Annotated in this window: 53 protein-coding genes (1 of these 53 running past the window's edge); 22 read left to right on the top strand and 31 right to left on the bottom strand. The window is 76.8% G+C overall.

The features are described 5' to 3' along the window. Together ACI8AX_RS17770 and ACI8AX_RS17765 are read left to right on the top strand one after the other, a co-directional pair. Positions 1-450, top strand: the 3' portion of a protein-coding gene (locus tag ACI8AX_RS17770; RefSeq protein WP_456551172.1) for a Gfo/Idh/MocA family protein. 726 nt of this gene lie to the left of the window's left edge; 450 of the gene's 1,176 nt are visible here — the last part of the coding sequence; the start codon falls outside the window, past its left edge; its stop codon occupies positions 448-450. A gap of 9 nt (positions 451-459) precedes the next feature. Further along, a complete protein-coding gene (locus ACI8AX_RS17765; protein WP_456551171.1) occupies positions 460-1,467 on the top strand; it encodes a sugar phosphate isomerase/epimerase family protein in 1,008 nt (335 codons plus the stop codon). 56 nt (positions 1,468-1,523) lie between these two features. Here ACI8AX_RS17765 and ACI8AX_RS17760 read toward each other — a convergent pair whose 3' ends face one another. The 4 genes from ACI8AX_RS17760 to ACI8AX_RS17745 form a co-directional block, all read right to left on the bottom strand. After that, a complete protein-coding gene (locus ACI8AX_RS17760; protein ID WP_456551170.1) occupies positions 1,524-1,994 on the bottom strand; it encodes a hypothetical protein in 471 nt (156 codons plus the stop codon). Next, entirely contained in the window at positions 1,991-2,479 is a 489-nt protein-coding gene (locus ACI8AX_RS17755) for a cupredoxin domain-containing protein (RefSeq protein ID WP_456551169.1), read from the bottom strand. Before ACI8AX_RS17755 ends, ACI8AX_RS17760 begins: the two co-directional genes overlap by 4 nt. A gap of 112 nt (positions 2,480-2,591) precedes the next feature. Then, complete coding sequence (locus tag ACI8AX_RS17750) at positions 2,592-3,518, bottom strand: alpha/beta hydrolase family protein (RefSeq protein WP_456551168.1); 927 nt, start codon at positions 3,516-3,518, stop codon at positions 2,592-2,594. After that, positions 3,515-3,853 carry a hypothetical protein gene (locus tag ACI8AX_RS17745; protein ID WP_456551167.1) on the bottom strand — a complete coding sequence of 113 codons (339 nt, stop codon included), beginning with the start codon at positions 3,851-3,853 and terminating at the stop codon, positions 3,515-3,517. The genes ACI8AX_RS17750 and ACI8AX_RS17745 overlap by 4 nt, the downstream gene beginning before the upstream one ends. A gap of 57 nt (positions 3,854-3,910) precedes the next feature. Here ACI8AX_RS17745 and ACI8AX_RS17740 point away from each other — a divergent pair, with 57 nt between their 5' ends. After that, complete coding sequence (locus ACI8AX_RS17740; RefSeq protein WP_456551166.1) at positions 3,911-4,438, top strand: helix-turn-helix domain-containing protein; 528 nt, start codon at positions 3,911-3,913, stop codon at positions 4,436-4,438. 19 nt (positions 4,439-4,457) lie between these two features. Here ACI8AX_RS17740 and ACI8AX_RS17735 read toward each other — a convergent pair whose 3' ends face one another. The 3 genes from ACI8AX_RS17735 to ACI8AX_RS17725 all read right to left on the bottom strand — a co-directional run bounded on the left by ACI8AX_RS17735 (position 4,458) and on the right by ACI8AX_RS17725 (position 7,949). After that, entirely contained in the window at positions 4,458-4,958 is a 501-nt protein-coding gene (locus ACI8AX_RS17735) for a hypothetical protein (RefSeq protein ID WP_456551165.1), read from the bottom strand. 127 nt (positions 4,959-5,085) lie between these two features. Continuing rightward, positions 5,086-6,693 (bottom strand): DEAD/DEAH box helicase, encoded by a 1,608-nt coding sequence (locus tag ACI8AX_RS17730; protein ID WP_456551164.1) that lies wholly within the window; start codon positions 6,691-6,693, stop codon positions 5,086-5,088. Between the two features lie 230 nt (positions 6,694-6,923). After that, positions 6,924-7,949 carry a GlxA family transcriptional regulator gene (locus ACI8AX_RS17725; RefSeq protein ID WP_456551163.1) on the bottom strand — a complete coding sequence of 342 codons (1,026 nt, stop codon included), beginning with the start codon at positions 7,947-7,949 and terminating at the stop codon, positions 6,924-6,926. A gap of 71 nt (positions 7,950-8,020) precedes the next feature. Here ACI8AX_RS17725 and ACI8AX_RS17720 point away from each other — a divergent pair, with 71 nt between their 5' ends. Together ACI8AX_RS17720 and ACI8AX_RS17715 are read left to right on the top strand one after the other, a co-directional pair. Further along, positions 8,021-9,358 (top strand): MFS transporter, encoded by a 1,338-nt coding sequence (locus ACI8AX_RS17720; protein ID WP_456551162.1) that lies wholly within the window; start codon positions 8,021-8,023, stop codon positions 9,356-9,358. 110 nt (positions 9,359-9,468) lie between these two features. Continuing rightward, the gene (locus tag ACI8AX_RS17715) at positions 9,469-10,335 is read left to right on the top strand and encodes a DUF559 domain-containing protein (RefSeq protein ID WP_456551161.1); all 867 of its coding nucleotides are present in this window, start codon (positions 9,469-9,471) and stop codon (positions 10,333-10,335) included. A gap of 59 nt (positions 10,336-10,394) precedes the next feature. On the opposite strand, the gene ACI8AX_RS17710 is transcribed toward ACI8AX_RS17715, so the two are convergent. Beyond that, positions 10,395-12,008, bottom strand: coding sequence for a GMC family oxidoreductase (locus tag ACI8AX_RS17710; protein ID WP_456551160.1), 1,614 nt, complete (start codon positions 12,006-12,008; stop codon positions 10,395-10,397). Next, positions 12,008-13,546, bottom strand: coding sequence for an aldehyde dehydrogenase family protein (locus tag ACI8AX_RS17705; RefSeq protein ID WP_456551159.1), 1,539 nt, complete (start codon positions 13,544-13,546; stop codon positions 12,008-12,010). The genes ACI8AX_RS17710 and ACI8AX_RS17705 overlap by 1 nt, the downstream gene beginning before the upstream one ends. A 123-nt stretch (positions 13,547-13,669) precedes the next feature. On the opposite strand from ACI8AX_RS17705, the gene ACI8AX_RS17700 reads away from it, so the two are divergent. Continuing rightward, a complete protein-coding gene (locus ACI8AX_RS17700) occupies positions 13,670-14,296 on the top strand; it encodes a GNAT family N-acetyltransferase (RefSeq protein ID WP_456551158.1) in 627 nt (208 codons plus the stop codon). A 16-nt stretch (positions 14,297-14,312) separates the two neighbouring features. On the opposite strand, the gene ppk2 is transcribed toward ACI8AX_RS17700, so the two are convergent. After that, positions 14,313-15,272 carry a polyphosphate kinase 2 gene (gene ppk2 / locus ACI8AX_RS17695; RefSeq protein ID WP_456551157.1) on the bottom strand — a complete coding sequence of 320 codons (960 nt, stop codon included), beginning with the start codon at positions 15,270-15,272 and terminating at the stop codon, positions 14,313-14,315. Between the two features lie 59 nt (positions 15,273-15,331). On the opposite strand from ppk2, the gene ACI8AX_RS17690 reads away from it, so the two are divergent. Further along, a complete protein-coding gene (locus ACI8AX_RS17690; RefSeq protein WP_456551156.1) occupies positions 15,332-18,319 on the top strand; it encodes a sacsin N-terminal ATP-binding-like domain-containing protein in 2,988 nt (995 codons plus the stop codon). Positions 18,320-18,387: 68 nt separating this feature from the next. Here ACI8AX_RS17690 and ACI8AX_RS17685 read toward each other — a convergent pair whose 3' ends face one another. Beyond that, a complete protein-coding gene (locus ACI8AX_RS17685; RefSeq protein ID WP_456551155.1) occupies positions 18,388-18,753 on the bottom strand; it encodes a hypothetical protein in 366 nt (121 codons plus the stop codon). A gap of 182 nt (positions 18,754-18,935) precedes the next feature. Further along, the gene (locus ACI8AX_RS17680) at positions 18,936-19,262 is read right to left on the bottom strand and encodes a hypothetical protein (RefSeq protein WP_456551154.1); all 327 of its coding nucleotides are present in this window, start codon (positions 19,260-19,262) and stop codon (positions 18,936-18,938) included. A 255-nt stretch (positions 19,263-19,517) separates the two neighbouring features. Here ACI8AX_RS17680 and ACI8AX_RS17675 point away from each other — a divergent pair, with 255 nt between their 5' ends. The 3 genes from ACI8AX_RS17675 (at position 19,518) to ACI8AX_RS17665 (ending at position 22,026) form a co-directional block, all read left to right on the top strand. After that, a complete protein-coding gene (locus ACI8AX_RS17675; protein ID WP_456551153.1) occupies positions 19,518-19,841 on the top strand; it encodes an STAS domain-containing protein in 324 nt (107 codons plus the stop codon). Between the two features lie 105 nt (positions 19,842-19,946). Further along, on the top strand, positions 19,947-21,158 hold the full coding sequence (locus tag ACI8AX_RS17670) for an acetyl-CoA C-acetyltransferase (protein ID WP_456551152.1): 1,212 nt from the start codon (positions 19,947-19,949) through the stop codon (positions 21,156-21,158). A 106-nt stretch (positions 21,159-21,264) separates the two neighbouring features. Beyond that, positions 21,265-22,026, top strand: a complete 762-nt coding sequence (locus tag ACI8AX_RS17665; RefSeq protein WP_456551151.1) for an SDR family oxidoreductase — start codon at positions 21,265-21,267, stop codon at positions 22,024-22,026. A 21-nt stretch (positions 22,027-22,047) separates the two neighbouring features. Here ACI8AX_RS17665 and ACI8AX_RS17660 read toward each other — a convergent pair whose 3' ends face one another. Together ACI8AX_RS17660 and ACI8AX_RS17655 are read right to left on the bottom strand one after the other, a co-directional pair. After that, positions 22,048-22,917, bottom strand: a complete 870-nt coding sequence (locus ACI8AX_RS17660) for a DUF1206 domain-containing protein (protein WP_456551150.1) — start codon at positions 22,915-22,917, stop codon at positions 22,048-22,050. Continuing rightward, positions 22,914-23,750 (bottom strand): DUF1206 domain-containing protein, encoded by an 837-nt coding sequence (locus tag ACI8AX_RS17655; RefSeq protein WP_456551149.1) that lies wholly within the window; start codon positions 23,748-23,750, stop codon positions 22,914-22,916. The genes ACI8AX_RS17660 and ACI8AX_RS17655 overlap by 4 nt, the downstream gene beginning before the upstream one ends. A 154-nt stretch (positions 23,751-23,904) precedes the next feature. Here ACI8AX_RS17655 and ACI8AX_RS17650 point away from each other — a divergent pair, with 154 nt between their 5' ends. After that, positions 23,905-24,552: a hypothetical protein gene (locus tag ACI8AX_RS17650; protein WP_456551148.1), complete on the top strand. Its 648-nt coding sequence runs from the start codon at positions 23,905-23,907 to the stop codon at positions 24,550-24,552. Positions 24,553-24,572: 20 nt separating this feature from the next. Here ACI8AX_RS17650 and ACI8AX_RS17645 read toward each other — a convergent pair whose 3' ends face one another. Then, entirely contained in the window at positions 24,573-25,631 is a 1,059-nt protein-coding gene (locus ACI8AX_RS17645; protein ID WP_456551147.1) for a hypothetical protein, read from the bottom strand. Between the two features lies 1 nt (position 25,632). Further along, complete coding sequence (locus ACI8AX_RS17640; RefSeq protein ID WP_456551146.1) at positions 25,633-26,871, bottom strand: hypothetical protein; 1,239 nt, start codon at positions 26,869-26,871, stop codon at positions 25,633-25,635. A 95-nt stretch (positions 26,872-26,966) separates the two neighbouring features. On the opposite strand from ACI8AX_RS17640, the gene ACI8AX_RS17635 reads away from it, so the two are divergent. Both ACI8AX_RS17635 and ACI8AX_RS17630 read left to right on the top strand, forming a co-directional pair. Then, on the top strand, positions 26,967-28,571 hold the full coding sequence (locus tag ACI8AX_RS17635) for an SIR2 family protein (RefSeq protein ID WP_456551145.1): 1,605 nt from the start codon (positions 26,967-26,969) through the stop codon (positions 28,569-28,571). Positions 28,572-28,627: 56 nt separating this feature from the next. Beyond that, positions 28,628-28,843 carry a hypothetical protein gene (locus tag ACI8AX_RS17630; RefSeq protein WP_456551144.1) on the top strand — a complete coding sequence of 72 codons (216 nt, stop codon included), beginning with the start codon at positions 28,628-28,630 and terminating at the stop codon, positions 28,841-28,843. Between the two features lie 28 nt (positions 28,844-28,871). On the opposite strand, the gene ACI8AX_RS17625 is transcribed toward ACI8AX_RS17630, so the two are convergent. The 3 genes from ACI8AX_RS17625 to ACI8AX_RS17615 form a co-directional block, all read right to left on the bottom strand. Then, positions 28,872-30,047: a Kelch repeat-containing protein gene (locus tag ACI8AX_RS17625; protein WP_456551143.1), complete on the bottom strand. Its 1,176-nt coding sequence runs from the start codon at positions 30,045-30,047 to the stop codon at positions 28,872-28,874. Positions 30,048-30,111: 64 nt separating this feature from the next. Further along, on the bottom strand, positions 30,112-30,753 hold the full coding sequence (locus ACI8AX_RS17620; RefSeq protein WP_456551142.1) for a dihydrofolate reductase family protein: 642 nt from the start codon (positions 30,751-30,753) through the stop codon (positions 30,112-30,114). A 91-nt stretch (positions 30,754-30,844) separates the two neighbouring features. Beyond that, positions 30,845-31,945, bottom strand: coding sequence for a hypothetical protein (locus ACI8AX_RS17615; RefSeq protein ID WP_456551141.1), 1,101 nt, complete (start codon positions 31,943-31,945; stop codon positions 30,845-30,847). 285 nt (positions 31,946-32,230) lie between these two features. On the opposite strand from ACI8AX_RS17615, the gene ACI8AX_RS17610 reads away from it, so the two are divergent. Further along, positions 32,231-32,749, top strand: coding sequence for a hemerythrin domain-containing protein (locus tag ACI8AX_RS17610; protein ID WP_456551140.1), 519 nt, complete (start codon positions 32,231-32,233; stop codon positions 32,747-32,749). Positions 32,750-33,271: 522 nt separating this feature from the next. Here ACI8AX_RS17610 and ACI8AX_RS17605 read toward each other — a convergent pair. Together ACI8AX_RS17605 and ACI8AX_RS17600 are read right to left on the bottom strand one after the other, a co-directional pair. Beyond that, on the bottom strand, positions 33,272-33,505 hold the full coding sequence (locus tag ACI8AX_RS17605; RefSeq protein WP_456551139.1) for a hypothetical protein: 234 nt from the start codon (positions 33,503-33,505) through the stop codon (positions 33,272-33,274). Between the two features lie 295 nt (positions 33,506-33,800). Beyond that, positions 33,801-35,018, bottom strand: coding sequence for a DUF222 domain-containing protein (locus tag ACI8AX_RS17600; RefSeq protein WP_456551138.1), 1,218 nt, complete (start codon positions 35,016-35,018; stop codon positions 33,801-33,803). A 182-nt stretch (positions 35,019-35,200) separates the two neighbouring features. Here ACI8AX_RS17600 and ACI8AX_RS17595 point away from each other — a divergent pair, with 182 nt between their 5' ends. Beyond that, positions 35,201-36,430, top strand: a complete 1,230-nt coding sequence (locus tag ACI8AX_RS17595; RefSeq protein ID WP_456551137.1) for a cytochrome P450 — start codon at positions 35,201-35,203, stop codon at positions 36,428-36,430. A gap of 9 nt (positions 36,431-36,439) precedes the next feature. Here ACI8AX_RS17595 and ACI8AX_RS17590 read toward each other — a convergent pair whose 3' ends face one another. Together ACI8AX_RS17590 and ACI8AX_RS17585 are read right to left on the bottom strand one after the other, a co-directional pair. Further along, positions 36,440-37,573: a hypothetical protein gene (locus tag ACI8AX_RS17590; protein ID WP_456551136.1), complete on the bottom strand. Its 1,134-nt coding sequence runs from the start codon at positions 37,571-37,573 to the stop codon at positions 36,440-36,442. A gap of 34 nt (positions 37,574-37,607) precedes the next feature. After that, complete coding sequence (locus ACI8AX_RS17585) at positions 37,608-38,771, bottom strand: hypothetical protein (RefSeq protein ID WP_456551135.1); 1,164 nt, start codon at positions 38,769-38,771, stop codon at positions 37,608-37,610. A gap of 202 nt (positions 38,772-38,973) precedes the next feature. Here ACI8AX_RS17585 and ACI8AX_RS17580 point away from each other — a divergent pair, with 202 nt between their 5' ends. After that, the gene (locus tag ACI8AX_RS17580) at positions 38,974-39,228 is read left to right on the top strand and encodes a hypothetical protein (protein ID WP_456551134.1); all 255 of its coding nucleotides are present in this window, start codon (positions 38,974-38,976) and stop codon (positions 39,226-39,228) included. Between the two features lie 9 nt (positions 39,229-39,237). On the opposite strand, the gene ACI8AX_RS17575 is transcribed toward ACI8AX_RS17580, so the two are convergent. From ACI8AX_RS17575 to ACI8AX_RS17560, 4 genes are all read right to left on the bottom strand, one after another. Continuing rightward, positions 39,238-40,392 (bottom strand): hypothetical protein, encoded by a 1,155-nt coding sequence (locus ACI8AX_RS17575; RefSeq protein WP_456551133.1) that lies wholly within the window; start codon positions 40,390-40,392, stop codon positions 39,238-39,240. Further along, positions 40,389-41,498, bottom strand: a complete 1,110-nt coding sequence (locus ACI8AX_RS17570; protein ID WP_456551132.1) for a hypothetical protein — start codon at positions 41,496-41,498, stop codon at positions 40,389-40,391. Before ACI8AX_RS17570 ends, ACI8AX_RS17575 begins: the two co-directional genes overlap by 4 nt. Positions 41,499-41,568: 70 nt before the next feature. Then, complete coding sequence (locus ACI8AX_RS17565) at positions 41,569-42,231, bottom strand: response regulator (RefSeq protein ID WP_456551131.1); 663 nt, start codon at positions 42,229-42,231, stop codon at positions 41,569-41,571. Next, positions 42,228-44,273, bottom strand: coding sequence for a sensor histidine kinase (locus ACI8AX_RS17560; protein ID WP_456551130.1), 2,046 nt, complete (start codon positions 44,271-44,273; stop codon positions 42,228-42,230). Before ACI8AX_RS17560 ends, ACI8AX_RS17565 begins: the two co-directional genes overlap by 4 nt. 219 nt (positions 44,274-44,492) lie before the next feature. Between ACI8AX_RS17560 and ACI8AX_RS17555 the strand changes: the two genes are divergently transcribed. Next, on the top strand, positions 44,493-45,224 hold the full coding sequence (locus ACI8AX_RS17555) for a hypothetical protein (RefSeq protein WP_456551129.1): 732 nt from the start codon (positions 44,493-44,495) through the stop codon (positions 45,222-45,224). A gap of 43 nt (positions 45,225-45,267) precedes the next feature. Beyond that, positions 45,268-45,993 (top strand): hypothetical protein, encoded by a 726-nt coding sequence (locus tag ACI8AX_RS17550; protein WP_456551128.1) that lies wholly within the window; start codon positions 45,268-45,270, stop codon positions 45,991-45,993. Positions 45,994-46,062: 69 nt separating this feature from the next. On the opposite strand, the gene ACI8AX_RS17545 is transcribed toward ACI8AX_RS17550, so the two are convergent. Together ACI8AX_RS17545 and ACI8AX_RS17540 are read right to left on the bottom strand one after the other, a co-directional pair. Beyond that, a complete protein-coding gene (locus ACI8AX_RS17545; RefSeq protein WP_456551127.1) occupies positions 46,063-48,381 on the bottom strand; it encodes a HelD family protein in 2,319 nt (772 codons plus the stop codon). A 53-nt stretch (positions 48,382-48,434) separates the two neighbouring features. Further along, positions 48,435-49,100, bottom strand: a complete 666-nt coding sequence (locus ACI8AX_RS17540; protein WP_456551126.1) for an alpha/beta fold hydrolase — start codon at positions 49,098-49,100, stop codon at positions 48,435-48,437. A 68-nt stretch (positions 49,101-49,168) separates the two neighbouring features. On the opposite strand from ACI8AX_RS17540, the gene ACI8AX_RS17535 reads away from it, so the two are divergent. Further along, on the top strand, positions 49,169-50,566 hold the full coding sequence (locus ACI8AX_RS17535; RefSeq protein WP_456551125.1) for a BTAD domain-containing putative transcriptional regulator: 1,398 nt from the start codon (positions 49,169-49,171) through the stop codon (positions 50,564-50,566). Between the two features lie 31 nt (positions 50,567-50,597). Here the strand turns inward: ACI8AX_RS17535 and ACI8AX_RS17530 are convergent, their stop codons facing one another. Continuing rightward, a complete protein-coding gene (locus tag ACI8AX_RS17530) occupies positions 50,598-51,338 on the bottom strand; it encodes a hypothetical protein (protein WP_456551124.1) in 741 nt (246 codons plus the stop codon). Positions 51,339-51,790: 452 nt separating this feature from the next. Further along, positions 51,791-52,519 carry a hemerythrin domain-containing protein gene (locus tag ACI8AX_RS17525; protein WP_456551123.1) on the bottom strand — a complete coding sequence of 243 codons (729 nt, stop codon included), beginning with the start codon at positions 52,517-52,519 and terminating at the stop codon, positions 51,791-51,793. Between the two features lie 153 nt (positions 52,520-52,672). On the opposite strand from ACI8AX_RS17525, the gene ACI8AX_RS17520 reads away from it, so the two are divergent. The 3 genes from ACI8AX_RS17520 to ACI8AX_RS17510 form a co-directional block, all read left to right on the top strand. Then, positions 52,673-53,485, top strand: coding sequence for an alpha/beta fold hydrolase (locus tag ACI8AX_RS17520; protein WP_456551122.1), 813 nt, complete (start codon positions 52,673-52,675; stop codon positions 53,483-53,485). Beyond that, positions 53,482-55,773, top strand: coding sequence for a SpoIIE family protein phosphatase (locus ACI8AX_RS17515; RefSeq protein WP_456551121.1), 2,292 nt, complete (start codon positions 53,482-53,484; stop codon positions 55,771-55,773). The genes ACI8AX_RS17520 and ACI8AX_RS17515 overlap by 4 nt, the downstream gene beginning before the upstream one ends. An 83-nt stretch (positions 55,774-55,856) precedes the next feature. Then, the coding region (locus ACI8AX_RS17510) for an acyl-CoA dehydrogenase family protein (RefSeq protein WP_456551120.1) at positions 55,857-56,147 on the top strand (291 nt) is incomplete at its 3' end.

Genomic DNA, 56,147 nt, shown 5'->3' with positions numbered 1-56,147 from the left:
GGGACCGGCGAGGTCACCGTGGACGACGCGGCGCTGTTCCTCGGCCGGTTCTCCGGCGGCGCCGTCGCGACCTTCGAGGCCACCCGCTTCGCCCTGGGCCGCAAGAACGGCATCCGCATCGAGGTCAACGGGTCAGAAGGCAGCCTCGCCTTCGACTTCGAGGACATGAATGTGCTCGAGTTCTTCGACGGCACGGAGCCGGCCGAGCGGGCCGGTTTCCGCCGCATCATCGTCACCGAGCCCGAGCACCCCTACATCGGCGCCTGGTGGCCGGCCGGCCACGGCCTCGGCTACGAGCACGGCTTCACCCACCAGGTCGTGGACCTGCTCACCGCCATCGCCAAGGACGCCGACCCGACGCCGTCGTTCGCCGACGGCCTGCAGGTCCAGCGGGTGCTCGACGCCGTCGAGCGCAGCGCCGCCAACGCCTCCACCTTCACCGAGATCTGAGGGAGTCCGATGCCCCGTCCCGTCACCCTGTTCACCGGCCAGTGGGCCGACCTCCCGTTCGAGGAGGTGTGCCGGCTCGCCTCCGACTGGGGGTACGACGGCCTCGAGATCGCCTGCTGGGGCGACCACCTCGACGTCGAGCGGGCCGCGAACGACGACTCCTACGTGCAGGAGCGCCTCGACATCCTGAAGCGCCACAACCTGCAGCTGTTCACGATCTCCAACCACCTCAACGGCCAGGCCGTCTGCGACGACCCGATCGACGAGCGGCACCGCGGCATGGTGCACCCGCGCGTCTGGGGCGACGGCGACCCCGAGGGTGTCCGGCAGCGGGCGGCCGAGGAGATGAAGCTGACCGCGCGCGCGGCGGCGAAGCTGGGCGTCAAGACGGTCGTCGGGTTCACCGGGTCGAAGATCTGGAAGACCGTGGCGATGTTCCCGCCGGTCCCCGAGTCGATGATCGAGGACGGGTACGCCGACTTCGCAGCCCGGTGGAACCCGGTCCTCGACGTCTTCGACGAGGTCGGCGTCCGGTTCGCCCACGAGGTGCACCCGTCGGAGATCGCCTACGACTACTGGACGACGGTCCGCACGCTGGAGGCGATCGGCCACCGCGAGGCGTTCGGGCTGAACTGGGACCCGAGCCACTTCGTCTGGCAGGACCTCGACCCGGTCGGCTTCCTGTGGGACTTCCGCGACCGGATCTACCACGTCGACTGCAAGGACGCGAAGAAGCAGGTGGGCAACGGCCGCAACGGCCGGATGGGCTCGCACCTGCCCTGGGCCGACCCGCGGCGCGGCTGGGACTTCGTCTCCACCGGGCACGGCGACGTCCCGTGGGAGGCCTGCTTCCGGATGCTCAACACGATCGGCTACGACGGGCCGATCTCGGTCGAGTGGGAGGACGCCGGCATGGACCGCCTCGTCGGCGCCCCCGAGGCCCTGGCCTTCGTCCGCCGGCTGGCCTTCGACCCGCCGGCCGCGGCGTTCGACGCCGCCTTCTCCAGCGGGAACTGAGGACGGGGATCCGCCGGGTCGCCCCGGCGGATCCCCCTCCCTCGGTCCCGACGGGCTCAGAGGGCGTCGCGGCCCTGGTGCCGGGTCCGGCGCAGGCCCCGCCGGCGGCCGGCGGCCAGCACGGTGAGCACCAGCAGGACGGCGATCGCGGCGATCTCGACCCAGAAGGTCTCCTGCCACCACGGCGCGACGTCGGACTCGACGAAGTCGAACATCCCCGGCTCCAGCCAGAGCAGGCCGTAGGTGGACTGCAGCAGCGCCGCCAGGGAGCCGATGGAGAACAGCAGCCCGAGCAGCGCCGCCCAGACCAGCAGCCGCGGCGGGGAGACCAGCAGGAGCAGCGCGCCGCCGAAGCCGAGGACCGCCTGCAGCAGGAACGCCGGGCCGATGACGTCGATGGAGTCGTAGCCGTCCTGCCACAGGTACAGGTGGATGGCCGCGATCGCGGCGAGCAGCACCGCGCCGGCCAGCCGCAGCAGCGCGATCGCGACGCCGGTGCCGCGGCCCTGCGTGACCGTGGCCGTCATGTCACCGTCACCGTCACCTCCATGCCCATGGAGCGGTGGTTGCCGACCGAGCAGTAGAAGACGTACTCGCCCGGCTCGAGCGTGACGGTGACCGAGGACGTCTCCCCGGGGCCGATCTGCTCGGTGCCGTCGACGTCCTCGCCGTCGCGCTCCACCACCAGGTCGTGCGTCGCGCTGCCGCCGTTGGTCAGCTCGATCGTGTACTCGCCCGCCGCGAGCTCCGTCGAGTCGAGCTCGAAGTCGAAGTCGACCGAGTTCACCGCGAGGGTGCCGCCCGCCGGCTGCTCGGCGCCGCTGGACGTGGCGCCGCCCGCCGACGTCTCGCTCGCGCTGGTCTGCGCCTCGCTGGAACTGCTGGTGGCCGCCGCGGTGTCGCCGCCGTCGTCGTCGTCCCCGCCGCAGGCGGACAGCAGGCCGAGCGAGACGGCCACCAGGCCGGCGGCCAGGCGGCGTGCTGCACGGGTGGATCCGGTCGGACGGTGCACGTGGTCCTCCTCGGAGCGCGGGCGGCGCCCGGAGCGGCACCCCCTCGGGCGGGATCCTCCAACGTTGAAGGAGACGCGCGGAACCCCCACCCAGGGTGTTGCCAGGCGGCCGTTACCTCTCCGAGACCATGCCCGCGCACCACGAGACCACGGTGTCCAGCACCCCGGCGTCGACCGGCCGGCGCAGCTCCTCGCGGTACCGGCTCATCGACGGCGGGCCCGGCTGGCGGCGCAGCGTGTGCGTCAGGTCCGGCACCAGGTGCGTGGTCACCTCACCCGGCACGGTGGCCGCGATGACGGCGAGGTCGTCCGGGCGGACCTGCAGGTCCTTCCCGCCGGTCAGCGCGAGCACGGGGACGTCGATCCGGCGCAGGTCCGCCCGGGGGTCGTGGGCCATGAACTCCCGTGTCCAGCGGGCGTTCACGCGCACCGCGCCGACGCGCGCGACGTCGGTCGTGGTGGCCGCGATCCGCGCGCGGTTCGCCGCCGCCCTGCGCTCGAGGTCGACGCGCAGCCCGCGCAGCAGCAGCCGGACCGGCCGCGGCAGGGTCGCCGCGATCCGCGCGGTCTGCCAGTCGAGCAGCTCGCGGCCCGGGGTGGCGCTGGCGGAGAGCAGCACCAGCCCGGCCGCGCCTGCACCGCGTGCCGCGACCGCCGCCGCCAGCAGGGCGCCCTCGCTGTGCCCCCCGAGCAGCACCCGGCCCGGGTCGACCTCGGGGCGCGCGGCGAGCGCGTCGCGGACCCGGGCCAGGTCGTCGACGTTGTCGGCGAAGCCGGCGGCCCGCCAGTCGCCGCCCCCGCTGCCGCCGACCCCGCGCTTGTCGTAGCGCAGGGAGGCGAGCCCCCCGCCCGCGAGTGCGTGCGCCAGTGCCCGGGTGACACCCAGGCGCGCGCGGCGGTGGTCGGAGTCGCGGTCGACCGGCCCCGAGCCGGCGGCCAGGGCGACGGCGGGGAACGGGCCGGCGCCCTCCGGGAGGGTGAGGGTGCCGGCGAGGGCCGGCTCGCCCGGGACGGTGACCTCCAGCTCGCGCACCGTCACCCCGCCAGCTCGGCCGCCACCGCGGCGGCGTCGTCGGTCCCGACGAGCAGGGTGTCGAAGCGCTGCCCGGTGAGCCGGACCCGCACCGCCGCCTGGCCACGGCGCACGCTGACCAGGCTCTTCTCCCCGCGCGCCCGCCAGGTGCCGATCCTGCGCCGCGGCAGCCCGAGGCCCGGGGCGCGCAGGCCCCGGGCGGCGGCCTGCCCGTCGGGGACCACCTCGACGGACCGGACGGCCGAGCGCGGCACCTCCAGGTCGCGGAGCAGGCCCCAGAGCTTCTCGCTGCGGGTGAGGGTGACGGTGAGGGTGGTCGGGGTCGCGGACAGGGTGGCCATGCCGTTATCGTTCTCGACTACGAGAACGATGTCAAACGTGAGAACGGTGGATACGGGATGCCGTCGACGGACCTGCTGCTCCACCCCGTGCGGCTGCGCGTCGTGCAGGCGTTCCTGGGGGAGCGCACGCTGACCACGACGGACCTGCGCGGCGAGCTGCCGGACGTGCCCGCGGCCTCCCTGTACCGCCACGTTGGCGTGCTCGCCGACGCCGGCGTGCTCGAGGTGGTCGGTGAGCGGCGGGTGCGCGGCGCCGTCGAGCGCAGCTACCGGCTGGTGCTCTCGGCCGCGTCGGTGACCGCGGACGACGCCGCCGGGATGACCCCGGAGGAGCACCGGCAGGCCTTCCGCACCTTCGTCGCGTCGCTGCTCGCCGACTTCGACCGCTACCTCGCCGGCGCCGGGGAGCCCGACCTCGGCCGCGACGGCGTCGGCTACCGGCAGATCGGGCTGTGGCTGGACGACGGGGAGTTCGCCGAGATGGTGGGCGAGCTGCGCGCGGTGCTCGCCGCCCGCACCGCGGCCGGCCCGCGGGAGGGCCGCCGGCGCCGCATCGTCAGCACCGTCTTCCTGCCCGCGGGCTGACCGCGGCCGGCGGGGGTCCTCAGGCGGCCCGCGCGGCTCGCCGGGCCTGCCGGACGGCCTGCCTCGTCTGCCGGCGCGCCTTCTTCACGGTCACCCGCGGGGTGCGGTCGACGATGCCGCGGGTGAGCAGGCCGACGCCGATGCCGAGCAGCCAGACGTCCTTGGCGACGGCCAGGCCCTCCTGGGTGGGCGCCAGGCTGCCCTCCTTGCGCATGCCCGGCGTGTTCAGGTAGAGCCCGAGCAGGCCGCCGGAGAAGCCGGTGAGCAGCAGCCCGGCGACCGCGGTCGGCACGAAGGGCGTGAGCAGCGCCGCGCCGATGCCGATCTCCGCCGCGGCCAGACCCTGCGCGAACTGCGCCGGCTCCACCTTCTTCAGGAAGGGGTACGTGCTCGACGCGAAGCCGTGCAGGCCGGCCGCGGTCGCCTCGTCCGCGCCGCGCTTGCCGAGCCCGCTGTTGAGGATGAAGGCACCGGCCGACAGCCGGGGGCCGATCTCGGCCAGGGTGATGGGCAGACCCACGGGACACCTCGTTCGTCGCTGGTGCGGTCGCCGGTGCTCGGCGGCCTGCCCGGTCCTGTGCCCCGAGTCCGTGGGGTCAACCCCGGCGACGGGCCCGGGGCGTGCGCCCCGGGCCCGTCCGCGCGGGTCAGCGACCCCGGCGCGTGCGGCCGCCGCTGAACGAGGCGGCCGAGTGGGTGCCGGCGCGGGCGGCGAGCTCGGCCCGCGTGCGCGCCGGCCCGGGGTTGCGGGTCGCCCCGCCACGGCCGCCGGCCGCCGAGCCGCCCGCACCCGCGCCGCCCGTGCCGGTCGCGCCGCCGCTGCCGCCGCCGGACCGGCGGCGACGGCCGCCGCCGGTGCCCTGCGGCTGCGGGGCCGGCGCCGGGGCCGGCTCGACGTACGGGGCGGCGGGACCGGTCAGGTCGCTGATCTGCGCTGCGCCGGGACGCACGGCGCTGACGGTCGGGGTGATCCCGGCCTGGCGGGCCAGGGTGCGCACCTCGCCGGCCTGGTCGGGCGTGCTCACGGTGACGACGGTGCCGCCGGCGCCGGCGCGGGCGGTGCGCCCGGAGCGGTGCAGGTAGGCCTTGTGCTCGGCCGGCGGGTCGACGTGCACCACCAGCGCGACGTCGTCCACGTGGATGCCGCGGGCGGCGATGTCGGTGGCCACGAGCACGCGGGTGGCGCCGGTGCTGAAGGCCTCGAGGTTGCGCTCGCGGGCGTTCTGGCTCAGGTTGCCGTGCAGGTCGACGGCGGGCACGCCCGCGGCGGTCAGCTGCTTGGCGAGCTTCTTGGCCTGGTGCTTGGTGCGGGTGAACAGCACGCTGCGGCCGAGCCCGGAGGCCAGCTGGCGGACGACCTCGGCCTTGTCGGCGGCCTGCACCTGGAGGACGTGGTGGGTCATCGTCGACACCGGGGCCACGGCCGGGTCGACCGAGTGCGTGGTCGGGTGGCTCAGGTAGCGCTTCACCAGGACGTCGACGCCGTTGTCCAGCGTCGCGGAGAACAGCAGGCGCTGACCCACCTTCGGCGTCCGGTCCAGCAGCCGCTTGACGCCGGGCAGGAAGCCCAGGTCGGCCATGTGGTCGGCCTCGTCGAGGATGGTGATCTCGACGGCGGAGAGGTCGGCGTGGCCCTGGCCGATGAGGTCCTCGAGCCGGCCGGGGCAGGCGATGAGGACGTCGACGCCGGCGGCCAGCGCCTGCACCTGCGGGTTCTGGCCGACGCCGCCGAAGACGACTGTGGCGCGCATGCCGAGCGCGCGGGCCAGCGGGTCGACGACGGCGAGCACCTGGTTGGCCAGCTCGCGGGTCGGCACGAGCACCAGCGCGCGGGGTCGCTTCGGCGTCCGCCGGCTGTCGCTGGCGGCGAGCCGGGCGACGAGCGGGAGGCTGAAGGCCAGCGTCTTGCCCGAGCCGGTGCGCCCGCGGCCGAGCACGTCGCGGCCGGCGAGGGTGTCGGGCAGCGTGGCGACCTGGATGGGGAACGGCGCGGTGATGCCGCTGGCGGTCAGCACCTCGACCAGCGGCGCCGGGACGCCGAGCGCCTCGAACGTGGTGTCGGTGGGCAGGACCGTGGGCGCGTCCCCGGCCGGGACGACGGCGGGGGTCGGGACCTCGGCGGGGCGGACCGCGACCTGGGGCTGCTGCTGCTCGCCGGCGGGGCGGGGGCCACGGCCTCGGCCGCCGCGACGGCGGCGCGGGCGGCCGGTCCCGGGGGTGGGGCCGGTGGCGGGGGTGTTCTGGGCGGTGCTCATCTGACGACTTCCTCGACGTTCGAGTGGCCGTCCTGCGACCCGGCGGAGGGCGCGCGCCGGCACTCCTGCTCGCGGGCAGGGCGGCGCGCACGTCGTCGGCGGGACGTCGGACGACCGGGCGCGCCTCGGTGGCGCGGCCTCGGCCCGACGTCGCGTCCAGCTGCCCCGGATGGGCGGCGGACCGGCGCCGGCACTGCCCACTCAACCAGACGCGGGCCGCGGACCTGCCCTCAGGCGGGGGAGTGTCCGGTCACATCGAGGGACGTGTCGCCGCTCGGGCCGCCGCGGTAGCTGCGGCGATAGGCGCCGGGGGCGACGCCGATGGCCGCCCGCAGGTGCTGACGGAGGGAGGCCGGTGTCCCGAACCCCGCGTCGGCGGCCACCCGGTCGACCGAGGCGTCGGTGGTCTCCAGCAGCTGCCGGGCCAGGGCCAGCCGCTGGGCGGCGAGCCAGCGCAGCGGCGAGACGCCGGTCTCCTCGCGGAAGCGCCGGGTGAAGGTGCGCACGCTCATCCGGGCGTGCCCGGCGAGGTCGGCGAGGGTGAGCGGCTCGCCGAGGCGCTCGGCGGCCCAGGCGCGGGTGGCGGCGGTGCCCGCGCCGCCGGGCTCGGGCAGCGGCCGCTCGACGAACTGCGTCTGGCCGCCCTCCCGCCAGGGGGCGACGACGTTGCGCCGCGCCGCCCGGTTCGCCACGTCGCTGCCGTGGTCGCGGCGCACCAGGTGCAGCATCAGGTCGATGCCCGCGGCGTTGCCGGCCGAGGTGAGCACGTCGCCGTCGTCGACGAACAGCACGCCGGGGTCGAGCCGGACGGCGGGGAACAGCCGGCGGAAGGTGTCGGCGTGCATCCAGTGGGTGGTGGCCGGGCGCCCGTCGAGCAGTCCGGCGGCGGCGAGCACGAAGGCGCCGGTGCAGATCGACACCAGCCGGGCGCCGCCGGCGGCCGCGTCGCGCAGCGCCGTCCCCAGCTCGTCGGGGATCCGGCCCTCGCTCATGGCCGGCCCGCCGAAGACCCCGGGGACGACGACGGTCCGCGCGGTCGCCAGCACCGACGCGTCGTGCTCGGGCAGCACGCCGAAGCCGGCCGAGGAGCGCACCGGCCCGCCGTCGAGGGTGGCGACGCGGACCCGGTAGAGCGGGCGCTCGGCGGCGTCGACGGCCGAGCCGAGCAGCCGGTGCGGCAGGCCCAGCTCGAAGGAGATGCAGTTCGGCAGGGCGAGGACGACCACCTCGTGGCGGCGGGGTGGTGCCGCGGACATGGCCGGATCCTTGCACATGTTGGCTGTCGGGCCACTCGTCGCGCGGTCGGCCGTCGGTCATGCTCGCGGCCGTGCTGACCTCTGCCCCGACCGCCGCGCCGTCCCCCACCCGGCGGCGCGTCCACCCCGCCTGGTGGGTGGCGGCGGTGACGTTCCTGGCCCTCGTGGGGGCGGCGGCCTTCCGTGCGGTGCCCGGCGTCCTCATCGACCCGCTGCGGGACGAGTTCGGCTGGTCGGTGTCGACGATCTCCGCCGCCGTCGCGGTCAACATGGCGCTGTACGGGCTCACCGCGCCGTTCGCCGCCGCGCTGATGGAGCGCTTCGGCATCCGCCGGGTGGTGGTCTGCGCGCTGCTGCTCGTCGCGCTCGGCAGCGGGCTGACCGTCTTCATGACGGCGAGCTGGCAGCTGGTCCTGCTGTGGGGCGTGCTGGTGGGCCTGGGCGCCGGGTCGATGGCGCTGTCGCTGGTGGCCACCGTGACCGGGCGGTGGTTCGTGGCGCGGCGGGGGTTGGTGTCCGGCGTCCTCACCGCGGGCGGCGCGGCCGGCCAGCTGGTGTTCCTGCCGCTGGTGGCCTGGATCGACGGGACGTGGGGCTGGCGGGCGGCGTCGCTGGGCACCACCGCGGCCGCGCTCGCCGTCGTCCCGCTGGTGGCGTGGCTGCTGCGGGACCGGCCGCGTGACGTCGGCGCCGTCCCCTACGGCGGCACCGCGGCCGACGACGTCGACCCCGTCCGCAGCGGCGCGGCGCGGACCGCCGTCCAGGGGCTGCTGGCCGCGTCCCGGTCGCGGGCGTTCTGGCTGCTGGCCGGCGGGTTCTTCATCTGCGGGCTGTCGACGAACGGGCTGGTCCAGCCGCACTTCATCCCGGCCGCGCACGACCACGGCATGCCGGTGACGACGGCGGCCGGCCTGCTGGCCCTGGTGGGCGTCTTCGACATCGCCGGGACGGTCTTCTCCGGCTGGCTGACCGACCGGGTCGACCCGCGGCTGCTGCTGCTCGCCTACTACGGGCTGCGCGGGGCCTCGCTCTTCCTGCTGCCGGCGCTGTTCGGGCCCGACCTGCAGGCCAGCATGATCGTGTTCATCGTCTTCTACGGCCTGGACTGGGTGGCCACGGTGCCCCCGACGCTGGCGCTGTGCCGGGAGCACTTCGGTGCCCGCGCGCCCGTCGTCTTCGGCTGGGTGTTCGCCTCGCACCAGGTCGGCTCGGCCTTCGCGGCCTTCGGTGGCGGCGTCATCCGCGACGTCACCGGCTCCTACGACCTCGCCTGGCTGCTGGCCGGCGGGCTGTGCCTGGCGGCGGCGCTGATGTCGGTGTCGATCGCCCGCAGCGCCCCGCCGCCCGCGGTCCCCACGGCCGTGCCGACCGACCCCCAGGCCGCCGCCGCCGACCAGGCCCACGGCTGAGGAGCACTTCGCGCGCGAAGGTCCCCAACCCCAGGGGACTTTCGCGCGCGAAGTGCTCTTTCCTGTGGACGGCCGAGGTCGGTGCCCCGCGATCGGCCACGCTCCGGCTCGTGTCCGCCCACCGCAGTCAGCTCACCGGGGTCTTCGTCGGGAGCCACGCCGTCGCCGAGGGCCTGCTCACGAGGGCGCAGCTACGCCGACGGAGCTATCGGCGGCTCGTGCACGGCGTCTACGCCGACCCTGGACTGGAGTTCGACCACCAGCTCGTCTGCCGGGGAGTGGCGTTGCTGCTGCCGCCCGGCGCCGCCATCGGCGGGCACTCGGCAGCTGCCTGGTGGGGAGCACCGTTCGCGCGTGCCACCGATCCCGTCACCGTCGTCTGCCCCGAGGACGTCCGCTGGAGCGGGCCACGCGGGGTCCGCGTCCACCGGACGGTGCTGGCGCCGGGTGACGTCACGGTGGTGGACGCCGTCCCCGTCACGTCGGTCCTGAGGACGGCCTGGGACGTCGCCGCACTCGAGCGCCTGTCCACGTCGGTGGCCGCTCTCGACGGGATGGTGCGCAGCGAGGAGGTCACGCTCGACGACCTGGCTGCGCTCGCTGCAGCGGGCAGCGGACGGTGGGGCGCCAGTCGCGTGCGACGCGCCGTCCCGCTCGTCGACCCGAGCGCTGAGTCGCCGCCGGAGTCGTGGGTGCGCGTGGCGCTGGTGCTCGCGGGGCTGCAGCCGCGGTCCCAGTACGAGGTCTTCGCGGACGGCGCCTTCGTCGCGCGCGTGGACTTCGCCTGGCCCGAGGTGCGGCTGGCCCTCGAGTACGACGGTGAGCACCACTTCACCGGGACCCAGATCGACGTCGACCAGGAGCGGCTCGACGCCCTCGCAGCTGCCGGCTGGCGGGTGATCCGGCTGAGTGCGGCCGACCTGCGGGACCTCGCCGCCGTCGTGCGCCGGGTCCAGGAGGCCCTCGCGGCCCCATGAGGAGCACTTCGCGCCCGGAAGTCCCCACCACGAGGGGGACTTTCGCGCGCGAAGTGCTCTCAGGCGGTGGCGGCGAGGGAGGGGGCGGCGGTGCGGCCGGCGATGAGGTCGGCCGCCCGCTCGGCGATCATGATCGTCGGCGCGTTCGTGTTGCCGCGGACCAGCGTCGGCATGACCGAGGCGTCGACGACCCGCAGCCCCTCCAGCCCGTGCACGCGCAGCGAGGAGTCGACGACGGCCTCGTCGTCGGTGCCCATCCGGCACGAGGACACCGGGTGGTACAGCGACTCGAGGGTGTCGCGGACCGCCTGCCGCAGCCCGTCCCCCGTGTGGACGGTCCCGCCCGGCGACCACTCCTCGCCGAGGACGGCGGCCAGCGGCCCGACCGAGGCGATCTCGCGGGCCTTCTCGACGCCGCACACGAGCGCGTCGAGGTCGCGCTCGTCGGTGAGGTAGCCGGCGTCGATGGCCGGCGCCCACGTCGGATCGGCCGACCGCAGCCGCACCGATCCCCGCGAGTGCACCCGCACCAGCACGGCGGCGGCGGTGAACGCGTCGACGTCGGGGTCGACCTCCGCCTGCCGCCAGAACTTGACCGGCAGGAAGTGGTACTGCAGGTCGGGGGCGTCGAGGTCCGGCCGCGAGCGGGTGAACAGCCCCGCCTCGGCCAGGTTCGAGGTCAGCGGCCCGCGCCGGGCGCCGAACCACCGGGCGTAGCCCGACGGCGACTCGGCCCGGAACAGCGACTTCCCGCCGCGGGTGTGCCAGATGACCGGCACCAGCGGGTGGTCCTGCAGCCCGCCGCCCACGCCGGGGAGGTCGTGGACGACGTCGACGCCGACCTCGTGCAGGTGCCCGCCCGGGCCGATCCCCGAGAGCATCAGCAGCTGCGGCGAGTTCACCGCGCCGCCGGCCAGCACCACCTCGGCGGCGGCGTGCGCGGTGTGCAGCTGCCCGCCGCGGCGGTACTCGACGCCGGTCGCCCGCCCGCCGGAGACCAGCACCCGGGTGGTGAGGGCCCCGGTCAGCACCGTGAGGTTCGGCCGGCCCAGCGCCGGGTGCAGGTACGCGTCGGCCGCCGACCAGCGGCGCCCGCGCCTCTGCGTCAGCTGGTAGAGGCCCACGCCCTCCTGGTCGGCGCCGTTGAAGTCGTCGTTGCGCGGGTAGCCGGCCGCCACCGCCGACTGGACGGCGGCCCGGGACCACACGTGCGGCGAGCGCGGGTCCTCGACCCGCAGCGGACCGCCCACCCCGTGGAACCGGTCGGCGCCGCGGGCGTTGTCCTCCATCCGCCGGAACAGCGGCAGCACCGACTCGTAGGACCACGCCGGGTCGCCGGTGAGCTCCGCCCACTCGTCGTAGTCGGCGGCCGCGCCGCGGATGTAGATCATCGCGTTGATAGACGACGACCCGCCCAGCAGCTTGCCGCGGGGCCAGAACAGCCCGCGCCCGCCGAGGCCCGGCTGCGGCTCGGTCGTGTAGTTCCAGTCCCGGCGGGTGCGCCACACCTTGTAGAGCGCGGCCGGCACCTGCACCTCGAGGACGTCGTCGGACCCGCCGGCCTCCAGCAGCAGCACCCGCAGCGACGGGTCCTCGGTCAGCCGGCCGGCGAGCGCGCAGCCGGCCGACCCGGCCCCGACGACGACGACGTCGTACTCGTCGGAGGCGCCCATCAGCGGTGCCGCCCGTGCACCAGGCCCATGACCCGGGCGAGGGCGTCGGTGGCCTGCGCCGGCCGGCCGAAGCTCATCAGGTCCACCGGCAGGGCGAACCGCTGGCGGGTGATCGCCTTGGCGCGGGTGAACTCCTTGAGCCCGTCCTCGCCGTGGATCCGGCCGAACCCGCTCTCGCCGACGCCCCCGAAGGGCAGCGCCGGCACCGAGGCGAACGTCAGCACGGAGTTGATCGACGTCATGCCGCTCTTCATCCGGCGGGCCAGGTCCATCGCCCTGTCGCGCGACCGCGAGTACACCGAGCCGGCCAGCCCGTGCGGGTTGGCGTTGGTGCGCTCCAGCGCCTCCTCGGCGTCGCGCACCCGCGTGATCGTGATCGTCGGCCCGAAGGTCTCCTCGCGGACCGCGGCTGAGTCCTCCGGCGCGTCGACGATCACGGTGGGGGAGACGTAGCGGCCGTCCAGCGTGCCGCCGACGAGCACCCGGGCGCCGGCGGCGGTCGCGTCGTCGACGTGCCGGCGGACGACGTCGGTCTGCGACTCCATCGTCATCGGCCCGTAGGCGGCGTCGTCGTCCGAGCCGGGGCGCAGGTCGCGGGCCTTGGCGGTGACCTCGGCGACGAACCGGTCGTAGACGGCGTCGGTGGCGTAGACCCGCTCGATGCCGATGCAGGTCTGCCCGGCGTTGCTCATCGCGCCCCAGACGGCGGCGTCGGCCGCGGCCGCCACGTCGGCGTCGTCGTCGACGATCATCGCGTCCTTGCCGCCGAGCTCCATGAGCACCGGGGTGAGCGTCTCGGCGCACGCGGCCATGACCTTGCGGCCGGTCGGCGCGGAGCCGGTGAAGGCCAGCTTGCCGACGCCGGCGCGGCACAGCGCGGCCCCGGTCTCGCCGAAGCCGGTGACCACCTGGAGGGCGTCGACGGCGTCGGGCACGGCGGCGCGCCACGCGGCGGCCAGCCAGGCGGCGATCGCCGGGGTGTGCTCGGAGGGCTTGAAGACGACGGCGTTGCCGGCGGCCAGCGCGTAGGCGATCGAGCCCATCGGCGTGAACACCGGGTAGTTCCACGGGCCGATCACGCCGACGACGCCCAGCGGCTGGTACTCCAGGTAGGAGGCGTGGTTCGCGGCGAGCATCCCCGAGCTGACCCGCCGGGGCCCGAGCACCTTGCGCGCGTGGTTGCCGGCCCAGGCCAGGTGGTCGATGGCCAGCGTGATCTCGAGGATCGCGTCGGCGTGGGTCTTGCCGTTCTCCCGGTGCACCAGGTCGGCGAGCTCGTGGATCCGCCGGGCCAGGTAGCCGCGGTAGGCGGCCAGCCGGGTGCGGCGGCCGTCGTACCCGAGCGCGGCCCACTCGCCGGCGGCGGTCCGGGCGCGGGCCACGGTCTCGGCGACGGCCTCGGCGTCGTGGACCGGGAAGACCCCGACGACCGCGCCGGTGGCCGGGTTCGTGGACTCGAACGTCTGGGCGGTGGCGTGCCGGTCGACCGTGCCCGCGGTGGACGCGGTGACGGTGTCCAGCTCATCGGCGAGCGACATGTGGCGGAGGTTACCCGCGAAGTTACCGGCGCGTAGCCCGAGGTCCGGCGGCCCCGGAGGGCACGCCGGTGCAGGGGCGGAGGCCCCTGGAGGGCCGGCCCGGCGGGGAGGACGGTGCCCCGCGTGGGCGACTCCGTGCAGCACCCCGTCCGTCCGGGCGCCGTCCGTCCCGCGACGTCGGCCGACCTCGGCCGGCTGACCCGCACCCTGGCCGCGGCGTTCGCCGACGACCCGCTCTTCTGCCACCTGCTGCCGCCGGGGGTGCGGGCCCGGGAGGAGCGCATCCGGCGCGTGTTCGCCGTCGACGGCGGCCGCAGCCTGGCTCACGGCGGGCTGTGGACGACGGCCGGCGGGGACGCCGCCGCGGTCTGGTTCCCGCCCGGCCACTGGCGCGGCACCACCCGCGAGGACCTGCGCGAGCTGCCGTCCTGGCTGCGGGTGGGCGGGCGGCGGATGCCGTACTTCCAGCGGGTGCGCTCGGCCCTGTACGCCCACCACCGCGACCTGCCGCCGCACTGGTACCTGCTCTACGTCGGCACGCGTCCGGAGCGGCAGGGGCAGGGCCTCGGCGGCGCGCTGCTGCAGGCGGTGGTGGACCGCTGCGACGCCGCGGGGCTCCCCGCGTACCTCGAGGCCACCTGCGAGCGGAGCGTCCCGCTGTACCGGCGCTGCGGCTTCCGCCCGCACGGCACGCTCGACGTGCCGCCCGGCTGCCCGCCGATGACGCCGATGTGGCGTGACCCGCGCTGAGCCCGGGCGGCCGCGGTCAGGAGGCCCGCGCGGGCTCGTCCAGCGCCTCCCGGTCGGCCTCGAGGACGTCGGCCGCGGCCACCACGATGTTCGGGTCGGGCCGGCCGACCACGTCGGGGTCCTTGCCCTCGTAGTCCGAGCGGCACAGCAGGTACCGCATGGCCTCGAGGCGGGCGCGCTTCTTGTCGTTGCTCTTGATCACCGTCCACGGCGCCCACGGGGTGTCGGTGGCAGCGAACATCGCCTCCTTGGCCGCGGTGTAGTCGTCCCAGCGGTCGAGGGAGGCCAGGTCGGTGGGGGAGAGCTTCCACTGCCGCACCGGGTCCAGCTGGCGGACGACGAAGCGGGTGCGCTGCTCGCGCCGGGAGACCGAGAACCAGAACTTGACCAGGCAGATCCCGCTGTCGACGAGCATCCGCTCGAACTCCGGCGCCTGCCGCATGAAGCGCTGGTACTGCTCGTCGCTCGCGTAGCCCATGACCCGCTCGACGCCGGCGCGGTTGTACCAGGACCGGTCGAACAGCACGATCTCGCCCGCGGCCGGCAGGTGGGCCACGTAGCGCTGGAAGTACCACTGGCTCTGCTCGCGCTCCGAGGGCTTGTCCAGCGCCACGACCCGGGCGCCCCGGGGGTTGAGGTGCTCGGTGAACCGCTTGATCGTGCCGCCCTTGCCCGCGGCGTCGCGGCCCTCGAAGACGATCACCACCTGCTGGCCGCTGTCCTTGACCCACCCCTGGAAGCGCAGCAGCTGGATCTGCAGCCGGCGCTTCTCCCGCTCGTACTCCGAGCGCGGCATCCGCTCGTCGTAGGGGTAGCCCTCCCGCCACGTCTCGACCCGCTGCCCGTCGGGGCCGTAGAGCTCGCCGTCGTCGTCCCAGTCCTCGTCGGAGTCGACGTCGGGCAGGGCCTTGAGCCGGTACCGCGAGAGGTCGATGGCGGAGGCCAGCGGGGGAGCGTCCGTCGCCGTGTCGGTCACGGCCGTCCACTACCCACGGGCGGGCGGCCGCCACCCACGGCGCTGCGATGCTGTCGCGCGTGCCGGACCCCTTCTCGACCGCCGCGCTGCGCGCGCGGGTGCTCGCCGCCTGGTCGGCGTCGCCGGCCCGGTTCCGGGAGGACGCCAACGCCGAGGAGGACCTGGTCCGCGGCGGCTACCGCGACCGGCTGCTGGTGGAGCTCGCCCAGAACGCCGCCGACGCCGCCGCCCGCGCCGGCGTCCCGGGCCGGCTGCGCCTCGAGCTGACGGCCGGCCCCGAGGGGGAGCTGCTGCGGGCGGCGAACACCGGAGCCCCGCTGGACGCCGCCGGCGTCGAGGGGCTGGCCACGCTGCGGGCGTCGGCCAAGCGGGACGAGCCGGGCAGCGTCGGCCGCTTCGGCGTCGGCTTCGCCGCCGTCCTGGCGGTGTCCGACGAGCCGGCCGTCGTCTCCAGCTCCGGCGGCGTCCGGTTCAGCGCCGCGGCGACCCGCGCGGAGGTCACCGCCGTCCCCGCGCTGGCCGCGGAGGTCGCCCGCCGCGACGGCGGGGTGCCGGTGCTGCGCCTGCCGTGGCCCGCGAGGGGCGCCCCGCCCCGGGGCTGGGCGACGGAGGTCGTGCTCCCGCTGCGGGAGGGCGCCGCCGGCGCCGTGCGCGCCGCGCTCGACGCGCTGACCCCCGAGCTGCTGCTCGCGCTGCCCGGCCTGGCCGAGGTCGAGGTGGTCGCCGGCGGCGCGGCGCGCGTGCTGGGCTGCGCCCGCGAGGGGTCCACCGCCCGGCTCACCGACGGCGGCCGGACGACGACCTGGCGGCTGGCCGAGCGCTCCGGCGAGCTGCCCGCGGAGCTGCTGGCCGGCCGCGCCGCGGAGGAGCGCGACCGGCGCGGCTACACGGTCACCTGGGCCGTGCCGCTGGACGACGACGGCCGCCCGGTGCCGCTGCCCGCCCCGCAGGTGCTGCACGCGCCGACGCCCGGCGACGAGCCGCTCTCCCTGCCGGCCCGGCTGGTGGCGCCGTTCCCCCTCGGCCCCGACCGCCGCCACGTGCTGCCCGGGCCGGTCACCGACGCGCTGGTCGCGGTCGCCGCCGACGCCTACGCCGACCTGGTCGCCGCGCCGGCCCACGACGAGGACGACGCGGCCGCGCTGGCCCTCGTGCCGCGGGTCGGGCTGGCCGCCGCGGCCCTGGACGCGGCGGTGGGCACCGCGGTGCTCGACCGGCTGCGGGCCGCGGCGTGGCTGCCGGTGGCCGGTCACCCCGGGATCCGGCAGCCCCCGGGCCGGGCCGCCGTGCTCGCCGAGCCCACCCCCGAGCGGGTCGCCGCGCTGGTCGACGTCGTCCCCGGGCTGCTGCCCGACGGCTGGTCGCGCCGCTCGCACACCTCGGCGCTGGCCGCCCTCGGGGTGCGTCGGGTGGGCACGGCCGAGGTCGCCGAGGCCGTCTCCGGGGTCGACCGCCCGGCCTCCTGGTGGGCGCGGCTGTACGCGGCGCTCGACGGCGCGCAGGCCGAGGAGCTGGGCGCCCTGCCGGTGCCGCTGGCCGACGGCCGCACCGCGCCCGGACCGGCCGGCGTGCTGCTGCCCGAGCCGGGCCTGCCGGTCGCCGACCTGGCGCCCCTGCGCCTGCGGCTGGCCGATCCCGCGGCGGCCGCCCCGCCGGCCGCGCGGCGGCTGCTCGAGCGCCTCGGCGCCCGGCCGGCCACCGCCGGGCAGGTGCTGGCCGACCCCGCGGTGCGGGCGGCGGTCGAGGCCTCGCTCGACGCCGCCGAGGAACCCGACGGCGACCCGGAGGCGCTGGCCGGCGCCGTCCTGGCGCTGGTCGCGGCCGCGGGTCCCGCGCCGGGGGAGCTGCCCTGGCTGGCCGAGCTGGCGCTGCCGGACGCCGCCGGGGGCTGGGCGCCGGCGGGGGAGCTGCTGCTGCCGGGCTCGGCGTTCGCGGCCGTCGTCGACGAGGGGGCGCTCGGCGTGCTGCACCCGGCGGCCGCCACCGCGCACGACCCGGCCGTGCTGCGCGCCGCCGGGGTGCTCGACTCCTTCGCCGTCGTGCGTGCCGAGGACCCCGGCGACCTCGACGTCGACGCCGCCGAGGAGTGGGTGGACGCCGCGCTCGACCGGCTGCCGCCCGGGTCGGAGCCGCCGCGGTGGCCGCCGGTGGCCGCCGTCCGCGACCTCGAGCTGGTCGTCGACTGGGAGCGCGCGCTGCCGATGCTGGCCGCCCTCCCGCCAGACGTGCGGGGGGACGTCCTGCTGGGCGGCACCGCCGTCCCGGGCTACCTGCGCTGGTGGCTGCGCTCGCACCCGGTGCTCGACGGGCGGCGTCCCGACCGGCTGCGTGCCCCCGGCAGCGCCGAGCTGCAGGGGCTGTACGACCCGGCGCCGGCCCCTGCCGAGGTGCTCGAGCTCCTGGCGCCGGCGGCGACGGTCGCCGACGTCCTGGCCGACCCCGACGCCGCCGTGGAGCTGCTCGACCGGCTCGGTGACCCGGCCCGCACCGTGCGCCCCGACGTCCTGCGCACCGTCTACGCCCGCCTGGCCGCCGCGCTGGACGGGCTCGACGTCACCCCGCCGGCCCGTGTCCGCGTGGCGCCCCGCCGGGTCGCCGACCCCGACCGCGAGCCGGTGCTGGTGCTCGACGTGCCGTGGCTGCAGCCGCTGGTCGACGGGGCGCTGGTGCCGGCCGGGGGAGCGCCCGGCGAGGTGGCCGACCTGCTCGACGTGCCGCTGGCGAGCGAGGAGGTGACCGCCGCCGTCGACGGCCGGCCGGACCGGACGCTGCGCTGGGCCGACCTGCCCGGCGCCGGGCTGGCCGCCGCCCGGCTCGGGGTGCCGGAGCTGCCCGGGGAGGTGGCGGTCCACGACCGGCTCACCGCCGGCGGCCGGCCGGTGCCGTGGTGGCCCGGCGCGCACCGCGACCACGTGGACGGCAGCCCCGCCGCCCTGGGCCGGGCGCTGGCCTGGCGGTCGGGTGCCTGGCCGCTGCGCCAGGCGCTGGCCGAGGCGTTCGCCGAGCCGGGGCGGGCCGACGCGCTGGCCGCCGAGGACGGGGTCTGAGACGAGCACGACCGCCGGCTGCGCGAGCCGGCGGTCGTGGGTGGGTGGGACGGGACGCGGTGGCGGGTCTACATCCAGCGCGGGATCGCCATCGCGCCCGGGGCGTGCCCGTGCGTCGAGGGCCGGCCACCGCCACGCCGTCCCCCGGGACCCCCGGACGGCACCCGGCCGGCCGACCGCCAGCAGCGGAACAGCGACAGCCACTGGTCGGGACCGAGCCGGTCGACCCGTGTGGTGGGGGAGAGGCCGGCCGAGGCGAGCCAGCGGATCCCGGCGCCGCCGGGCAGCTGGGCGCGCAGCACCGGCCCGAGGGCCGACGACGGCGCCGACAGGACCGCGTGCGCGAGCCGCTCGAAGTCCGCGGCGTCGGCGGCGGGCAACCCGTCGCGGGCGGCGGTGGCGGCAGGGGTCAGGGCGTGCAGAAGGCGTGACAAGGGGACCTCCGAGGGGAGGTGAACGCCGGAGCGCGGGCAGCCGGCGACCGGGTACGGGGAGGGAGGGGACGCGCGCGGGGCGCGACGGCGGGGAGCGGTGCTCGACCCGCGGGGCTCGACCAGGGGCTGCTCAGGAGCGCATGCCGAGAAGGTAGGCGGCCCCAGGAGGGGACGCCAGCGGATTAACGGTTGTCCCGCTCGGCGTCCTGCGCCCGGCCGGCCTGTGCCGCCCTCGCCGCCTGCCGGGCCTGGTGCGCCTCCCACCGGGCGCGGTCCCGGGCGCGGGCCTCCGCGCCGCGGGCCCACTTCGCCTCGCGGCGCCGCGCACGGTCCATCTCGCGGTCCTCGAAGGTCGAGTGCCGGTCCCAGTCGGCCGCCGCGGCGGCGAGGGCCAGCGCGATGGCCCCGAAGACCGCCACGGCCGCGCCGAGGACGGGGTCGAGGAGCAGGAAGGCGGCCGCGGTGGCGACCGCCCACACCAGGGCTCCGAGCACCAGACGTCTGCGCACGTCCACCAGTATCCGCGCCGCCGGGTGTGGCCGGCCGGTGTCGCTCCGGTGACGACTCGCCCGCGCCCTTGTCATGGGTTGTGCACGTCCGTACCGTCGGACCAGCGGTTCAACAGCAAGCCGTGGCACCACACCGCCCCGAGCTCCTCGCCGCGCCGCGCCTCTCCGAGGCCCGGTTCTCCGTACGGGCCCGCCTTCGAGAGGCGTCTCGTGACCACAACCTGGACCGGCCCCCCGTCCCCCGAGCTCATGTCCGTGACCACCGGGCACACCGACGCCGGTGGCCGGGTCGCCGTCACCGGCGAGGTCGACTGCTCGACCGCGCCCCGGCTGACCTCCTGCATCGACTCCCTGCTGGCCGCCGCGCCGCGCGAGCTCGTCGTCGACCTCACCGAGGTCACCTTCCTGGACTCGGCGGGCCTGCACGCGCTGGTCACCGCCCACGCCCGCGCCGAGCGGACCGGGACCCGGCTGCGGGTGCTCGTGGCCACCCGCGCCGCACTCCGCCCCATCCAGGTCACCGGCCTCTGGGACGTCCTGGGCGTCGAGGTCGTCGCGCCCGGCACGGGCGTGGCCTGAGTCCCCGGCCCTCCCGGGGCCCCCGGCGGCGCGCTCCCCGCAGGACGCGGGACACTCGGGCGTCCCGGCGACCGCCCGCGTCGCCGCCGTCGAGGAGGTCCTCCCGTGCGTGATGCCGTCATCTGCGAGCCCCTGCGGACGCCCGTGGGCGGGTTCGGCGGGTCCCTGCGCGACGTCCCGGTGCAGGACCTGGCCAGCACGGTGGTGCGGGCGCTGATGGAGCGGACCGGTCTGCCGCCGGAGTCGGTGGACGACGTGCTGCTGGGCAACTGCTACCCGACGATGGAGGCCCCGGCGATCGGCCGGGTCGCCGCGCTGGACGCCGGGCTGCCGGTGACCGCCTCGGGCCTGCAGATCGACCGGCGCTGCGGATCGGGTCTGCAGGCGGTGCTGTACGCGGCGATGAGCGTGCAGACCGGCGCGGCGGAGGTGGTGCTGGCCGGCGGCGCGGAGTCGATGAGCAACGCGCCGTTCTACTCCACGGCGATGCGCTGGGGCGTGAAGGCCGGGCCGGGGGTGCTGCTGCAGGACGGGCTGGCCCGTGGGCGGGTCACCGCCGGCGGGGTGAACCACCCGGTGCCCGGCGGGATGATCGAGACCGCGGAGAACCTGCGCAAGGAGTACGAGATCTCCCGCGAGGAGCAGGACGAGTTCGCCGTCCGCTCCCACCAGCGGGCGGCCGCGGCCACCGAGGCCGGCCGGTTCGCCGAGGAGATCGTGCCGGTCACGGTCAAGGGCCGGAAGGGCGACACCGTCGTCGACCGCGACGAGCACATCCGCCCCGACGCCGACGTGGAGACCCTCGCCAGGCTGCGGCCGATCATGGGCAAGGCCGACCCCGAGGCCACCGTGACCGCCGGCAACGCCAGCGGGCAGAACGACGGCGCCGCGGTGTGCGTGGTCACCTCCCCGGAGAAGGCCGCCGAGCTCGGGCTGCGGCCGCTGGCCCGGCTGGTGTCCTGGGCCGTGGCCGGCGTCCCGCCCAGGACGATGGGCATCGGCCCGGTGCCGGCGACGGCCAAGGCGCTGGCGCAGGCGGACGTGAAGCTGGCCGACGTCGACCTGATCGAGCTCAACGAGGCCTTCGCCTCCCAGGTGCTGGCCTGCACCCGCGAGTGGGGCTTCGCCGAGAGCGACTTCGACCGGGTGAACGTCAACGGCTCGGGCATCTCCCTGGGCCACCCGGTCGGCGCGACCGGCGGGCGGATCCTGGCCACCCTGACCCGCGAGATGGCCCGCCGCGAGGCCCGCTACGGGCTGGAGACCATGTGCATCGGCGGTGGCCAGGGCCTGGCCGCCCTGTTCGAGCGCGTCTAGGACCACCCTTCCCCCCACGCCTCGCGAGCTCGGCGCGGGCCCCTGAAGGGCGGCCACGGCTGGGATCGCGGTGCAGATCCCCTTCTCCGACAGTCAAGGAGTCAGCATGAGCGAGTCCTCCCAGCGCGTCGCGATCGTCACCGGTGCCGCCCGCGGGATCGGGGCGGCCACCGCCGTCCGGCTGGCCGCCGACGGCTTCGCCGTCGCGGTCGTGGACCTGGACGAGTCGGCCACGAAGGCCACGGTCGAGGCGATCGAGGCCGCCGGCGGTCGCGCCCTGGGCGTCGGCGCCGACGTGTCCGACACCGACCAGGTGACCGCTGCCGTCGAGCGGATCGCCACCGAGCTGGGCCCGCCGGTGGTGCTGGTCAACAACGCCGGGGTGACCCGCGACAACCTGTTGTTCAAGATGACCGACGCCGACTGGGACCTGGTCATGGCCGTGCACCTGCGCGGGTCGTTCCTGATGACCCGCGCCGTGCAGAAGCACATGATCGACGCCAGGTGGGGCCGGATCGTCAACCTGTCGTCGACCTCGGCGCTGGGCAACCGCGGCCAGGCCAACTACGCCGCGGCCAAGGCCGGCCTGCAGGGCTTCACCAAGACGATCGCCATCGAGCTGGGCAAGTTCGGCGTCACCGCCAACTCCATCGCCCCCGGCTTCATCCAGACGGAGATGACGAAGGCGACCGCCGAGCGGATCGGCCGGGACTGGGAGGAGTACGTCGCCGAGCGGGCGGCCGCGATCCCGGTGGCCCGCGGGGGCCTGCCCGAGGACATCGCCCACGCGGTGTCGTACTTCGTCAGCGAGGGCGCGGGCTTCGTGTCCGGCCAGGTCCTCTACGTCGCCGGCGGCCCGCGGACCTGACGGAGGCCCGGCCGCGGCCCGTCAGGACGACGGGTCGCGGTCGGGGTAGCGCGCGCGGGCCAGCGCGTACAGGCCGAAGGCGGCGAAGCCCGCGGCGACCGCGCCGAGCAGCCACGGGCCGGCGCCGATCCCGGCCATCGCCGTCATCGCGCCGTCCAGGCCGGTGGCCGTCGAGACGTCCGACGACGTGGCCGCGCGCCACAGCAGGACGCCGACCAGGCCGAACGCCGCCCCCTTGGCCAGGTACCCCACCCGGCCGACCGCCTCGATGACCGGCTCCCAGCGGTCGGGGGCGGCCGGCAGGTCGATGTCGCGCATGAACCCGCCGGTCAGCCCGCGCGACAACGTGTAGAGACCGACGGCGACGACCGCGACGGCCACGGCCTCGACGGCCAGGGTCCCGCCGGGCACCTCGAGCGCCTCGTCGGTGAGCTCCTGCAGCCGCTCGTCGGCCTGGTAGCCCGCCCCCACGGCGAACAGCAGCCCGGTCACCCCGAACGCGGCGTACACGACCGCCTTGGCCAGGCACTTCGCGCAGACGAGCGCGGTGCGCCGCCGGTGCGCGGCGTCGAGCAGCCCGCGCCACCACAGCAGCACCTCGCCGCCCTGCCAGAGGGCGAGCGAGAGCAGCCCGAGCCCGATGGCCCACAGCAGCACCCGGCCGCCGGGGCCGCCGGCCACCGTCTGCAGCGCGCCGGTCTGGTCGGCGTCGGCCGCGCCGACCCCGCGGGCCATCTGCAGGGCCAGCCACGCGATGAGCAGGTGCAGCAGGCCGTAGGCGACCAGGCCCGCACGGGCAAACGCGCGCAGCCAGGGGTGGTCGGTGACCTCGCGGGCCCGCTCGACCGCGCCGGTCACGCGGTCGAGCAGGGCGCGGGGTCCGCCGCTCACGTGCGCTCGGGGTACCGGGCCCGGATCAGGCAGAAGACCCCGTAGGCCGCGATGCCGAGGGCCACCAGCGTCAGCAGGAACCGGCCGAACGGCGCGTCGAGGATCGTGCGCAGCGCGCCGTCGAGCCCGCTGGCCTTGGCCGGGTCGAAGGTGACGGCGGCGTAGACGAACAGCGCGCCCACGACCCCGAGCGCGACGCCCTTGCCGGGGAAGCCGACGAGGCCGACCTTCTCGACCAGCCGCCGGGTCCCGGGGGACGCGGAGGCGAGGTCGATCTGCTTCAGGAACGTGCGCGACAGGCCCTTGTAGACGTGGTAGGCCCCGACGCCGATGACGACGAGCCCGACCAGGCCGACGATCCAGCGGCCGGCCGGCCAGCCGAAGACGCCGGTCGTCTGCTGTTGCTGCTGCTGGGAGCTCGAACCGCCCGACCCCGTGGCGAAGCGGATCGCGAGGATCGCCAGCGCCACGTAGACCACGGCCTTGGCGACCGACTTCACGATCTTGCCCAGCGCCTTCTTGCGCGCCTCACCGCCGGCGGAGAGGCTCCACCGCCAGCGCAGCACCTCCGCCAGCTGCCAGGCGGCGAGGGCGATCAGCCCGACCGCGATGACCCACAGCAGCGGCTTGCCGACGGGGGAGTCCGCCACCGTGGCCAGGGCGCCGGACTGGTCGGCCGAGCCGCCGCCCCCACCCCAGGCGAGCTGCAGCGCCAGCCAGGCGACCAGCAGGTGGACGACCCCGTACGCGAGCAGCCCGACCCGTGCCAGGCCCTCGAGCGCGTCGCTGGAGCCCGCGCGGCCGGCCGCGCTCGTGGGTGACCCGACGCTCATCCCGTTTCCCCTGTCCTGAGGCCCCCGTGCGCAGTGAATCTGGCACAGCGCCGATCACCCCGCCCGGCGAGCGGCACCGGGTCAGCCGACCGGGTGGCGACGGACACCGGTGCCGGTCGGCGGGGAGGGTGCGCCGGTGAGGGACACTGGCGGGGTGGCGAGCACGACGGTGATGACGGCGGCGCAGGCGGACCCGGAGGTCGCCCGGCGGGCCTGGCCGCGCTGGCTGGCCCTGGGGGCGGCGCTCGTGCTGGTCGCGGTGGTCGCCGCCGTCTGGACCGCGAGCGGCGCCCGGCTGCTGCTGGCCGCGCTCGGGCTGTTCGGCGCCGTCCGCGGGGCGGTCCTGGTCGCCGGCGCCGGGCGGTCGGGGCTGGACCGGCGGGTGCGCGGGCTGGGGGTGGGCACCGCCCTCGCGGGCGTGGCCGCCCTCGCCGTCGCCGCCGTGCCCGGCGCCCTGGCCGGGTGGGTCCTGCTCGTCGGCGCCCCGCTCGGGCTGCTGGCGGCGTCGGTGCTGCTGCTGTCCCGCGGCGGGGTCGCCCGGCGTGGCGGGCTGGTGGCCCTGGTGTGGTCGGTGCTCGTGACCGCCCTGCTGGTGGGGGCCGGCCTGGCGACCGACTGGGAGCGCGCCCGCAACGGCGCCACGCTGGTGGCGGCCCTGGGCACCGCCGTGCTCGGCCTGGTCCTGGTCACCGGCTCGGCCGGGCTGCGTGCCGCGGCCGCCCGCCCCACCCCGCCGAAGGCCGCCGGGTGCGCCGGCTGCGCCTGCTCCGGCGGCGGCTGCGGGATCCCGCGCGCCGACTGAGCCGGCCGGGTCGGTCCCGGTCAGGCCGGGACCACCCACAGGCCGGCGCCCTCGCAGTTGGCCACGACCACCAGCGAGCCGTCCGGCGCCACGCCGATCCCCGAGGCGGCCCCGCTGCCGGTGCACAGGTCGACCCGGGCGCCGACCGTGCCGGCCACCGGGTCCAGGCGGGTGAGGGTCAGCCCGCGGTCGACGGCCACGAGCTCGTCGCCCACGACCGCCAGCTGCGTCACCTCGCCGAGCCCGGCGGGGATCCCGGCGGCCCCACCGGCCGGGTCCACGGCCAGCACGCCGGACGCCTCCGCGAGCGCGGCGTACGCGGTGCCGTCCTCGGCCACGGCGAGCGCGGTCACCCGACCGCCCTCGAGGGCCACCGGGTCGCCTCCCGGCGTCAGCCCGGCGTCGAGCACCGCGACGACCGGCGTCCACTCGCCGCCGGCGCGCACGGCCAGGCCGAGGGCGATCCGCGAGCCGTCGGGGCTCACCGCCAGCGCGTGCAGGTTCGCCCGCTCCCCGGGCACCGCCGACAGGTCGACCTCCGCCGAGGCCCTCACCTCGCCGGTGGCCGAGTCGACCAGCAGGACCAGTGGGGTCCCGCCGGGCCGGTCGGCGGCGACCACGACGGTGCCGTCGGGCAGTGCCGCGGCCTCGACCTCGCCGGCCTCCTCGACGCCGGCGACCGGGCGGGTCTCCTCGATCGCGCCGGTCGCGGGGTCGACGACGAGCACGGCGTAGCCGCCGTCGGCGGACGTGCCCACCACGAGCACCTCGTCGCCGGACGCGAGCACGGCGTCCGGCCCGACGTCGTCCAGCGCGACGCTCCCACCCGGCGCCGCCGTGCCGCCGCCGGGCAGGTCCACGACCGTCACGCCGGAGCGGCCCGCCGGCCCCACGGTCGTGACCAGGGCGGTGCCCTCGGCGGTGACCGTCAGCCCGCTCACCAGGTCGGCGTCGGACGCGCCGGCGGCGAGGGCCACGGTCCGCTCGAGGGGCGGGCTGCCGGTGTCGCCCTCGGCGGGGGCGCAGGCGGCCAGCCCGAGGCCGGCCAGGGCGGCGAGGGGGAGCAGGTGGGCGCGCACCTCAGCCCACCGCCCAGACGACCGCGTCGTCGCGGCACACGCCGCTGACCCACACGGTGCCGTCGTCGGCGACCGCGACGTCGTCCGGCCGGCCGTGGCGGCACAGCTCCACGCTCTCGGTCGTCCCCGCACCCAGGTCGGCCACGACCAGGACCGCGTACCTGGTGTCGCTGTCCCGCAGGGCCAGGTAGGCGGTCGTGCCCGTGGGGTCGACCGCCAGGGCGGCCGGCCCGAGGGCCTCCTCCGGCAGCTCGGCCACCGTGGTGACGACGTCGCCCGCCACGGTCACCAGCCGCAGGCCGCCGAGGGCGACCACACCGGTCCCGACGACCGCCACCGCGGTGCCGTCGTCCACGACGGCGAGCGAGTACGTCGTGCTGTGCTCCTCCTCGTCCGGCGCGAGCACCAGCTCCGCGCCGGCCGGGGCCAGCGCGGCGTCCCACCGGGTGAGCACGGCCGTCGTGTCGATCCCGCCCTCGGGCACCGAGACGTCGACCGCGGTCACCAGGCCCCCGCCGGGGACGGCCGCCACCGCGCGGGGGTGCACGACCCGCCCGGCCGGGGCGGGGACCTCCGCCTGGGCGAGGACCGCGCCGTTCCCGGGGTCGACCGCCAGCACGACCGAGCGGTGGTCGGGGGCCTGGACCAGCAGGTACAGCACCGAGCCGTCCGGGGCGAGGTCGGCGGTCACCTCGTCGGGGTCGGCTGCGGCGAGCACCGGGGCGTCGACGAGGACCGCGGCGCCGGCCCCGCGGTCCAGCCGCTGGAAGCCGAACCGCACGGCGTCGCCGGGCTCGCCGACCCAGCCGACGACCACGGCGACGTCCCCGCCGGTGTCGACCAGGACCGGGTCGTCGACCGCCGGCAGCTGGTCCTCGGAGATCACCCCGGGTGCGTCGGCGCCGCCGTCCGGGCCCTCGGGGGTGATCAGGCCGAGCGCCACCAGGGTCGACAGGTCGCCGCCCTCGGCCGACAGCTGCCGCAGGAACGCCAGCACGTCGCCGCCGGGGTCGGGTGCGAGCAACGCGGACCCGTCGTCCTCCGCCGGCTCTCCGGGGAGGGCGACGGCCCCCAGGACCCCGACGCCGCCGGAGGTGACCGACGGGTCGCCCCCCGGGGAGGCGATCGCCGTCCCGGGAGCGGCAGCGGGTGCGGCGGTGCCGCCGGTGGTGGTGCTGCACGCACCGAGCAGCAGCGCGGCGGTGCAGGCACCGGCGACGGACAGGGCGCGGGCTCTCATGGGGTCACCCTCGGCCGCGGTACTTGGACGGCGCTGGCGGCGTACTTGCGACCGGACCCGTTCCGGCTACCGGCCGCCGGGGTAGTCCAGCCGTCGTGGGGGGACACGTCTTCGTGGTCGGCGCCGACCTGACCCGGCTGTCCTGCGACGACGTCCTCGTGCCGACCGGGCGCACCCTGCGGATCGCGCCGAGCTGGCGGTCGCTGGTGCCCGCGGAGCTGGTGACCGCCGAGGACCGCCAGGGCGCCTGCCTCGGGCTCGCGTGGGCGGGCGACGAGCGGGTCCTCCGGGTGGACGGCGACCCGTGCGTGTGGCTCGTGGACACGGTCGACGACGAGGGCCGGGGGCTGCCCTGGCTGCTGGACGGCGCCCGCCAGGCCCTCGCCGCCGTCGCCGCCCGGCGGGTGGACCGGCCGCGGCACGGGCGGGCCCGGCGGCTGGTCGGGCTGCCCGCGCTCGGCACCGGGTGGGGCGGCGCCGCCGGCACGCGAGGGGAGCTGCTGCGGCAGCTGCTGCCGGTGCTGCGCGAGGCGGCCGCCGAGCACGGCTTCGACGTGGCCCTGGTCCTGCGCAGCCCCAGCGACCTGGCCGCCGCCCAGCGGGTCCGGCGCGCGCAGGACGGCGGCTGGGACCTCCCCGGGCCGTTGACCGGCGTCGCCGAGGAGCTCGGCCGGATGGCCCGGCGCGGTCAGCTGGCCGTGTTCGTCGGCGCCGGGGTGAGCGCGGCGGCTGGGCTGCCCACCTGGGAGCAGCTGCTCGACGAGCTCGCCGCCCGCTCCGGCCTGGACGACGAGCTGCGGGCAGGCCTGTCGCGGCTGCCGGCGCAGGACGCGGCGGCGCTGCTGGCGCGCGAGCTCGGCCGCGACCAGCTGGAGGCGTTCGTCAAGGAGCGGTTCGGTCCCGGCCGGTACGCGCTGGCGCACGCCCTGGTCGCCGACCTGCCGGTGCAGGAGTTCGTGACCACCAACTACGACCCGCTGGTGGAGCTGGCCGCCGGCGACGTGGGCCGCGCGCTGACGGTGCTGCCGTTCGAGGAGCCCACGCCCGGCGCGCCGTGGCTGCTCAAGCTGCACGGGGACGCCGCGCACCCGGAGAGCGTCGTGCTGACCCGCGAGGAGTACCTGGAGTTCGGCGACACCCGCGCCGCGCTGGCCGGCGTGCTGCACTCGCTGCTGCTCACCCGGCACGTGCTCTTCGTCGGCACGTCGATGCTCGACGACGACCTGATCCGGATCGCCCACCAGGTGCGCCGGGCCGTGCAGGTGCCGGGGGCGCCGTCCCGCCGCCGGGCCGGGACGGTGCTGGCCCTGCGCGAGGACCCGGCCCGCAGCCGGCTGTGGGCACGCGACGTCACGACCGTGGCGATGTCGCGCGCCGACACCTCGCCGGCCGAGGCCGCCCGCCGGCTCGAGGTGCTGCTGGACCTGATCGGCTGCCTGTCGACCCCGCCCACCGGCTACCTGCTCGACCCCTCCTACCGCGGGCTGCTCGACGAGCAGGAGCGGGAGCTGGCCGAGGCGCTGCAGGGGGTCGCGGCCGCGCTGCCGGCCGCGGGGGAGCGGACGTCGGCGGCCGAGGAGGTCGCCGCGCTGCTGCGCCGGCTCGGCCACGGCGGCTCGACGGGCACCGACGAGGGACCGCCGAGCGACGAGTCGACCCAGCCGCGCGACGACCGGCCGCAGGAGCAGCGCCCCGGCTGACCTCGCCGGCGGTCCGGCCCTGCATCCGCCGGGTGGACCGGGACGGAAGCGGGTGCGTGGCGCCCGACCCGCGACCGGGCCTCCGGCTGTCGGAGGCCGAGCGCGTCTACCTGTGCCGGCGCCTGCGCCGGCTCGACGGCCTGGTGGTCCGGCTGGAGCAGCAGGCGGCGGCGCAGACCGGCTGTGCGGCGGAGGCGTTGCTGGCCCGTGCCGCGAAGCACCGCGAGCGCGGGGCCCGCATCCGCGGGCACCTGCGTGCCCTGGGGTCGTAGGGCCGCCGCACCTGCGGGTCGTGCCACCTCAGGGTCCGGGGGCGGTCCACAGCCAGGCCTCGCCGACCAGGGCGCCGCCGTCCTCCCGGCGACCTCCGAAGGCGAAGAGGTCGCGGCCCAGGGCGGTGGTGGAGCCGGCGGTCACCTCCCCGCTGCCGGGGATGGGCGGGACGGTCACGAAGGTGCCCGTGCCGCCGTCGAGGACGACGACGTCCAGCACGGCGGACCCGTGGTCCGCGCTGTACAGGTACGGGACGTCGTAGGTGGCTCGCTCGCGGCCGATCGCGCCGCCGACGCCGTACGCCACGCCGCCGTGGTCGGGCAGCGCGGACCACGTCCACGACCCGGGGTCCAGCAGCCAGGCCGAGGTGGTGTCGGCGAAGTGCCCGGCCAGCAGCGGGCCGTCGTCGGTCGGGAACAGCTGGAACGCCTGGCCCGGCCCGTCCGGCAGCGCGGTCCAGGTGCCGGTCGCGGGGTCGAACCGGGCGAGCAGCTCGCGGGGTCCCTCGCCCGGGTCGAGGACCGCGGAGCCGGCGAGGACCAGCTGGTCACCCACCGGCACGGCGAAGCGGTCGGAGACGGGCGGCAGCGGGTCCGCGGGCAGCTCGGTCCAGGTCGAACGCCCGGGGTCGAACAGCAGGTCGGGGACCCGGCCCAGCGCCGTGCCGTCGGTGTACACGACGAGCGAGCTGCCGAGCGCGGTGACGCGGAGGGAGCGCTGCGGCCCGGGGACCGTGCCGTGGTCGGTCCACCGGTCGCCGGCCGGGTCGTAGCCGAGGAGCCTGGCCGGGGCGTCGCAGGCCGGTCCCGTCGCGCAGCCGGTGAGCAGGTAGGCGGTGCCGCCGAGCCCGGCGGTGGCGGTGCCGCCCGCCTCGCGCACGCCGAAGGGAGGCGGCGCGACGGTGCGCCAGGAGTCGGAGGTCGGGTCGTAGAGCGCGCCGTCGGCGAGCAGCGGGTCGTCCGGGAGGTCGCAGTCCGTGCTCGGCCCGCACGCGGACGTCCACCCGCCGACGACGAGCACGCGGTCGTCCAGCCCGACGAGGACGGCGTCCGTGCGCGGGCTCAGCGGGCCGTCGGGCAGCCGCCGCCACCCCTCGGCGGCACCCTCCGGTGCCGGCTCGGCGTCGGCCCGCTCCGAGCAGCCCGTCGCGCCCGCCGCGAGGAGGACGCCGGCGAGCACCGCGGCGGGGAGTCTCGGGGCCATGCCCCTCAGACGCCCACCGGCACCCGCGGGTTCCGCCGGAGGTGTGTCTGCTCGCCCGGCGCCGTCAGGACCGGGTGAAGGTGAGGTGGGTGACGCCGCTGGGCGTCGAGACCGCCTCGACGTCGTAGCCCGCCTCCAGCGCCTCCAGGCCGTCCCACAGCCGCACGCCGCGCCCGAGCACGATCGGCACCTGGACCAGGTGGATGTGGTCGACGAGCCCCGCCGCGATGAAGTCGCGGGCGACGGTCGGGCCGCCGCCGATGCGCACGTCCCGGCCGGCGGCCGCCTCGCGGGCCACGTCGAGGGCCTCGGCCGGCGGGGCGTCGAGGAAGTGGAAGGTCGTCCCGCCGGCCATCTCGATGGGTGGCCGCGGCCGGTGGGTGAGCACGAAGGTCGGCGTGTGGAAGGGCGGGTTCTCGCCCCACCAGCCCGTCCAGTCGGCGTCGTCCTGCCAGCCCGGCGGGCCGAACTTGTTCGCGCCCATGATCTCGGCGCCGATCCCCGGCTCGTGCTGCTGCGCGAAGGCGTGGTCGGCGCCGGCGCTGCCGCCTTCGCGGCCCACGATCGGGGCGCCGAAGCGGGTGGCGATCATCCACTCGTGCAGCCGGTGGCCGGCGTGGCCGAAGGGGGCCTCGGCCGACTGCCCCTCCCCGGTGGCGAACCCGTCCAGCGAGATGGACAGGTTGTGGATGCGTGTCCGTGTCATCGATGCGCTCCGTCTGCTCGGTCGGCTGCGGTGGAGACCTCCGCCGGCCCCGGGACTTATCGGTCCCGTGGCGGCTCGCCCCGTGCGGTGCTCAGGTCGACCGGATGTAGCACCGGGCGGTGCCGTCCGGCTCCCTCGGCTGCTGCAGGCACCCCGCGACGACGGTCGCGCTCACGTCGAAGGTCAGTCCCGGGACCGCGTCGGTGGGGTCCTGGGAGAAGACGTCGGCGGGCACCTGGAGCGTCTCCACGCTGAGCGGTGCGTCCGGGGCGGCGAAGACCCGGCGGATCGACCCGTCGCTCTCCAGGACGTACCGCTGGTCACCGTGGCCCGGGGCGACGGGCTCGGGCGGCACCGTGATGGTGCGGGCCTCCGTGTAGGGCGCCACGTCCACCCAGCCCGAGGCGGGGGACCAGGCCAGGCTCGCGGTGTCGGGCTGACCGGTGCGGATGGCGCCCCCGACGCACTCGGTCTGGGAGAGCTGGTACATCGGAACGGTCCGCCGGGTGCCCGGGACCGGCGTCCAGCGCTCGTCGCCGAAGCGTTCGACCTCGACCTCGTACGGGTCGTCGAACTGTTCCTCGCCACCGCCTCCGGAGACCCCGAGCAGCCCGCTCAGCGAGGGGAGCGCGTACAGCCCGTCGTCCAGCAGGCAGAACACCCCGTCGGGCCATGGGGGTTCGGCGACGGTCTCCCCGCTCCGCGGGTCGTAGGCGATCGGGCCCGAGGTCGTGGAGACCCAGACGAGGTCGTCCTGGACGCCGAGCAGCCGTGACCCGTCACTGCGCTCGGGAGCTCCCGGTTCGAGGGAGAGCTCCGCCTCGGCGACGGGCGAACCCCCGCCGTCCAGGACGAGGACCTCCGTGGCCGTCTCCGCGCACGCGTCGTCCGCGCAGTCGACGCGGGCCACGACGACGCCGTCCCGGTAGGGCGCCATGTCGTGCGTCTGCCCGGGCAGCTCGGCCACCTCGGTCGAGCGACCGGTGACGTCGACCCGGGAGAGGAGGGCGCCGTCCTCCACCCCCGTCAGCACCCACGCCTGGCCGTCGCCCGCGACGACCTGGATCGGCCACTCGACCGTGAAGGTCCCCTCGCCGTCGACCGGTGCGTCCCGGGGAGGATCCCCGGCGTCACTCCCTCCCTCGGCGCAGGCCGACGCCAGGACGAGCACGCAGGCGGAGGACGTCAGCACGAAGCGACGGGCACGCCGACGAGACATCGGACCTCCGCGGTTCTCGAACCGAGGGAGTCCTATCGCACCCCACCCCCGTCGTCACGCGGAGGAGCGGGAGAGATCGGCCCGGCGCACGGCGCGGAGGCGCTGCTCGGAGCGGCAGGCACGCGTCCGGCGGCCACCGTGCGGCACCCGGCCCGCCGCCGAGGGCCACTCGGTCGTCGGCCCCGCCGACCGGCTGCCGGTTCCGGCGAGCCCCTCCTCCCGCGCCTAGCGTGCGGTCGACGCGGGTAGGCGGTCCCGGTGTCCGACTTCGAGATCACTGGGCTGGTGCTGGCCGAGCACGAGATCTTCCGGCGGGAGTTCGCCGCGCTCGAGGACCTGCCCGTCCACGAGCTCCCGGCCGCGTGGGAGGCGCTGCACACGAGGCTCGAGGTGCACGCCGTGGGGGAGGAGCAGTTGTTCTACCCGCTGCTCGCCCAGGAGGCGGACGGCCGCGAGGAGACGGCGGAGGGCGTGCACGACCACAACGAGATCCGGCACGCCGCGGCTGCCGTCGGCGAGCAGGAGGTCGGCAGCGACGGGTGGTGGGAGGCGGTGCGCACCACACGGCAGATCAACGCCGACCACATGGCCGAGGAGGAGACGGACTTCTTCCCGCCCTTCAAGGAAGCCGTCGACGACGAACAGCGCGAGGCCCTCGGGATGCGCTGGCTGGCCTTCCACGACGAGCACGAGCGGGCCGAGGGGCTCTCCGGCGAGGACGCGGAGGTGGCCGAGGTGGTGGCGACCGAGGTGCCGGAGGGCGACCCGTCCGTGTAGGACGTCGCCCGCACATTCCCCTTCGCGAGTCCGGGAGCGGCGGCGCGGATCCTATGGAGGAGCGGGCGAGAGGCCTTCGACTCTGGAGGCGGGAGGTCCCAAGACGTAACGTCCCTCATGGCCAAGAAGCCTGTGGTGTGCCGACTCGGGGTCCATTCTTACGTCTACGCGCATCCTCGCGACGAGCACCAGGGGCCGGATCAACATCGCGATGAGGTGTGCCGGCGCTGCGGAAAGGGACGCGACGACCACATCCTCGCCCTTCCGCGAAACCCTCCGCCAGGCCTCGGGCCGACCATCTTCGGCTGATCGTGCTGAGGCTCTCAGCAGCAATGACCCCGGCCGTCGTGGCGAACTGGCGGAGTGCCGCCACGGGGAGAGCGATGACCTGGTTGGGCAAGAGGTCTCGCTGATCCGTCTTCCAGGAACGCACCGGCCGGTCTGACGTCACCGATCCGTCGGTCGGCGGATGTGTCCCCGAGCGGCCCACTATGGGACACCTCGTCGGTGGGTAGCAGCCGGTCAGGTGCGCCCGACCAGATGATGACCTTCAGCCGAGACGCCTGACCCGGTCGGCGGGACAGGCGCGTCCGGGCCGTAGCCGTGTGCAACAACGAAGGCAGCGATCGACCCGTACTTCTCACGGATCACCGCCGTCTCGGCGACACGGTCGTGCGTCTGCACGAAAAAGCGGCCCGGCTTCGTAGCTCCGCCGCATCCACAGAAACAAGAACCGGTGGGCGTCAGGTCGGTCATAGCCAGACGCTCTCACGCAAGCGGCCAGTCCCTGCCGCCGCCGTCTGCGGACCTGGTTTGCGGACAAGGCCGGGGCTACTTCGTCGGCGCTCATCAAGCGCGGGAACCAGAAGGAGCCTGCTACAGGAGCAGCAGTCCCCGACGGGAATCCCTACTGGTTGACGGCGGACGAGGACTCCGATCTGTCCCTGAAGCCGCCCCCAGGGCGACTGCTGACGGCTGACGCCCAGGTCAGCCCGGGCACGGCTGTACCCCCGCGGCCGGGTCGGTCGTGGGGTGGGCAGGCCTGTGCAGGTCAGGTCCGCAGTGGTGGGTGGATGAGGATCTGGGTGCCGTCGGGGCGGTAGGTGCGCCAGCGGTGTCCGGGTGGTGCGGTGTCGTCGTGTTCGACGCGGAAGCCGTGGTGGACCTTGGTGTGGTGGCGTTCGCACAGCAGGGCGGAGTTGTCCAGGGAGGTCGCTCCCCCCAGGGCCCAGTGCAGCCGGTGGTGGACGTCGCAGTACCAGGCCGGTGCTTCGCAGCCGGCGAACACGCAGTGCCGGTCACGCAGCTCGACGGCTCTGCGGATGTGGGCCGGGACGGTGCGTTGGGTGCGGCCCACATCAAGGGGGAGGCCGTCGGGGTCGAGCACGATGCGGGTGACGCCGGCGTCGCAGGCGAGCCAGCGGGCGGCGGCGGCGGAGATCGTGGCGCCCAGGCCGGTGCCGGCGGCGGCCGGCCCGGTGCCGGGGTCGAGCAGGTCGCTCAGCGGCAGGGTGACGATGACGTGCGGCTTGACGGTGCGCAGCACCGGCAGCTCACCGCAGGCCAGCGCGTTGTCGGCCAGCTGGACCAGGGCGTCGCCGGTGCGCTGGGCGCGGGTACGGGTGTCCCCGGCGCAGCGGGACGCGGCCTGAATCGATTCCAGGGCGGTGGCGACCTTCTGCCCGCCCACCGGGTCGAGGGTGCCGCCGAGGGTCCAGCCGCCGTCGGGCTGGGGCACCAGCCACACCGACCGCTCCACGGTCGGGTCCGGTTCGGGTCCGTCGGGATCGAGTCTGGCCAGGTAGTGCCCGACCGCGGACTGCAGATCGGCGTGCCTGCCGTGGGTGGCCACCACCATCAGCGCGGCCTCGACTTCGGCCAGGTCGATGCCCTGCCGCTCGGCCGCGTCGATATTGACCGGCTTGGCGATCTGGGCGATCACCTCCACCTGGTCGGCGCCGAGCTCCCCGGCGGCGAACGCCGCGGCCGCCTCGGGCAGGTGTTCCAGCGCTCGGCCGTGGCCGACCAGCCGCGACGCCAGGGAGCCGGAGACCCGCGCGTGCCCGCGCAGCCACGACTGCGGGGTCCGGGCGCCGTCGTGCTCGACGGCGGCGCGGACGTCGACGCGGCGGGTCACCCGGGTGGCGTGGGCAGCCAGCCGGTTGGTCGCGACGATGATCTCGTGCAGGTGGCCCAGCAGGTCGCCGTCGGGCAGCCCGTCCAGGTCCAGGCTGGCAAGGGCGTCCAGCGCCGACTGCAGCTCGCCCACGACCCCTCCTGACCGCTTCGAATGTGTGTTCGATCTTACTGGCTCGAGGAGGGCGGTGCAGCCTGAATCCCCAGGTCAACGGCCTGTCCACAGACATCCGCAGGCCCTTGACAGGCGTCTGCGCAAGCCGTCCACAGGTACCCGTCCGTGTCAGAGCGCGACGCCCTGGGCAGCAGGACACCATGCGTCTCGAGAACTCCCCGCTGCTCTTCGCCAAGGGGTACGGCTGGCTGCCCGACGCCCGCCGTGCCCGCGGCCGGCGCACGGTCGCCGTCCGCCTCGGCGGGCTGCCGGCCACCGGCATCGTGGGGCCCGACGCCGGGCGCTTCCTCTACGACGAGCAGCACGTGCACCGCTCGCACGCCATCCCCGAGCCGGTCCAGGGCACGCTCTTCGGCAAGGGCGCCGTCCACACCCTCGACGGCGACATGCACCGCATGCGCAAGGCCATGTTCGTCGCGCTGCTGATGGGCGACGGGCCGTCGGGCGACAGGATCGCCCCGCTGGTCGAGCGCACGACGCAGGCCTGGGACGACGCCGCCGCCGGCTGGGCCGGCCGCGAGATCGTGCTCTTCGACGAGGCCGCGCAGGTCCTGGCCGGGTCCGTCACCCGCTGGGCCGGCGTCCCGGTGACCGACGACGAGGTGCCGGCGCTCGCCCGCGACCTGGTGGCGATGGTCGACGGCTTCGCCACCGGCGGCCCGCGGCACTGGCGGGCCCGCCGCGCACGCGGCCGGCGCGAGGCCTGGCTGGCCACCCTGGTGGACGACGTCCGCGCCGGCCGGCGCGAGGTGCCCACCGGGTCGGTGGTCGACGTGGTCGTCCACCACCGCGACGCCGACGGCGAGCACCTCGACCCGCACGTGGCCGCCGTCGAGCTGCTCAACGTCATCCGCCCCACGACGGCCATCACCTGGTTCACGGCCTTCTCCGGCCACGCGCTGGCCCGCTGGCCGCAGCACCGGGAGCGCCTCGCCGGTGGCGACCCCGCGTTCGCCGAGGCGTGGGCGCACGAGGTCCGCCGCTTCTACCCGTTCGCGCCGTTCATCGGCGGCCGCGCGCCGCAGGCCCTGGAGTGGGACGGCGAGCGGATCCCGCGCAACTCGATGGTGCTGCTCGACCTGTGGGGCACCAACCACGACCCCGAGCTGTGGCCGGAGCCCTACGCGTTCCGTCCCGAGCGCTTCCTCGACCGCGGGATCGACGCCTTCGAGCTGGTGCCCCAGGGCGGCGGCGAACCGCGCACCAACCACCGCTGCCCGGGCGAGCAGGTCACCGTCGCCCTGCTCTCGGCGCTCGCCGTCCGCCTGGCCCGGCTGGACGCCCAGATCCCCGAGCAGGACCTCACGATCTCGCTGCGGCGGATCCCGGCCCGGCCCGCCAGCGGCGTGGTGCTGCGCGTGGCGGGCTGAGCGGCCGGCTCACCGCTCGGAGTCGTCCGCCGCCGGCGGCGGGTCGGCGTCGATCCGGACGAGCCCGTCGTCGCAGGAGGTGGCGACCCACACGCCGCCGTCGTCAGCGGGGACGAGCTGGGCCGGGCCGTCCACCCCGCACAGCTCCACGGAGCTGGTGGCCTCGCCGGAGCCGAGGTCGATGCGGGTGACGCGGAGCGGGTCGTCGGTGTGGGCGACCCAGGCGACGCCGTCGCGGACGACGAGGGTGTAGGTGGCGTCGCGCAGCTCGGCGACGGTCTCCGCCTCCTCCGCACCCGGCGCGACCTCGACCAGCACGGGCTCCCCGTCCAGCCGGACGAAGGCGTGGGCGGTCCCGTCCCCGGCGACGGAGACCGCGGGCTCGGTGCCCCAGTCGGAGTCCGGCGCCGGGACGAACGGTGCGGTGACGGGAGCCAGCCGCCCGTCGACGACGGTGAGGACGCCGGTCGTCGTGCTGTCCTCGTGGTCGTAGACGGTCGCGGTCACCGCGTAGGAGGCGCCGTCGGGGCTGACGGCGATGCCCTTCACGTCCACCGACTGCGACCAGTCGGCCAGCCGCTCGGGGTCCACCAGGCCGTTCAGGTCGAGGACCGCCGAGGCGGTGACGGCCCCGGTGGCGGGGTCGACCAGCAGCAGCTCGGGCGCGGCCTGCGACCGCGACACCGCGACCAGCAGCTGCCCGTCGGGGGTGGCGACCGCCTGCGTCGTGACGTCGGCGCGGTCGGGGAAGGGGACCACCGGCCGGTCGCCGAGCGGCTCCCCGGTCACGGGGTCGGCGACGTGCAGCACGAACCCGTCGTCGGTGAGCTCGCCGAAGACCAGCTCGCCCTCCCGCACGAGGGTCACGTACGGCGAGTCGGGGAGGGGCACCTCCGTCGTCGACACGACGGCGTCACCGGCGACGAGGGTGACGGTCGCGCCGGCGGCGCCGGACCGCACGACGACCAGCCGGCCGTCCGGGTCGGTGCCGGCGATCTCGGCGTCGCCGGTGACGCCCAGGTCACCGCCCGCGGGCAGGTCGACCGTGGCGGTGACGGCGAAGGCGCGGGCGTCGTCGCCGCACGCGGACAGCCCGAGGGCCGCGACGGCGAGCAGCGGGAGCAGGAAGGGGCGGGTGCGCATGTCGTCCTCGGGTCGATGGGGGTGTTCTGCGTGCTCAGCGGGGGGCGAGCACGAACAGGCGGGCCTCGAAGCCGCACTCGGACACGGCGACGACGTCCCCGTCCGGCTCGACCGCCAGCGCGCCGGCCTGCCCGTCGCACAGCCCCCGCGGGGCGCTCGCCGTGCCGTCGGCGAGGTCGACGCGGGTCAGCGAGGCGTCGTCGCCGTCCCCGGGGACCGCGTGCAGCACCCACGCCGCGCCGTCGGCGACGACGAGGTCGGCGGCCTGACCGCCGAGCAGGTCCTCCTCGGCGTCCCCGAGCACCTCGACCCGGGTGGCACCCGGCGCCGCGGCGAGCAGCTGCGAGGAGAGGTCGGAGCCGAGTGCCGCGACGGCGTAGGCGGTGCCCCCGGCGTCCACCGCGACCGCCTCCACCTGCCCCGACGACCCCGCCGTCAGGTCCAGGGCCGGCCCGTCGGGACGCAGCCCGGCGTCGACCGTGGCCAGCACGGCACGGAAGCCGCCGCCTCCCCAGTCGCGCGAGTGGGCCAGCACGCCGACCGCGATCCGCGTGCCGTCGGGTGAGGCCGCGACGTCGACGACGTCCACCACGCCCGCCCCGGCGACGGTGTCCCCGAGGTCCAGCTCCGCCTGCGCGACGACGGTCGCGGTGACCGGCTCGACCAGCGCCAGCAGCGGGACCGTGTCGCCGACCCGGTCCAGCGCGAGGACCACCCGGCCGTCGGGCAGCACGGTCGCCGAGCTCAGGCCCGCCTCGACGTGGCCGGCCGGCACCGGGGTGAGCACGGGGACCGCCGCGCCGGTGGTCCCGGCCGCGACGTCGACCGGCACCAGGACGACGGAGCCCCCCGCCCCCTCCGGCCCGTCCGCCCAGCCGACCGCCACGGCCCCGGCCGGGGTGGGGACGACGGCGAACAGGTCGGTCACCCCCGGCACCCCGAGCGCGCCGAGCACCGTGCCGTCGGCCGACACGGCGGCCACGCCGGCGGCCTCCGGGCCGCCCAGCAGCACGGTGCGGGTGCCGTCCGCCGCCACGGTGACCGAGGTGGGCCGGTACAGGTCCCCGGCCGGCGGAGCGCCGGGGACGGTGACGACGACGTCGGCCATCAGGTCCACGCCCGGCTCCCCGGGGTCGCACGCCGTCAGCCCGAGGGCGGCGGCGGCGAGCAGGGGGAGCAGGAGCGGGCGGGTGCGCATCGGGGTTCCTCGGGTCGGTCGGGTGGGGCGTGCCCACCGTGGGCCAGGGCACTTGCAGGGGGCTGGGGCGCGCCTTGGATGAGCACGGGGTCGGGGGCCGGTCACCGAGCGCGAGCGCGCCCGGGTGCGTCGCCGGCCGGGTTGGACGTGCGCGGGGCCGTGGGGGACCGTGGGCGGGCAGCCGAGGACGGGGAGGTGCCGGATGAGCCGCTGGATCGCGCCGATCGTGGGTGCGGTGTCGCTGCTCGTGCTCTTCGCCGGCCTCGTCCGCGCGGAGACCGAGGCGGCGACGACCGCCGGCGTCTCCCTCGTGCTGTGGGGTGTGGTCGGGCTCGTCCTGGCCGGCGCCGGGGCGGGCGCGGCCGAGCTGGCGGCCCGCCGCGCACCCGCGCCGCGGGCGGCCGCCGCGGCCCGCCGTCCGGCGGGCCGGACGCCCGCCGGGCCGCGGACGCGCTGAGGCCACCGGTCAGCCGGTCGGGAACTCCCACAGCAGCACGCCGTCGCAGCGCGAGCCCAGCACCACCCGCTCGCCGTCCGCGCTGACGGCCAGCGGCCCGCCGGAGGCCTCGCACAGCGGCTCGCTCGTGCTCACCGCGCCGTCGGCGAGGCGCACCCGGGTCACCGTGGTGCCGGCGCTCTCGCCCGACAGCCACACCGCGCCGCCGGCGACGGCGACGTCCTCGACCTCCGTCGGCACGACGGCCAGGTCCCGCGGCTCGTCCTCGCCCGCGGCGACGGCGACGACCGTCGAGCGGTCCTCCCCGGTCCGGACGGCCGTGTAGGCGGTGCCGTCGTCGTCCACCGCCACGTCGAGGTAGGACGTCGACTCGAGCTCGGCCCCGGGCACGGTCACGAAGGGCGGACCGACGGGGGCGAGGTCGGCGTCCAGCAGCGCCACGGCGACGGTCTGCTCGATGCCGTCGAGGTCCAGCAGCAGGACGACGAGCGCGACGTAGGAGCCGTCCGGGCTGACCGCGACGTCCTGCACGTCGATGTTCTCGACGTCCCGCACGAGGCCGGAGACGTCCAGCGGCACCGAGGAGAGGACGGCGCCGGTCGCCGGGTCGACCCACGCGACCCGCGGCGGCGTGCGCAGCGAGTTCGACGGGTTGGAGCCGACCAGCACCACGCGGCCGTCGGCGGTGACCGCCCCGTCGGCCTCGCTGACCCCGGTCGGGGTGGGGTCGTCGCCGGCCGGCCAGTCGGTGAGCGGGCGGGTGCCGGTCACCTGCCCGATCGCGGCGTCGACCACGGTGAAGGCGTAGCCCTCCGCGGTGTTGCGGTCGTCGTAGGTGACGGTGCCGGCCAGGACCTCGCCGCCGGAGACGAGCAGGACCCGGGGCGAGTCGCTCTCAGCGGGCAGCGCCACCGGGCTCCCGGCGACGCCGTCCTCGACCACGGTGACCGTGTCCGTGGAGACGTCGCCGGCGGCGAGGAGCACCCGGCCGTCGGAGGTGACCGCGACCTCGGCGGGCAGCGGGGGCTCGCCCGGGTACGGCACGGTCGCCGACGGCTCCGGCGGGCCGGAGGCCGGCAGCGCGCCGGCCGTGTCCGGCGCGGCGGAGCAGGCGCCCAGCGCCACGGTGAGTGCGGCCAGCAGGGCCGCGGGGGAGCGGCTCACCGCGCGTCCCCGGCGGCGACGGCGAACTCCCACAGCCGCTCCTCGGACCCGCACTCGCCGGCGAGGTAGACGGAGGTCGCAGTGACGGCCAGCGCCCCGCCCGACCCCTCGCCGTCCCCGCACAGCTCGGCCGACGACGTCGTCTCGCCGGTCGCGAGCTCGATCCGGTCCAGCCGCAGCCCGCGGTCGACCGGCACGACCCACGCCACGCCGTCCCGCACGGCCAGCGCCGAGGGGTGGTCGGCCAGCTGCATCCGCGTCGCGGCCTCGCGCTCCCCGGGACCGGCGGCGACGAGCACGGGCCCGTCCGCCTCGACCGACACCGCCCAGGCCGTGCCGTCGGTGTCGACGGCGAGCCGCTCGACGTGCGTCCACTCCTCGCCCGGCGTGACCGGCACCGGGGCGCCGACCGGGCGCAGGCCGGCGTCGAGCCGCACCAGCGTGGTCGTCTGCCGCTGCTCGTCGAGGTCGGCGGTCGACACGGCGACGACCACGGCGCCGCCGTCGGGCGCGACGGCCACCGCGTCGACCTCGACCAGGTCGGCGCCGTCGACGCCGGGGTCGCCCGGCAGGACCGCCGAGGCCGTGACCGCGCCGGTCGCCGGGTCCACGAGCAGGAGCTGCGCGTCGCCGGAGGCCCGGGACACCCCGAGCAGGAGCCGGCCGTCGGGCGTCGCCATGGGGGTGACGACGGCGCCGGCGTCGGCCGGCCACGGGGTGACCGGCCGCTCGGCGACGACCGCGCCGTCCGGGCCGAGCACCGCCAGCGCGTAGCCGCCGGCGGTCTGCGACCACCGGCCCACGAGCACCTCGCCGCCGCTGACGAACCCGCTGTCGGCCCAGCCGGGCACGGCGCCGGCGGTCTGCCCGGTCACCGCGCCACCGGCCACCGTGGTGACGGCGGCGAGCTCGGCGCCGCGGGCGAACACCACGGCGCCGCCGTCCGGCCCGGGCGCGACGGCGAGCGGCGTGCTCGTGCGGCCGGCGGGGTCGGCGGGGGTGACGACGGTCGAGGCGGCGGGCTCGAGCTCGTCCGGCGCGGCGGTGCAGGCGACCGGCCCCAGGAGGGCGGCCAGCAGCAGGGCGGTGGCGGGCAAGGATCTCACACCGTCACCGTCGCCCGCGCCGCTTGCGCGGCACTGGCGATCGACTGGCGTCCCGCCACCGGCGGCCCGGTCAGCTCCCGGGAGCGGGCCCCAGGCCGGCGTCGCGGGCCAGCGCCACGGCCTCGGCGCGGCTGGCGGCGTGCAGCTTGGCCAGCACGTCGGACACCCGGTTGCGGACCGTCTTCTCCGACAGGAACAGCCGCGAGGCGATCGCGGCGTTCGACAGCCCGTGCGCGACGAGGTCGAGCACCTCCCGCTCGCGGTCGGTGAGCTCGGGGAACGGGACGGCGGTCGACCGGGCCCGGGACGAGGCGAAGAAGGCCAGCACCCGGTCGGCGATCCGCGGCCCGAACACCGCCTCCGAGCGCGCGGCCGCCCGCACGGCCCGGGCGATGTCGCCGCCCTCGGACTCCTTGAGCAGGTAGCCGCGGGCGCCGGCGCGCAGGGCGGCGAAGACCGAGTCGTCGTCGTCGCTCATGGTCAGCACGACCACGGAGGTGTCCGGGTGCGACGCGGCGATCCGCGCGGTCGCCGGGACGCCGCCGGTGCCGGGCATCCGCAGGTCCATCAGCACGACGTCGGGCCGCAGCTCCGCGACCGCCGCGACCGCCGCCTCGCCGTCTGCGGCGGTGCCGACGACCTCGAGGTCGCCCTCGTCGCCGAGGGCGTCGGCGACGCCGTCGCGGTAGACGGGGTGGTCGTCGACGACGAGCACCCGGATCGGTGCGGTCATGACGTCGCCAGGGGGAGCCGGGTGCGCACTGTCGTCCCTTCGCCGGGGGCGGTCTCGATCTCCAGGTGGCCGCCGAGCTCGGCGGCCCGCTCACGCATGCTGGTGGAGCCGACGCCGGGCACCGCGGCCGGGTCGATGCCCGCGCCGTCGTCGGTGACCTCGACGAGCAGGTCGTCGCCGGCCACGGCCAGGCACACCCGGCAGGTGGCGGCGCCCGCGTGGCGGACGGCGTTGGCGACGGCCTCGGTCGCGATCCGGTAGGCGGCCACCTCGACGGCGGCGCGCAGCGGCGGCAGGTCGCCGGCGACCACGGTCACCCGGGCCGCGGCGTCCTCGCCCGGGGTGCTCCCGGCGCCGGCCGCGACGGGCAGCCGGTAGGCGGCGACGTGCTCGCGCAGCGCGCCCACGAGGCCCAGCTCGTCCAGCGCCGGCGGGCGGAGGTCGTCCACGGCGCGGCGCACCGCGGCCACGGTGCGGCGCATCTGGTCGCGCAGCCGCCCGGCCAGCGCCGCGGCGTCGTCGGACCCGGCGAGCTTGCCGGCGAGCCGCTCCAGCTGCAGCGCCATCCCGGCCAGCTCCGGACCGACGCCGTCGTGCAGGTCGTGCCGCAGCCGCCGGCGCTCCTCCTCGCGGCCGACGACGATGCGCTCGCGGCTGGCCTGCAGGTCGTCGACCAGCCCGGCCGCCCAGACGAGCACCGCCGCCCGGCGCGCGACGTCGTCGAACGCGGCCCGCTCGGTGCGCCGCCAGCGCTCGCCGGGGGAGCGGTGGCAGATCCGCAGCTCGCCGACCGGGGTGCCCAGCGCCGTCAGGGCGAGGACCTCGACGTCCACCTCCGGCCCGGCGCCGGCCGAGGCGACCGGCGCCAGGCGCGCGTCCGCGGGGACGACGGCGACCCGCGGGAGCCGCAGCGCCCGCGCCACCTCGTCGACCAGCGCCTGCAGGGCGTCGACCGGGCCGCCGGCGAGGTCCAGGGAGCTGCCGACCCGGGTGGCGACGGCCAGCGGGTCCCGGCGCTCGCCGTACAGCAGCCGGTCGACCCCGCGCTGCGCCCGCTCCCAGCCGGCGGCCGCGGCGAGGGCGGCGACGGCGGCGGCGGCGACCGCGATCCGCCGCTCGCCCGCGCTGACCTCGCCCACCAGCGCCACGAAGCCCACGTAGGCGACCAGCAGCAGCACCGAGAGCACGGTGAAGACCAGCGCCCGGCTGACCACCTGGCCCACGTCGAACAGCCCGTGCCGCAGCACCGCGATCGCCACGCTCACCGGGACCGCGGCGAACCCCAGCGCGAACACCACGTCGGTGACCGGCATCGCCTGCACCGCGAACGAGCCGAGGGTGCACAGCACCAGCAGGGTCACGCCCAGCACCAGCCACTGCAGCTGGGTGCGCTCCAGCCCCCGGGCGCGGCGCATCCGCAGCACCAGGGCGACCACCCCGGCCGGCGCCCCGAGCAGGAAGGTGACCTGGGACCCGAAGCGGAGCACGTACTCGGGGACCTCGCCGGAGGTGATCGACAGCGGGTTGTCCACGGCGTCCGTGAAGTCGGAGTGGCTGCGCACCATCGTGGCCAGCACGGTGACGGCGACGGCGGTGACCAGCGCCCGGGCGAACCACCGCCAGCGCGGTGAGGGCAGGCGGCCGGTGGGGAAGAACAGCGGCACCAGGGCGAGGACGACGAAGTAGGGCGTGAACCCCCACGCGGTGAGCCAGACGGCGAAGCCGCCCAGGAGCCCGGACCAGCCCTCGTCCACGACCGTCGTCTGCACGTACTGGCCGGTGAGCAGGTACGGGCCGAAGACGGCGGTCGTGAGCAGCAGCCAGCCGACCCGGTTGCCGGGGTCCCGGCGCAGCACGAGGGCGGCGACCGGCGGGTAGAGCAGGCCCATGACGGCGTCGGCGCCGTAGACCGGCGCGCCGCCGAACCACGCGCCGATCGCGACGGCCACCGCCGTGCAGGCGAACCCGGTCAGCGCGAGGACCCCCGGCAGCCAGGCGAGGACGCCGGCGGCGGGGGTGCGGACGGCGGTCGGGCCCGGCACGGGCGACATCCTGCCGCGCGCGACGTCCCCGACGGCAGGGACACACACCCCGCCGGGTGGGGACCGGCAGCCGTCCGCGTCCTCCGCCGGCGGCGCGTGCGGTGCCCGGCACGTCGGGACGGGCGGCCCTGGGAGCCGGGACGCGGGGCGCCGGAGGGTCCTGCCATCCCCGGAGCCATCCCCGGACGACCGGGACCCACCTTTCCAGGAGCGCCCGCCATGACCACTCCGCCCACCAGCCCCGCCGCCGTACCCGCCTGGGCTCCGACGACCCCGCCGGCCGCGGCCGGCACGCCCCAGCCGCCGCTCACGCCCGGCGCGCGGTTCCGCCGCATCGGCGGCGGGCTGTCGCTGGTCGCCTCGGGCCTGCTGGTCTGGGTGAGCCTGGTGATGATCCCCTACGAGAACCAGACCCACGCCGAGTACCTGCAGACCGGCGTCGACCACACCACGAACATCCTGTGGGCCGCGGTGGTCCTGCACTACGGCTACCTGCTGCTCCTGCCCGCCGCGCTGACGCTGGTGCACCTGGCCCGCCGCCGCGCCCGGAAGCTGTCGCTGGTCGCCATGGTGCTGGCCGGCCTGGGCGCCGGGCTGTCGGGTCTGGTCGCCGTCGACTTCTACGACGTCGCGCTGGCCAACGAGCTGCCGGCCGACCAGGCGCTGCACGTCTTCGAGGTCGCCGGCGGGTACGGGCAGGGGGCGCTGATCGCCGCGCCGTCGATCCTCGGCCTCGCCGTCGGCACCAACCTGGCGATGTTCGCCGCCTGGTGGGCCCGCGCCATCCCCGTCTACCCGGTGGTGCTCAGCGTCGTCGGCTGGGTCGTCTTCTTCTTCTTCGCCGGCGACGCCTGGCTGCCCTCGATCAGCACCGCGCTCGTCGCCGCGGCCACGACCTGGGCCGGCGTGATCGTGCTGCGCATGCGCGACGACGTCTGGGACCGCATCTGACCCACCGGCCCGAGCCCCGTCCCGTCCCGAGAGAGGAACCCGCATGACCGCCGCCGACCCGGCCGCCGTCCACCCCGTGCACCCCGCCGTCGCGCCCGTGCCGCCCGCCGCCGCCCCGGCCGGCCCGCCGTCCGGCAGCCGCTTCCGCCGGATCGGCGGAGGGCTGTCGCTGGTCGCCTCGGGCACGCTGGTCAGCGCGAGCCTGGCGATGATCCCGTTCGAGAGCTCGACCGACGAGACCTACCTGCAGACCAGCATCGACCACACCGGCAACGTGCTGTGGGCGGCCGTGGTGCTGCACTACGGCTACCTGCTGCTGCTCCCGGCCGCGCTCACGCTGGTCCGCCTGGCTCGCCGCCGCATGCCGCGGACGGCGACGACGGCGATGGTGCTCGCCGGCCTCGGCGCGGGCCTGTCGGGGGTCGTCGCGGTCGACTTCTACGCCGTCGCCGTGGCCGAGGAGCTGCCCCGCGAGGACGCGCTGCGCGTCTACGAGGTGTCCGCGAGCTACGTGCAGTCGTCGCTGATCACGCTGCCCGCCGTCCTGGGCGTCGTCCTCGGCACCTGCCTGGCGCTGGTCGCGGCCTGGCGGGCGAAGGCCATCCCGCTGGCGCCGATGGTGCTCGGCGTGGCCGGCTGGGTGGGCTTCGCCGGCTTCGCGAGCGGCACCTGGCTGCCCACGGCGACGACCGCGCTGGTGGCCGTGGCCCTGGCGTGGTGCGGCGTCGTCGTCCTGCGGATGCGCGACGAGACCTGGGCCGCCGCCTAGCGCCCCGCGAGATCTGCACACTCGGGCCTCTCGAGCACGTGAAGGGCCCGAGTGTGCAGATCTCGGCGCTCAGCGCAGGCGGGCCAGCTCCTCGGGCAGGTCGCCGGGGGAGAGGACGCCGAGCCGCTGGGTGGCGCGGGTGAGCGCCACGTACAGGTCGTTGCGCCCGCGCACCCCCTCGTCCAGCACCCCCTGCGGGTCGACCAGCAGCACCGAGTCGAACTCCAGCCCCTTGGCCTCGGTCGGGGTGATGACCACCGGCCCCAGCGCGGAGTCGGCGGCCGGGCCGGACGAGACGCCGTCCACCGCGGCCGACAGCGCCGCGGCCACCGCCTCGACCCGGCTGGCCGGGACGACGACCGCGAGCGTGCCCTCGTGCGAGGCGGCGAGCTCCGCGGCCCAGGCCGCCGTCTTGTCGGGCAGCTCGTCCTCGCCGACGCGCACCCACTGCGGCGGCTCCCCGCCCTCGCGCACCGACCGCGGCGGGGTCAGCCCGGTGCCGCCGGCGGCCAGCACGTCGGCGGCCACGGCCATGATCTCGGCCGGCGTCCGGTAGTTGACCGTGAGCTCCTCGAGCCGCCACAGGCCCAGGGCGTGCGGGTCGAGGACCTCGGCCCACCGGTCGGCGCCGGCCAGGGTGCCGGTCTGCGCGACATCGCCGACGACGGTCATCGACCGGGTCGGGCAGCGGCGGACCAGCAGCCGCCAGGCCATGGGGGACAGTTCCTGCGCCTCGTCGACGACGACGTGGCCGAAGGTCCAGGTGCGGTCGGCGGCGGCCCGCTCGGCGGTGGTGCGCAGGTCGAGCTCGCGCTGCCGGTCGGCCAGCCCCTCGGCGGTGAGCAGGTCGCCGGCGCTGAGCACCTCGCCCTCCTCGCCCTCCTCCAGGTCGGTGGAGCGGGAGCCGTGCAGCAGGTCGAGGGTGGCCTGCGCCTCGGCCAGCCGGCGGCGGCGGTCCCGGCCGGCGCGGCTGCGCTCGGCCGAGTCGTCGGTGCCGAGCAGCTCGTCGGCCTCCTCGAGCAGCGGCACGTCGGCCGGTGTCCAGTCGCCGGGGGCCCGGTCCTCGGGAGCACGGTGCAGCGCGGCGCGGTCGGCGTCGCTCCACCCGGGGGTGGCGGCGGCGATCGCGGCCGGGTCGGCGTAGAACTCGCGGAGGAACCGCTCCGGGGTCAGCCGCGGCCACAGCCGCTGCACCAGCGCGTGCACCGCGGGGTCCTCGGCCACCTCCCGGCGGAGCGCGGCGAGGTCCTCGCGGCCGAACAGATCGCGGCCGCCCTCGATGCCCTTGCCCAGCTGCTCGGCGTACCGCTTGGCGAGCAGGTCGACCAGCCGGCGGGCGAACTCCGGGCAGGCCAGGTTGTGCAACCGCGCGGCGCGCAGGGCCGACCGGCCGGTCCGGGCGACGTCGACCGGGCGCAGCCGCAGCGGCGTCCCGTCCACCACGACCTCGACCGGCGCGTCCGGCACGACCCGGCGGGCGGCCAGCGCCCGCTCGAGCACCTCGACCATCTCCAGCCGGCCCTTCACGGCCGCGGCCTCCGGCGACTCGGTCGCGCGGGCGTCGATCCCCGGCCGCAGCTGCCCGAGCCCCGACAGCAGCACGCCGGTCTCGCCCAGCGAGGGCAGCACGTCGGCGATGTAGCGCAGGAAGGTCGGCGTCGGCCCGACCACCAGCAGGCCGCGGCGGGCCAGCCGCTCGCGGTGGGTGTAGAGCAGGTAGGCCGCACGGTGCAGCGCGACCGCGGTCTTGCCGGTGCCGGGCCCGCCCTGCACGACGAGCACGCCGTTGGCGTCGGCGCGGATGATCCGGTCCTGCTCGGCCTGGATGGTGCGGACGATGTCGGTCATCCGGCCGGTGCGCGAGGCGCCGAGCGCCGCGAGCAGCGCCGCCTCGCCGGTGATCTGGAGGCCGTCGGCGTCGGCGGCGCCCAGCGCATCCAGGAGTTCGTCGTCCAGCCGGGTGACCGTGCGGCCGCGGGTGCGGATGTGCCGGCGGCGGACGACGCCCAGCGGGTGCACCGGCGTCGCCGTGTAGAAGGGCCGGGCGGCCGGCGCCCGCCAGTCGACCAGCGCGGGGTCGGCCGAGGCGTCGTCGGCGGCCAGACCGATCCGGCCGACGTAGAGCGGACCGTCCTCGACCCGGTCGATCCGGCCGACGACCAGCCCGGCCTCGGCGGCGTCGAGCGCGACCACCCGCTCGCCCTGGAAGCGGACGGTGGCGTCGCGCTCCTGCAGGTCCTGCGGGGAGACGGCGGGGGAGGTGATCGCCTGCCGCAACCGGCGGGCGGCGAGGTCGCGGGCGGCGTCCAGCCGCCGGTAGAGGTCGGTGACGTACTCCTGCTCGGTGGCCAGCTCGGAGTGGGGGACGGCATCGGACCGGGGAGGCAACGCGCTTCTCTCTGTCGTCGGGTCGCTCGGGGCGGACCCGCCATTGTGCGCGCTCAGCGGCCCGTCGCGGGGGCGGCTCCACCGGCGAGCCGCACCAGCCGGTCGGCGAGCTCGGCCGGGTACGACAGCGCCGCCAGGTGGCCGCCGGGCACCTCCTCGACCGGCAGGCCCAGCCGGTCGGCAGCGACCCGGCGCTGGAAGTCCGGCGGGAAGAACCGGTCGTCGCGCCCGGCCAGCACCACGGTCGGGACGGCGGGCCACGCGAGCAGCGGCCACGGCTCGCCGAACGGCGTCCCCGACTGGTCCCGCTGCGGCGGCGCGCCGGCCAGCACCTCGGCCGGCACGTCGTGCACGAACACCTCGTCCGACGCCGGCACGTCGTGCCCGGTCGCCGTCCACCAGTCGCCGCCGGTCTCCCCGGGCCGCGGCACCATCGCGTTGAGCAGCACCAGCAGCCGCACCGGCAGCCGGTCGCACACCAGCGGGGCGGTCAGCCCGCCCATCGACTGGGCGACCAGGACGATCCCGTCGGCGCCGCCGGCGTCCCCGGCGGCGGCGACCACCGCGTCGGCGTAGGCGGCCAGGCCCGCGTGGTCGTCGCCGGCGGGCAGGTCGACGGCGACGGCGGCGGCTCCGCGGCGTTCCAGCTCGGGCACCAGCCGGGACCAGTACCAGGCCGCCCCGCCGGCGCCGGGCACGAGGACGAAGGTGTGGGTCACGGCGGGAGGACCCCCGGCCGCGCGCGAACTCATCGGCACGCGGCCGGATCGGTGGGAGCATCCCGCGGGTGCCGGCCGTCCCCGAGCTGCTCGCCCCGGGCCGGGTCGAGTGCCGCGTGCTCGGGCCGCTCGAGGTCCGGGCGGGCGGCTGGCCGCTGCCGCTCGGCGGGCGCAAGCAGCGGCTGCTGCTGGCCACCCTGCTGCTGGCCGGCGGCCGGCCGGTGTCGGCCGACCGGCTGGTCGGCGTGCTGTGGGGCGAGGACGCCCCCGCCACCGTGCGCAACACGCTGCAGGTCCACGTGTCGGGGCTGCGACGGGCGCTCGCCCCGGCCGGGGCGCCGGGCGTCGTCCGCCGGGAGCCCGGCTACGCCGCCGACCTGACCGGCGCGGAGCTGGACCTGCTGCGCTTCCGGGCGGCGGCCGACGCCGGGCGGACGGCGCTGCGGGACGGCCGGCCGGACGCGGCTGCGGCGGCGCTGGACGCGGCGCTGTCCCTGTGGACCGGCCCGCCGCTGGCCGACCTCGCCGACGAGCCCGGGCTGGCCGCGGACCTCACCGCGCTGGAGGAGGAGCGGCTTGCCGCGGTGGCCGGCCGGGCGGAGGCCCAGCTCGCGCTGGGCCGGCACGGGGAGCTGACCCCGGAGCTGACCGAGCTGGTGGCCGCGCACCCGCTCGACGAGCACCTGCGCGCGCTGCTGGTCCGCGCCCTCTACCGCGGCGGGCGCGCCGCCGACGCCCTCGGCGTGCTGCGGGAGGGCCGCCAGGTGCTGGCCGACGAGCTCGGCGCCGACCCGGGGCCCGAGTTGCGCGACCTCGAGCGCGCCGTCCTCGACACCGAGGACCTGCGCGGCGTGGAGCGGGAGGGGGCGGCCTTCCTGCTGCACCGGGACGGGACGGGCACCCAGCGGGCGGTGCCCCTCGACCCGGCCGCGTCCCCGGTGACCATCGGCCGCGCGCCCGACAGCGCGATCGCCCTGGTGTGGGACCGCGAGGTGTCGCGCACCCACGCGCGGCTGGAGTGGACCCGGCTGGGCTGGGTGCTCGCCGACGTCTCGCGCAACGGCTCGCTGGTCGACGGCGTGCCGGTCCGCGGCGGGCGGCGGCTGCTGCGGGACGGCGCCGTCGTGCGCACCGGCGACACCGTGCTGCTGTTCCGGTCGGCCTCGCCGTCCCGGGCCGCGCCGGCCCGGGACGGGCTGCCGACCGCCGAGGCGCCGGTCGGCCTGCTGGCCGGCCTGACGCCCGACGAGCGGGACGTGCTGGCCACCGTGCTGGCGGTGCCCGCCGGCGGGTTCGCCGGCGGGCGGCCCGAGGAGCTGCTGGCCGAGGTGCTGGCGCTCCCGGCGCCGCGGGTCGCCGAGCTGGTGCCCGCGCTGTGCCGGCGGTTCGGGGCGCCCGACGCCGGGCCCGGGCGGGTGCCGGTCCTGGCCGAGCGGGCCCGGGCGCTGGGCATCGCCTCGGCCTGAGCGGCGTCGGAGCGACCAGGAGTCCGGCGCTTCAGGACAGGAAGGAGCCGAGGACGGAGTCCACGACCTCGGCCAGGGTGTCCGGCGCGCCGGTCGACCCGGTCACGCCGGCGTCCTGCGGCGACGGGACGGCGGTGCCGGCGTCGGCGGCGTCGCCCACGGTCACCTCGTCGGCATCCCCGGAGGCGGCGTCCCCGGAGGCGGCGTCCCCGGAAGCGGCGTCCCCGGAAGCGGCGTAGCCGTAGCCGTACTCGTAGGTGGCCTCCCAGTAGACCCAGCCGTCGGACTCGACGAAGACGAAGGTCACCGTCTCGTAGGCGTAGGAGTAGCCGGTGGCGTACTCGGACCAGTCGGCGTAGCCGTCGTCGTCGGAGTCGTAGTAGAGGGTGTCGACGTAGCCGTCGAGGTCCTCGTCGGCACCCCAGACGTCGGGCGCGCCGTTGTACGTGGTGTCCACGCCGACGGCCTCGACGTAGCCGTCCTGGTCCTCGTCGAAGGCCCAGGTGTCCTCCCAGCCGTCCCCGTCGGTGTCGACGCCGACCTGCTCGAGGTAGCCGTCCTCGTCGTAGTCGTAGCCGAAGGTGTCCTCCCAGCCGTCGGCGTCGCCGTCGAAGCCGTAGGTGTCGTACCAGCCGTTGCCGTCGGTGTCGTAGGCGGTGGAGGACACGGTGTCGGCCGCCGCGGTGCCCGCGCCGGTGACGGCCAGCGCCACGACGGCGGCGGCGGGGACGGCGGCGCGGAGCAGGGTGCGGGGGAGCCGGGTGCGGGTCATGTCGGGTGCCTCCTCGAGCGGGGGAGCCCGGGTGGCTCCCGCTGCGAGGACCGTGCGCGCGGGCGCTGAAGGACCGCTGAAGCCGGACGAACCCGCAGGTGAGAGGCGACTCACCGGGTGCGTCCGCGACCGCAACCCGTACGACACCTGCGCGTCACGCGGCGTCCTTACCGTCGCACGTGACGGTCGCGAGAACCGCGCCGTCCCGTACGAGAGGGGGAGCCATGAGCGCCACCAGCACGATGGAGCCGAGGACCTGGACCTGCCCGAACTGCTCGGCGAAGACGCGCGCCGGCCGCAAGCGCTGCGCCGACTGCGGCACGTCCCGCCACTGAGCAAGGACCCCGCTGCCCCCACCGCTCGCCAGCTCGCGGCGGGCCCCTGCAGCAGGGCCGGGAACGCGCCCCCCACCGCTCGCCGACTGGGGGCGGGCGCCTGCAGGGAGGCCGCCGTCATGCCGAGGGCGGCTCCCCGCGCAGCCGGACGACGGCGGCGCGGTGGCGGCGGCGGCCGGCCAGCCGCCAGGCCAGCCGGGTGGCCGGGGAGAGGGCGGCGAGCAGCCGTGCCCGCTCGTCCGGGCAGGCGTCCTCCAGCGCCAGCCCCAGCACGAACAGCTGCTCCCGGCCCGACAGCCCGCAGCCGGCCGCCGCGGTGATCGCCTTCCACTCGGCGGGCGGTAGGGCGGCCAGCAGCGGCACCAGCACCCGCTCCTCGTCGGCGGTCTGCTCGGCGACGGCGTCGGCCAGCACCAGGCAGGCCATGGCGAACGCGTCCCGCGCGGGGGCGGTGCCGGCGACCGCCCACTGCCGGGCGGCGGTGGAGATGTCGCGCAGCAGGTGGTCCAGGCGGGCGCAGCGGGCCGTCCACTCCGCGACGGCGGCCCGGCCGGCGTCGGCGTCGGCCGCCGGCAGGGCGCGCAGCAGGGCGGGCCAGATCAGCTCGCGCTCGGTCGCGTGGTGCTGCAGGAGCACGCGGCCGACCAGGTCGGCGTGGGCGGTGAGCGCGGCCGTGCGGTCGGCGTCGCCGGGCGCGGCCCAGGTGGACAGCCGGGTGAGCACCCGCAGCTCGCGGCGCACGAGCCGGTGCAGCACCAGCTGGTAGGCGGCGGCGCGGGACGGCGTCGCCGGGACGGCAGGCGCGGGCGCGGGAGCGGTCGGGGGGAGCACCGCGGCTGCGGTCATGGCACACCTCGTCGTGCTGCGGAACCGGATCGGACGCGGACGACGCTAGGGCCGCCGGTGTCCCGGGGAACAGGGCTCTGCGTCCCGTCTCGACCGGGCAACGACGCCCGGCGGAGGGGTCACAACGGGCCGCGGCTGCCGTAGGTTCGCGCCGTGTCGGTGCTCGACCGGAACCAGGTCCGCGTGAGCGGTGCGGCGTGCGGACGTCCCCTCGTGTTCGCCCACGGGTACGGGTGCGACCAGGCCATGTGGCGGCACGTCGCGCCCGACTTCGAGCGCGACCACCGCGTCGTCCTGTTCGACCACGTGGGGCACGGCGGCTCGGACCTGTCGGCCTACGACCCGGCGCGGTACGGCTCGCTGCGCGGCTACGCCGAGGACGTCGTGCAGATCTGCCGCGAGCTGGAGCTCACCGACGCCGTGCTGGTGGGCCACTCGGTCAGCGCCATGATCGGCGTGCTCGCCGTGCGGCAGGCCCCGGAGCTGTTCGGGGGGCTGGTGATGATCGGGCCGAACCCCCGCTACGTCGACGACGGCGACTACACCGGCGGGTTCTCCCGCGCCGACGTCGCCGCGCTGCTCGACTCCCTGGAGGCCAACCACCTCGGCTGGTCGGCGGCCATGGCGCCGGTGATCATGGGCAACCCGGAGCGCCCGGAGCTCACCGAGGAGCTGACCAACAGCTTCTGCCGCACCGACCCCGCGATCGCCCGGCAGTTCGCGCGGGTGACGTTCCTGTCCGACAACCGCGCCGACCTGCCCGCGGTCGCCGTCCCGACGCTGGTGCTGCAGTGCTCGGCCGACGTGATCGCACCGGAGGCCGTCGGCCGGTACGTGTGCGCGCAGGTGCCCGACAGCACGTTCGTGCGGCTGGACGCGACCGGCCACTGCCCCCACCTGAGCGCGCCCGAGGAGACGGTCGCCGCCATCCGGGCCTGGCTGCCCGTGCCCGCAGGACGGGCGTGACCGCGTCCTCCGTGGGGGACTCCTCCGCCGACCGGGTCGAGCTGACCCGGCTGCTGGAGGACGACCCGGCCGACCTGTACGAGAACGCCCCGTGCGGGTACCTGTCCACGCTGCCCGACGGACGGATCGTCAAGGTCAACGGCACCTTCGCCCACTGGTGCGGGCGCAGCCCCGGCGAGCTGCTGGACGACTCCTTCCCGGACCTGCTCACCGTGGGCGCGCGCGTGTTCTACGAGACCCACGTGCTGCCGCTGCTGCGCATGCAGGGCGCTGTGCGGGAGGTGGCGCTGGACCTGGCGCTGCCCGGCGGGACGGTGCTGCCGTGCCTGGTGAACGCCGTCGAGCTCCGGGACGACGCCGGGGCACCGCTGCTCGTGCGGGCGACGCTGTTCGAGGCGACCTCCCGGCGCCGGTACGAGCGGGCCCTGCTGGCCGCCCAGCGCACCGCGGCGGAGTCGGAGGCGCGGTCGCGGACGCTGCACCAGGTGGTGTCGGAGCTGGCCGCCGCGGTCTCGGTGCGGGACGTGGCGGAGGTGCTCGTCGAGCGCGGCCGGGCCGCGGTGGGGGCGGCCGGCGGTGCGGTGTGGCTGGTCGAGGGGGATGCACCGGCCGGACCGGGCGAGCCGGCGCCCGGTCGGCTCCCGCTGCACCTGGTCGCCGAGTCGGGGATGTCCGCGCGGCTGCTGGCCACCCTCCGGGAGGCCGCCACCTCGGGGGCCCGGCTGCTCCGCCCCGGCGGGGTGCGGGTCGTGCCGCTGGGCCCGGACGTGGAGCGCGCCGAGCCCGAGCTCGCCGCGGCGCTGGCCGCGGAGCGGGTGGACGCGCTGGTCCTGGTCCCGGTCACCGCCGACGGTCGCCGGCGCGGCGCCCTGGTGCTCACGCTCGGGTCGGAGGGGGACGGCGAGCTGATCAGCCTCACCGAGCCGGGACAGGCCGGTGACCTTTCCCCGTCCGACGCCGACCTCCTGCGCACCGTGGGCCGCCAGGCGGGGCAGGCGATCGAGCGGGTCTGGCTCTACGAGGAGACGGCGCGGCAGGCGGCGCGCTCGGCGTTCCTGCTGGACGCCGCGCGGCTGATGTCCGCGGCGGCCGGTGTCCGGGAGACGGTGGAGCGGCTGGCCGAGCTCGCCGTCCCCCGGCTGGCCGACCTGTGCGTGATCGACCTGGTGACCGAGCACGGCTGGGACCGCCCGGCGGCGCGGCACGCCGACCCCGACCTGCAGCCGCTCGTCGACCGGATCCGCGAGCAGCACCTGCCCGCCCCGGGCAGCGCCCACCCCAGCGTCCAGGCCGCCGACCGGGCCCGGACGGTGTGGGTGCGGGAGGTCACCGACGCGATGCTCTCCGCGAGCGCCCGCGACGACCGGCACCTCGAGCTGATGCGGGCACTGGAGCTCACGGCCCTGGTCGCCGTCCCCCTGGTGGCCGGCGGGCGGGTGCTCGGCGTGCTCACCCTCGGCGCCGACCGGCGGCGCGGCCCGTTCAGCGCGGCCGACGTCGAGGTGGCCGAGCAGCTGGCGCTGCAGGTGTCGCAGGTGGTCGACAAGGCGCAGCGGCTGGAGCTGGAGACCCGCACCTCGCACACGCTGCAGGCCAACCTGCTGCCCCCGGCGCCGCCGCCGGTGCCCGGGCTGGCCGTCGCCGTCCGCTACCTGGCGGCGAGCCAGGGCGCGGACGTGGGCGGCGACTTCTACGACGTGGTGCCGCTGCCCCCGGAGGGGACGGTGGCGCTGGCCGTCGGGGACGTCGTCGGGCACGACATCACGGCCGCTGCGGTGATGGGGCAGCTGCGCAGCGTCCACCGGGTGCTGCTGGCCGACCGGCCGAGCCCCAGCGCGATCATCGACCGGTTCCAGGCCGGGTGGGGCCTGCTCGGCCTGCAGCGGATGGCGACGGCGTTGTTCGGTTCGCTCGACCCGGCGACCGGCCAGCTGCGGCTGGCCTCGGCCGGTCACCTCAGCCCCCTGCTGGTCACCGCCTCGGGCGCGGAGTACCTCGACGTGCGGCCCAGCCGCATGCTCGGCGCGCCGCCGGCGCCCGCGCCCGCGCAGGAGTGGGCCGGCGTGCTGCCCGTCGGGGCGATGCTCGTGCTCTTCACCGACGGGCTGGTGGAGAGCCGCAGCGCCGACGTCGACGAGGGCCTGGCGCACCTCCTGCAGGTGGCGAGGGCGGCCGCCGGTGCCGCCCCGGACGAGCTGTGCGACCGGCTGCTGGCCGAGCTCACCGGCGACCACCGGGCCGACGACGTGGCGCTGCTGGCCATCGCGCGGGTGCCGGCGCGGATGTGAGGTCGGTCCCCGGGCGGGTGCCGGGCGCCGCGGCCAGGTACAACCGGACCCAGGACGACGGACCACGACGAGGTGGGAGACCGATGAGCAGCGATGCACTGGCCCTGGCGCCCGCGCCACGGTCGGAGGCGGCCGAGCAGGTGCGGCAGGAGGTGCGCGAGTTCCTGGCCGCGGAGCTCGCCGCGGGCACCTTCACCACCCACGTGGACACGTGGCTGTCGGGGGTGGACCCGGCGTTCTCCCGAAAGCTGGGGGAGCGGGGGTGGCTGGGGATGACCTGGCCTCGCCGGTACGGGGGGCACGAGCGGTCGGCGATGGAGCGCTACGCGGTCACCGAGGAGCTGCTGGCCGCCGGTGCGCCGGTGGCGGCGCAC

The sequence above is a fragment of the Blastococcus sp. SYSU D00813 genome (assembly GCF_054050735.1).
The sequence above is the reverse complement of the archived record's forward strand: the minus strand, read 5'-3'. Positions and strand labels throughout refer to the sequence as shown.

Bases quoted from the DNA above. Each gene is read 5' to 3' on its own strand.
- ACI8AX_RS17765 (WP_456551171.1), top strand. From the start codon at position 460: ATGCCCCGTCCCGTCACCCTGTTCACCGGCCAGTGGGCCGACCTCCCG.
- ACI8AX_RS17760 (WP_456551170.1), bottom strand. From the start codon at position 1,994: ATGACGGCCACGGTCACGCAGGGCCGCGGCACCGGCGTCGCGATCGCG.
- ACI8AX_RS17745 (WP_456551167.1), bottom strand. From the start codon at position 3,853: ATGGCCACCCTGTCCGCGACCCCGACCACCCTCACCGTCACCCTCACC.
- ACI8AX_RS17740 (WP_456551166.1), top strand. From the start codon at position 3,911: ATGCCGTCGACGGACCTGCTGCTCCACCCCGTGCGGCTGCGCGTCGTG.
- ACI8AX_RS17730 (WP_456551164.1), bottom strand. From the start codon at position 6,693: ATGAGCACCGCCCAGAACACCCCCGCCACCGGCCCCACCCCCGGGACC.
- ACI8AX_RS17725 (WP_456551163.1), bottom strand. From the start codon at position 7,949: ATGTCCGCGGCACCACCCCGCCGCCACGAGGTGGTCGTCCTCGCCCTG.
- ACI8AX_RS17710 (WP_456551160.1), bottom strand. From the start codon at position 12,008: ATGGGCGCCTCCGACGAGTACGACGTCGTCGTCGTCGGGGCCGGGTCG.
- ACI8AX_RS17705 (WP_456551159.1), bottom strand. From the start codon at position 13,546: ATGTCGCTCGCCGATGAGCTGGACACCGTCACCGCGTCCACCGCGGGC.
- ACI8AX_RS17665 (WP_456551151.1), top strand. From the start codon at position 21,265: ATGAGCGAGTCCTCCCAGCGCGTCGCGATCGTCACCGGTGCCGCCCGC.
- ACI8AX_RS17655 (WP_456551149.1), bottom strand. From the start codon at position 23,750: ATGAGCGTCGGGTCACCCACGAGCGCGGCCGGCCGCGCGGGCTCCAGC.
- ACI8AX_RS17640 (WP_456551146.1), bottom strand. From the start codon at position 26,871: ATGAGAGCCCGCGCCCTGTCCGTCGCCGGTGCCTGCACCGCCGCGCTG.
- ACI8AX_RS17625 (WP_456551143.1), bottom strand. From the start codon at position 30,047: ATGGCCCCGAGACTCCCCGCCGCGGTGCTCGCCGGCGTCCTCCTCGCG.
- ACI8AX_RS17620 (WP_456551142.1), bottom strand. From the start codon at position 30,753: ATGACACGGACACGCATCCACAACCTGTCCATCTCGCTGGACGGGTTC.
- ACI8AX_RS17605 (WP_456551139.1), bottom strand. From the start codon at position 33,505: ATGACCGACCTGACGCCCACCGGTTCTTGTTTCTGTGGATGCGGCGGA.
- ACI8AX_RS17595 (WP_456551137.1), top strand. From the start codon at position 35,201: ATGCGTCTCGAGAACTCCCCGCTGCTCTTCGCCAAGGGGTACGGCTGG.
- ACI8AX_RS17590 (WP_456551136.1), bottom strand. From the start codon at position 37,573: ATGCGCACCCGCCCCTTCCTGCTCCCGCTGCTCGCCGTCGCGGCCCTC.
- ACI8AX_RS17585 (WP_456551135.1), bottom strand. From the start codon at position 38,771: ATGCGCACCCGCCCGCTCCTGCTCCCCCTGCTCGCCGCCGCCGCCCTC.
- ACI8AX_RS17580 (WP_456551134.1), top strand. From the start codon at position 38,974: ATGAGCCGCTGGATCGCGCCGATCGTGGGTGCGGTGTCGCTGCTCGTG.
- ACI8AX_RS17565 (WP_456551131.1), bottom strand. From the start codon at position 42,231: ATGACCGCACCGATCCGGGTGCTCGTCGTCGACGACCACCCCGTCTAC.
- ACI8AX_RS17555 (WP_456551129.1), top strand. From the start codon at position 44,493: ATGACCACTCCGCCCACCAGCCCCGCCGCCGTACCCGCCTGGGCTCCG.
- ACI8AX_RS17550 (WP_456551128.1), top strand. From the start codon at position 45,268: ATGACCGCCGCCGACCCGGCCGCCGTCCACCCCGTGCACCCCGCCGTC.
- ACI8AX_RS17530 (WP_456551124.1), bottom strand. From the start codon at position 51,338: ATGACCCGCACCCGGCTCCCCCGCACCCTGCTCCGCGCCGCCGTCCCC.
- ACI8AX_RS17525 (WP_456551123.1), bottom strand. From the start codon at position 52,519: ATGACCGCAGCCGCGGTGCTCCCCCCGACCGCTCCCGCGCCCGCGCCT.